Origin of the sequence: Pseudomonas citrullilanati (assembly GCF_030580855.1) — a bacterium.
In the GTDB taxonomy this organism is placed as follows: Bacteria; Pseudomonadota; Gammaproteobacteria; order Pseudomonadales; family Pseudomonadaceae; genus Aquipseudomonas; species Aquipseudomonas citrulli.
Genome location: NZ_JAUQOP010000036.1, coordinates 1 through 51550 on the forward strand (window position 1 = coordinate 1; position 51550 = coordinate 51550).

The 51550-nt window shown below is 63.2% G+C and carries 42 protein-coding genes; 29 read left to right on the forward strand and 13 right to left on the reverse strand.

What is annotated here, in order from left to right; genetic code table 11:
- Positions 1-157: 157 nt before the first annotated feature.
- From dapC to map, 3 genes are all read right to left on the reverse strand, one after another.
- Positions 158-1357, reverse strand: a complete 1200-nt coding sequence (gene dapC / locus Q6A48_RS20490; RefSeq protein ID WP_304556061.1) for a succinyldiaminopimelate transaminase — start codon at positions 1355-1357, stop codon at positions 158-160.
- Between the two features lie 128 nt (positions 1358-1485).
- The gene (locus Q6A48_RS20495; RefSeq protein WP_304556062.1) at positions 1486-4188 is read right to left on the reverse strand and encodes a [protein-PII] uridylyltransferase; all 2703 of its coding nucleotides are present in this window, start codon (positions 4186-4188) and stop codon (positions 1486-1488) included.
- A gap of 42 nt (positions 4189-4230) precedes the next feature.
- Positions 4231-5013, reverse strand: coding sequence for a type I methionyl aminopeptidase (gene map, locus Q6A48_RS20500; RefSeq protein WP_304556063.1), 783 nt, complete (start codon positions 5011-5013; stop codon positions 4231-4233).
- Between the two features lie 433 nt (positions 5014-5446).
- Between map and rpsB the strand changes: the two genes are divergently transcribed.
- The 23 genes from rpsB (at position 5447) to ispD (ending at position 31853) form a co-directional block, all read left to right on the forward strand.
- Complete coding sequence (gene rpsB / locus Q6A48_RS20505) at positions 5447-6184, forward strand: 30S ribosomal protein S2 (protein WP_042732227.1); 738 nt, start codon at positions 5447-5449, stop codon at positions 6182-6184.
- Positions 6185-6376: 192 nt separating this feature from the next.
- Positions 6377-7243, forward strand: a complete 867-nt coding sequence (tsf, locus tag Q6A48_RS20510; RefSeq protein ID WP_304556064.1) for a translation elongation factor Ts — start codon at positions 6377-6379, stop codon at positions 7241-7243.
- A 212-nt stretch (positions 7244-7455) separates the two neighbouring features.
- On the forward strand, positions 7456-8199 hold the full coding sequence (pyrH, locus tag Q6A48_RS20515) for a UMP kinase (RefSeq protein WP_003189161.1): 744 nt from the start codon (positions 7456-7458) through the stop codon (positions 8197-8199).
- On the forward strand, positions 8196-8753 hold the full coding sequence (frr, locus tag Q6A48_RS20520) for a ribosome recycling factor (protein ID WP_042732229.1): 558 nt from the start codon (positions 8196-8198) through the stop codon (positions 8751-8753). Before pyrH ends, frr begins: the two co-directional genes overlap by 4 nt.
- A 13-nt stretch (positions 8754-8766) precedes the next feature.
- Positions 8767-9522 (forward strand): polyprenyl diphosphate synthase, encoded by a 756-nt coding sequence (gene uppS / locus Q6A48_RS20525; RefSeq protein WP_304556065.1) that lies wholly within the window; start codon positions 8767-8769, stop codon positions 9520-9522.
- Positions 9522-10328, forward strand: a complete 807-nt coding sequence (locus Q6A48_RS20530) for a phosphatidate cytidylyltransferase (RefSeq protein ID WP_304556066.1) — start codon at positions 9522-9524, stop codon at positions 10326-10328. Before uppS ends, Q6A48_RS20530 begins: the two co-directional genes overlap by 1 nt.
- Entirely contained in the window at positions 10325-11515 is a 1191-nt protein-coding gene (gene ispC / locus Q6A48_RS20535) for a 1-deoxy-D-xylulose-5-phosphate reductoisomerase (protein ID WP_304556067.1), read from the forward strand. The genes Q6A48_RS20530 and ispC overlap by 4 nt, the downstream gene beginning before the upstream one ends.
- A 52-nt stretch (positions 11516-11567) precedes the next feature.
- Positions 11568-12920, forward strand: coding sequence for a sigma E protease regulator RseP (gene rseP, locus Q6A48_RS20540; protein ID WP_304556068.1), 1353 nt, complete (start codon positions 11568-11570; stop codon positions 12918-12920).
- Positions 12921-12994: 74 nt separating this feature from the next.
- Positions 12995-15370, forward strand: coding sequence for an outer membrane protein assembly factor BamA (gene bamA, locus Q6A48_RS20545; RefSeq protein WP_304556069.1), 2376 nt, complete (start codon positions 12995-12997; stop codon positions 15368-15370).
- Between the two features lie 45 nt (positions 15371-15415).
- Entirely contained in the window at positions 15416-15919 is a 504-nt protein-coding gene (locus tag Q6A48_RS20550) for an OmpH/Skp family outer membrane protein (RefSeq protein ID WP_003184901.1), read from the forward strand.
- Between the two features lie 3 nt (positions 15920-15922).
- A complete protein-coding gene (gene lpxD / locus Q6A48_RS20555; protein WP_304556070.1) occupies positions 15923-16978 on the forward strand; it encodes a UDP-3-O-(3-hydroxymyristoyl)glucosamine N-acyltransferase in 1056 nt (351 codons plus the stop codon).
- A gap of 105 nt (positions 16979-17083) precedes the next feature.
- Positions 17084-17524, forward strand: a complete 441-nt coding sequence (gene fabZ / locus Q6A48_RS20560) for a 3-hydroxyacyl-ACP dehydratase FabZ (RefSeq protein ID WP_003184897.1) — start codon at positions 17084-17086, stop codon at positions 17522-17524.
- Complete coding sequence (gene lpxA / locus Q6A48_RS20565) at positions 17521-18297, forward strand: acyl-ACP--UDP-N-acetylglucosamine O-acyltransferase (protein WP_304556071.1); 777 nt, start codon at positions 17521-17523, stop codon at positions 18295-18297. Before fabZ ends, lpxA begins: the two co-directional genes overlap by 4 nt.
- 2 nt (positions 18298-18299) lie before the next feature.
- Entirely contained in the window at positions 18300-19430 is a 1131-nt protein-coding gene (lpxB, locus tag Q6A48_RS20570) for a lipid-A-disaccharide synthase (RefSeq protein ID WP_304556072.1), read from the forward strand.
- 11 nt (positions 19431-19441) lie between these two features.
- A complete protein-coding gene (rnhB, locus tag Q6A48_RS20575) occupies positions 19442-20086 on the forward strand; it encodes a ribonuclease HII (protein WP_304556097.1) in 645 nt (214 codons plus the stop codon).
- A 236-nt stretch (positions 20087-20322) separates the two neighbouring features.
- Positions 20323-23844: a DNA polymerase III subunit alpha gene (gene dnaE, locus Q6A48_RS20580; RefSeq protein WP_304556073.1), complete on the forward strand. Its 3522-nt coding sequence runs from the start codon at positions 20323-20325 to the stop codon at positions 23842-23844.
- A gap of 149 nt (positions 23845-23993) precedes the next feature.
- Positions 23994-24941, forward strand: coding sequence for an acetyl-CoA carboxylase carboxyltransferase subunit alpha (locus Q6A48_RS20585; protein ID WP_304556074.1), 948 nt, complete (start codon positions 23994-23996; stop codon positions 24939-24941).
- Positions 24942-25076: 135 nt separating this feature from the next.
- Positions 25077-26405, forward strand: coding sequence for a tRNA lysidine(34) synthetase TilS (gene tilS, locus Q6A48_RS20590; protein ID WP_304556075.1), 1329 nt, complete (start codon positions 25077-25079; stop codon positions 26403-26405).
- Positions 26406-26679: 274 nt separating this feature from the next.
- A complete protein-coding gene (gene pyrG / locus Q6A48_RS20595) occupies positions 26680-28311 on the forward strand; it encodes a CTP synthase (protein ID WP_304556076.1) in 1632 nt (543 codons plus the stop codon).
- Between the two features lie 4 nt (positions 28312-28315).
- Positions 28316-29161 carry a 3-deoxy-8-phosphooctulonate synthase gene (gene kdsA, locus Q6A48_RS20600; protein WP_053152762.1) on the forward strand — a complete coding sequence of 282 codons (846 nt, stop codon included), beginning with the start codon at positions 28316-28318 and terminating at the stop codon, positions 29159-29161.
- A gap of 249 nt (positions 29162-29410) precedes the next feature.
- Positions 29411-30700 carry a phosphopyruvate hydratase gene (gene eno / locus Q6A48_RS20605; RefSeq protein WP_304556078.1) on the forward strand — a complete coding sequence of 430 codons (1290 nt, stop codon included), beginning with the start codon at positions 29411-29413 and terminating at the stop codon, positions 30698-30700.
- Positions 30701-30870: 170 nt separating this feature from the next.
- On the forward strand, positions 30871-31149 hold the full coding sequence (gene ftsB, locus Q6A48_RS20610; RefSeq protein WP_003184873.1) for a cell division protein FtsB: 279 nt from the start codon (positions 30871-30873) through the stop codon (positions 31147-31149).
- Positions 31146-31853 carry a 2-C-methyl-D-erythritol 4-phosphate cytidylyltransferase gene (ispD, locus tag Q6A48_RS20615; protein ID WP_304556079.1) on the forward strand — a complete coding sequence of 236 codons (708 nt, stop codon included), beginning with the start codon at positions 31146-31148 and terminating at the stop codon, positions 31851-31853. The genes ftsB and ispD overlap by 4 nt, the downstream gene beginning before the upstream one ends.
- A gap of 108 nt (positions 31854-31961) precedes the next feature.
- On the opposite strand, the gene mifR is transcribed toward ispD, so the two are convergent.
- The 3 genes from mifR to Q6A48_RS20630 all read right to left on the reverse strand — a co-directional run bounded on the left by mifR (position 31962) and on the right by Q6A48_RS20630 (position 36875).
- Positions 31962-33296, reverse strand: coding sequence for a sigma-54-dependent transcriptional regulator (gene mifR, locus Q6A48_RS20620; RefSeq protein WP_304556080.1), 1335 nt, complete (start codon positions 33294-33296; stop codon positions 31962-31964).
- A complete protein-coding gene (locus Q6A48_RS20625) occupies positions 33289-35055 on the reverse strand; it encodes a sensor histidine kinase (RefSeq protein ID WP_304556081.1) in 1767 nt (588 codons plus the stop codon). The genes mifR and Q6A48_RS20625 overlap by 8 nt, the downstream gene beginning before the upstream one ends.
- A 296-nt stretch (positions 35056-35351) precedes the next feature.
- Positions 35352-36875, reverse strand: a complete 1524-nt coding sequence (locus Q6A48_RS20630) for a fumarate hydratase (RefSeq protein WP_041020308.1) — start codon at positions 36873-36875, stop codon at positions 35352-35354.
- Between the two features lie 487 nt (positions 36876-37362).
- Here Q6A48_RS20630 and Q6A48_RS20635 point away from each other — a divergent pair, with 487 nt between their 5' ends.
- Genes Q6A48_RS20635 through Q6A48_RS20645 form a run of 3 tightly spaced genes read left to right on the forward strand, consistent with a single transcriptional unit; the run spans position 37363 to position 40175 of the window.
- Complete coding sequence (locus Q6A48_RS20635) at positions 37363-38469, forward strand: GGDEF domain-containing protein (protein WP_304556083.1); 1107 nt, start codon at positions 37363-37365, stop codon at positions 38467-38469.
- On the forward strand, positions 38462-39397 hold the full coding sequence (locus tag Q6A48_RS20640) for an iron-sulfur-binding ferredoxin reductase (RefSeq protein ID WP_304556084.1): 936 nt from the start codon (positions 38462-38464) through the stop codon (positions 39395-39397). Before Q6A48_RS20635 ends, Q6A48_RS20640 begins: the two co-directional genes overlap by 8 nt.
- 28 nt (positions 39398-39425) lie before the next feature.
- Entirely contained in the window at positions 39426-40175 is a 750-nt protein-coding gene (locus Q6A48_RS20645) for an enoyl-CoA hydratase-related protein (protein WP_304556085.1), read from the forward strand.
- Between the two features lie 206 nt (positions 40176-40381).
- Here Q6A48_RS20645 and pyk read toward each other — a convergent pair whose 3' ends face one another.
- Positions 40382-41833: a pyruvate kinase gene (gene pyk, locus Q6A48_RS20650; RefSeq protein ID WP_304556086.1), complete on the reverse strand. Its 1452-nt coding sequence runs from the start codon at positions 41831-41833 to the stop codon at positions 40382-40384.
- A 354-nt stretch (positions 41834-42187) separates the two neighbouring features.
- On the opposite strand from pyk, the gene Q6A48_RS20655 reads away from it, so the two are divergent.
- The 3 genes from Q6A48_RS20655 to Q6A48_RS20665 all read left to right on the forward strand — a co-directional run bounded on the left by Q6A48_RS20655 (position 42188) and on the right by Q6A48_RS20665 (position 43794).
- Positions 42188-42559: a tetratricopeptide repeat protein gene (locus Q6A48_RS20655; protein ID WP_304556087.1), complete on the forward strand. Its 372-nt coding sequence runs from the start codon at positions 42188-42190 to the stop codon at positions 42557-42559.
- Between the two features lie 288 nt (positions 42560-42847).
- Entirely contained in the window at positions 42848-43207 is a 360-nt protein-coding gene (locus Q6A48_RS20660; RefSeq protein WP_304556088.1) for a PilZ domain-containing protein, read from the forward strand.
- 212 nt (positions 43208-43419) lie between these two features.
- Complete coding sequence (locus Q6A48_RS20665; RefSeq protein WP_304556090.1) at positions 43420-43794, forward strand: hypothetical protein; 375 nt, start codon at positions 43420-43422, stop codon at positions 43792-43794.
- A gap of 503 nt (positions 43795-44297) precedes the next feature.
- On the opposite strand, the gene Q6A48_RS20670 is transcribed toward Q6A48_RS20665, so the two are convergent.
- From Q6A48_RS20670 to Q6A48_RS20695, 6 genes are all read right to left on the reverse strand, one after another.
- On the reverse strand, positions 44298-45629 hold the full coding sequence (locus Q6A48_RS20670; protein WP_304556091.1) for a DUF58 domain-containing protein: 1332 nt from the start codon (positions 45627-45629) through the stop codon (positions 44298-44300).
- A gap of 202 nt (positions 45630-45831) precedes the next feature.
- Positions 45832-46836 carry an AAA family ATPase gene (locus Q6A48_RS20675; RefSeq protein WP_304556092.1) on the reverse strand — a complete coding sequence of 335 codons (1005 nt, stop codon included), beginning with the start codon at positions 46834-46836 and terminating at the stop codon, positions 45832-45834.
- A complete protein-coding gene (locus Q6A48_RS20680; RefSeq protein WP_304556093.1) occupies positions 46833-47996 on the reverse strand; it encodes a DUF4350 domain-containing protein in 1164 nt (387 codons plus the stop codon). Before Q6A48_RS20680 ends, Q6A48_RS20675 begins: the two co-directional genes overlap by 4 nt.
- The gene (locus tag Q6A48_RS20685; RefSeq protein WP_304556094.1) at positions 47993-49531 is read right to left on the reverse strand and encodes a DUF4129 domain-containing protein; all 1539 of its coding nucleotides are present in this window, start codon (positions 49529-49531) and stop codon (positions 47993-47995) included. Before Q6A48_RS20685 ends, Q6A48_RS20680 begins: the two co-directional genes overlap by 4 nt.
- Positions 49518-50492 carry a stage II sporulation protein M gene (locus Q6A48_RS20690; RefSeq protein ID WP_304556095.1) on the reverse strand — a complete coding sequence of 325 codons (975 nt, stop codon included), beginning with the start codon at positions 50490-50492 and terminating at the stop codon, positions 49518-49520. The genes Q6A48_RS20685 and Q6A48_RS20690 overlap by 14 nt, the downstream gene beginning before the upstream one ends.
- Positions 50489-51214, reverse strand: a complete 726-nt coding sequence (locus Q6A48_RS20695) for an RDD family protein (RefSeq protein ID WP_304556096.1) — start codon at positions 51212-51214, stop codon at positions 50489-50491. The genes Q6A48_RS20690 and Q6A48_RS20695 overlap by 4 nt, the downstream gene beginning before the upstream one ends.
- Positions 51215-51550 lie beyond the last annotated feature (336 nt).

Genomic DNA, 51550 nt, shown 5'->3' on the forward strand with positions numbered 1-51550 from the left:
TATTCGTAGCCCGCAGGTGCATGTTCCTTCCTCGCCGACAACCGAATTCCAGCGAACATCAGTATGGAAGAGCAAGGAACGGACTACCTATATCGCAGCCCAGCGGGGATAAATCCCCTCGCCACAACAGCGATCCGCTCAAGTCCTGATGGGTTTGTTAACCCCGGCGCTGGATGAACGCCCGGATCCGCTCCGCCGCTTCCACGCATTCGGCCAGCGGTGCGACCAGGGCCATGCGTACGCGGCCGGCGCCTGGGTTGACGCCGTCCACGTCGCGGGACAGGTAGGAGCCCGGCACCACGGTCACGTGTTCCTGTTCGAACAGGTCGCGGCAGAACGCTGCGTCGTCGCCTGCCACATTCGGCCACAGGTAGAAGCTACCGTCGGGACGTTGTACGTCCAGTACGGGGCTGAGGATGTCCAGCACGGCGTCGAATTTCTCCCGGTACAGCGCGCGGTTGGCCCGTACGTGGACTTCGTCGTTCCAGGCGGCGATGCTCGCCAGTTGGGTTTGCACCGGCATCGCGCAGCCGTGGTAGGTGCGATACAGCAGGAAACCCTTGAGGATGTCCGCGTCGCCGGCGACGAAACCGGAGCGCAGGCCTGGCAGGTTGGAGCGTTTGGACAGGCTGTGGAACACCACGCAGCGCTTGAAGTCCTTGCGCCCCAGCTCGACGCAGGCGCTGAGCAGGCCCGGTGGCGGGGTCTGTTCGTCGAAGTACAGTTCGCTGTAGCACTCGTCGGCGGCGATCACGAAATCGTGTTCGTCGGCCAGGGCAATGAGTTTTTTCAGCACGTCCACCGGGATCAAGGCGCCGGTCGGGTTGCCGGGGGAGCACAGGAACAGGATCTGGCAGCGCTTCCAGACGTCCGGCGAGACGGCTTCGAAATCCGGGTTGAAGCCGTTCTCGTCCAGGCACGGCAGGTAGTGCGGCTTGGCGCCGGCCAGGAACGCGGCGCCTTCATAGATCTGGTAGAAAGGATTCGGGCTCACGACCAGCGCATCGTCACCGCGATTGACCACGGTCTGGGTGAAGGCGAACAGGGCTTCGCGGGTGCCGTTGACGGGCAGTACGTGGCGCGCCGGGTCGAGCCAGCCGTTCGGCACGCCAAAGCGTCGCTCGCACCAGCCGGTGATCGCTTCACGCAAGGCCGGGATGCCCAGCGTGGTCGGATAAACGGCCATTTGATCCAGGTTGCCGGCCAGGGCCTCGGCGACAAAGCTGGGCGAGCGGTGCTTGGGTTCGCCGATGGACAGGGCAATCGGCCGCTTGTCCGGGTTGGGCGTGACGCTGCCGAGCAGGGCGCGAAGCTTTTCGAACGGGTAGGGCTGTAACTGGTTCAGGGCGTTGTTCATCGGTGGGCCTCGTTCAATAGGGTTTGTGGGAGCGAGCTTGCTCGCGATAGCGGTGGCTCAGGCAACCTTGATATTGGATGTTGCGCCGCTATCGCGAGCAAGCTCGCTCCCACAGGGGATTCGGTGATTCAGATGCTGATGCGTGTCGGGTGAGCATCGGGTTCCTGATTGACGCTCAAGTGCCGGACCATCTCTTCCTGCAAGCGGCTGCACAGCTGCGGATCGGACAACGGCTGGTTGTTGGCGTCGGTAATGAAGAACACGTCTTCGACCCGTTCGCCGAGGGTGGCGATCTTGGCGTTCTGCAGCGACAGGTCGAACTCCAGGAAGATATGCCCGACCCGCGCCAGCAGGCCCGGGCGATCCGGAGCGCTGAGTTCCAGCACGGTAACCTGGCGCAGGGCGTCGTTGTGGATCGTCACCTGCGGGGCGAACGCGAAGTGCTTGAGCTGGCGCGGCACCCGGCGCTGGATGATGGTCGGGTAGTCCGCCGGGTTGCGCAGGGCTTCGGTCAGGCCTTCGCGGATCTGCTTGATCCGCGCCGGGTTGTCGCCGATCGAGTCGCCGTCGGTGTCGAGCACGATGTAGGTGTCGAGGGTGAACTGGCTGCTGGAGGTGATGACCCGGGCGTCATGGATGTTCAGGTTGAGCTGGTCCATCGCGGCCACGGTCACGGCGAAGAAGTCGTGCTGGTCCGGTGCATAAATGAAGATCTGCGTGCCGCCCTCGAATTCGCGCTGGGTGGTTTCCTTGATCAGCACCAGGGGCCCGCCGTCGGCCGGTTGCTGCAGGATCGCATCGCTGTGCCAGGCGACGTCGCCGGCGGTGTGGCGCAGGAAATAGTCATCGCCCAGCTGTGCCCAGAGCTGCTCGACGTCGTCCGGATCGGTACCGCCGCGCACCAGGATGTCCAGGGCCGCGCTTTGCGTGCGCCGGATCTGCTCTTCGCGATCCACCGGGTTTTCCAGGCCGCGACGCAAGGCGCGCTTGGTCTCGGTGTACAGCTGGCGCAACAGGCTGGCGCGCCAGGAGTTCCACAGGGTCGGGTTGGTGGCGTTGATGTCGGCCACGGTCAGCACGTAGAGATAATCCAGGCGGGTTTCATCGCCAACGATCTGGGCGAAGTCATGGATCACCTGCGGGTCGGACAAGTCCTTGCGCTGGGCGGTGGTCGACATCACCAGGTGGTTCTGCACCAGCCAGACGATCAACCGGCTGTCCCACACCGGCAGTTGGTGCCGCTGGCAGAAGGCCTCGGCATCCACCGCGCCAACCTCGGAGTGATCGCCCTGGCGACCCTTGCCGATATCGTGGTACAGCCCGGCCATGTAGATCAGCTCGGGCTTGGGCAGCTTGCCCATGAGCTTGCTGGCCAGCGGGAATTTCTCCGACACCTGGGTGTACTGCAGTTTGCGCAGGTGCTTGATCAGGTTCAGCGTGTGGGCATCGACCGTATAGATGTGGAACAGGTCGTGTTGCATCTGCCCGACGATGAAGCCGAATTCCGGCAGGTAGCGCCCGAGGATCCCGTAGCGGTTCATCCGCCGCAGGTTGCGGTGCACGCCGATCTTGCACTTGAACAACTCGATGAACAGGCTGGTGTTGCGGATGTCATGGCGGAAATCGTCATCGATCAGGTGCCGGTTTTCCCGCAGCAGGCGAATGGTGTCGGCGCGTACGCCCTTGATTTCCGGCTGCTGGGCCATGAGCACGAAGATTTCCAGCATGGCGAACGGCGTGCGGCGGAACACGTTGGGGTTGCGCGCCTCGATGTAGCCGTCGTGCAGTTGGAAGCGCGAGTTGATCGGCTGCGGCGGCTCGGCGTCCTCGGGGGCGAGGATCACTTCCTCGAAGTGCTGGATGATCAACTCGCTGAGCTGGGCGATGCTCATGACCACCCGGTAGTACTGCTGCATGAAGTTTTCGATGGACTGCTTGGCGTCCTGGCCTTCGAACCCCAGCAGCCCGGCGATGGAGCGCTGGTGATCGAACAGCAGGCGGTCTTCGGCACGCCCGGCGAGCATGTGCAGGGCATAGCGAACCTTCCACAGGAATTCCTGGGAGGAGGCCAGCAAGGCGTTTTCGCTTTCCACCAGGAAGCCTTCGCCGGCCAGGGCGCGCAGGTTCAGCGTGCCGTACTGGCGGCGGGCGACCCAGAGGATCGTCTGGATGTCCCGCAGTCCGCCCGGCGAGCCCTTGACGTTGGGCTCCAGGTTGTACTCAGTGTCGTTGTACTTGTGGTGGCGGGCCTTCTGCTCGGCGTGCTTGGCCAGGAAGAAATCCTTGCTCGGCCACATGTGCGCGGTGCTGGTGACATCGAGCATGCGCTGGCGCAGGCGCTCGGGGCCGGCGATGGTGCGGCTTTCCATCAGGTTGGTGATGACGGTCAGGTCGGCACGGGCCTCATCGGCGCATTCCTGCACCGAGCGCACGCTCTGGCCGACTTCCAGGCCGATGTCCCACAGCAGCGTCAGGAAGCGCTCGATGGAATCGCGGAAAACCTCATGGTCGGCACTGTCCAGCAGGATCAGCAGGTCGATGTCGGAGTAGGGGTGCAGCTCGCCGCGTCCATAGCCGCCGACGGCCACCAGGGCGATGTCGGCGTCGTCGCTCCAGCTGAACTGGTCCCAGGCCTTTTGCAGGATGTTGTCGACGAACCAGGCGCGGTCCTCGATCAGCCGGCGGATATCCCGGCCATCGCGAAAGCGCTGGTCGAGCACCTCGCGGGCCTGGCGGATCGCCTTCTTGAATGCCGAGATGGGGCTTGCCTTCAGGGCCAGTTCCGCCTGGAACTGGCCGCGGTCGAAGAGTTCGGGGTCCACCTGCGGCATTAATGGCTTTCCTTTCTATCTATAGCTATAGGCGGTTGCGGATCAGGCGGAAACGCGTGGGATGGTGTCATCGCTGCGTAGGGTGAAGATCTCGTAACCGGTCTCGGTCACCAGCAAGGTGTGCTCCCACTGGGCCGACAGCTTGCGGTCCTTGGTGATGGCGGTCCAGCCGTCTCCCAGCACCTTGGTGTCGGCACGACCCTGGTTGATCATCGGCTCGATGGTGAAGGTCATGCCCGCCTGCAGCTCCATGCCGGTGCCGGCGCGGCCGTAGTGCAGGATCTGCGGCTCTTCGTGGAACACCTTGCCGATGCCATGGCCGCAGAACTCGCGCACCACCGAGAAACCGTTCTTCTGCGCGTGCTTCTGGATCACTTCGCCGATGTCACCGAGGCGGCAGCCCGGTTTCACCAGTTCGATGGCCATGTACATGCATTCCTGGGTGACCTTGGACAGGCGCTGGGCCCACTCCGGGACGTTGCCGACATGGAACATGCGGCTGGTGTCGCCGTGATAGCCGTCCTTGATGACGGTGACGTCGATGTTCAGGGTATCGCCATCCTTCAACGGCTTTTCGTTGGGGATGCCGTGGCAGACCACGTGGTTGATCGAGGTGCAGATCGACTTCGGGAAGCCCTTGTAGTTGAGCGGCGCCGGGATGGCCTTCTGCTCGTTGACGATGAAGTCGTGGCAGATGCGGTCCAGCTTTTCGGTGGTCACGCCCGGCTTGACGTAGTCGGCGATCATTTCCAGCACGTCGGCGGCGAGTTTGCCGGCAACACGCATTTTCGCGATGTCCTCGGCAGTCTTGAGGGTAACGGTCATACAGGCTCTCTTTGCGCCCGACGGCGCTGTCCAAAACGAAATGGGCGGCGGATGATGATCAGCGCGGCCCTGAAAGAGGCGATTCTAACAGACGATCAGCGCAAAGAACGCTCCAGCCTGGAACTCTGTGGCGAGGGCGCGCGAGTGGGAGCAAAGCTTGCTCGCGATCCAGGCGACTCGATTTCTGAAGGATCGCATCGCCTTTATCGCGGGCAAGCCTTGCTCCCACAATCCCCTCGCCACAGGGTTTTCAGAATCCGTGTTCCGTTTTCGCCCTTGCTGTGGTATAAAATGCGCCGCTTTCCGGGGATGACCCCGCAAGCTTAAATCCACACACGTGTCGACACGATGACCTGGGTGCCTTTGGCTCATGCAGCCGCTGGTTGGTCATTGGGATACGTGGAGGCCAAACCCGACTTATCAAGGAACTATCATGTCCCAAGTCAACATGCGCGATATGCTGAAGGCCGGTGTGCACTTCGGCCACCAGACCCGTTACTGGAACCCGAAAATGGGCAAGTACATTTTCGGCGCGCGCAACAAGATCCACATCATCAACCTTGAAAAAACCCTGCCAATGTTCAACGAGGCACTGACCTTCGTAGAGCGCCTGGCCCAGGGCAAAAACAAGATTCTGTTCGTCGGCACCAAGCGTTCCGCTGGCAAGATCGTTGCTGAAGAAGCAGCACGTTGCGGTTCGCCGTACGTCGATCACCGCTGGTTGGGCGGCATGCTGACCAACTTCAAGACCATCCGCGCTTCCATCAAGCGTCTGCGTGATCTTGAAGTCCAGTCCGAAGACGGCACTTTCGCCAAGCTGACCAAGAAGGAAGCGCTGATGCGCTCCCGTGATCTGGAGAAGCTGGACCGCTCCCTGGGCGGTATCAAGGACATGGGCGGTCTGCCTGACGCGCTGTTCGTGATCGACGTCGACCACGAGCGCATCGCGATCACCGAAGCCAACAAGCTGGGCATCCCGGTCATCGGCGTTGTCGATACCAACAGCAGCCCGGAAGGCGTTGACTACATCATCCCAGGCAACGATGACGCCATCCGCGCCATCCAGCTGTACATGGGTTCGATGGCTGACGCTGTTATCCGTGGTCGCAACAACGTGAATGGCGGCACCGAAGTCTTCGCTGAAGAAGCTCCGGCAGCAGCCGCTGAGTAATCGACGCCCTGGCGTTGACTCAGTAAGCAAAAAGGGGGCTTGGCCCCCTTTTTGCCACCTCGAAAACCATTTGCGCCAGCGCAGCACCTGTTTGTAACTTGCCGCGGCCTATAAACAGTGGTTTTCCAGGAAGAATTGATCGCCCGTTCGATCGGGTGGAATGGTTGAAAACCTATCCAAGAGGATTTTGAAATGGCAGAGATTACTGCAGCGTTGGTCAAAGAACTGCGCGAGCGTACCGGCGAAGGCATGATGGACTGCAAGAAAGCCTTGACCAAGGCTGGCGGCGACATCGAGAAAGCCATTGATGACATGCGTGCTTCGGGCGCCATCAAGGCCGCCAAGAAAGCGGGCAACGTTGCCGCTGAAGGCGCCATCGCCATCAAGGACGACGGTAAGGCCGCCGTTCTGCTGGAAGTCAACTCCCAGACCGACTTCCTGGCCCTGCAGGATGACTTCAAGGCATTCGTCGCTGCCAGCGTCGAGAAGGCCTTCGCTGACAAACTGACCGACGTAGCTCCGCTGATCGAAGCCCAGGAACAAGCGCGCCTGGTCCTGGTTGGCAAGACCGGCGAAAACGTCAACATCCGTCGCCTGGTTCGCGTTGAAGGTGACGTGGTCGGTACTTACCTGCACGGCAACAAGATCGGCGTGGCTGTCGTCCTCAAGGGCGGCGACACCGAGCTGGCGAAAGACATCGCCATGCACGTGGCTGCGACCAACCCTGAGTTCCTGCTGCCTTCGGACGTTTCGGCCGAAGCGATCGAGCGCGAGAAAGGCGTTTTCCTGCAGTTGAACGAAGAGAAGCTCAAGGGCAAGCCTGCCGACATCGCCGAGAAGATGGTGGCCGGTCGTATCTCCAAGTTCCTGGCCGAAGCCAGCCTGGTCGAGCAAGCGTTCGTCAAGAACCCTGAAGTCAAGGTCGGCGACCTGGCCAAGAAAGCCGGTGCTGAAATCGTTTCCTTCACCTACTTCAAGGTCGGCGAAGGCATCGAGAAGCCGGTCGACAACTTCGCTGAAGAAGTTGCCGCCCAGGTAGCTGCTGCCAGCAAGCAATAAGACAGGTTTTACAACTGTCGCCCAGAAGAGGCTGCCCGCTCACGCGCGCAGCCTCTTTTTGGATGAGGATGCCGATTTTTATTGGTTTCCTGTCGGAACTGGCTTACAAAGCCGTGTTCCGATGGCGCTGTGTCAGCGTCACGCTAGAGTGAGTGCAGGCTGCAAACAGTCTGCCAGGAATTTTCGTAAATACGCCGCAGGAGAGATTCGCAATGGCTCAGCAGGGCAGTGGTTATCAGGCTCGCTATAAACGCATTCTACTCAAGCTTAGCGGCGAGGCCCTGATGGGCTCGGAAGAGTTCGGGATCGATCCGAAAGTGCTGGATCGCATGGCCCTGGAAGTTGGCCAGCTGGTTGGAATCGGTGTCCAGGTCGGCCTGGTCATCGGCGGTGGCAACCTGTTCCGTGGTGCGGCGCTGAGCGCGGCCGGCATGGATCGGGTCACGGGCGACCACATGGGCATGCTGGCCACTGTGATGAACGCCCTGGCTATGCGCGACGCCCTGGAGCGTGCCAATATCTCGGCCATCGTGATGTCGGCCATTTCCATGGTCGGCGTGACCGATCACTACGACCGCCGCAAAGCCATGCGCCACCTCAATTCCAAGGAAGTGGTGATTTTTGCCGCCGGTACCGGTAATCCGTTCTTCACCACGGATTCGGCGGCCTGCCTGCGCGCGATCGAGATCGATGCCGATGTCGTGCTCAAGGCAACCAAGGTCGATGGTGTCTACACCGCCGACCCGTTCAAGGACCCGCATGCCGAGAAGTTCGATCATCTGACCTACGATGAAGTACTGGATCGCAAGCTGGGGGTAATGGACCTGACGGCCATCTGTCTGTGCCGCGACCACAAGATGCCGCTGCGCGTCTTTAACATGAACAAGCCCGGCGCCCTGCTGAATATCGTACACGGCGGCGCGGAAGGGACTCTGATCGAGGAAGGCCAACAATGATCAACGAAATCAAGAAAGACGCCCAAGCGCGTATGCAGAAATCCCTGGAGTCTCTGAGCCACGCGTTTGGCCAGATTCGTACCGGCAAGGCGCACCCGAGCATCCTGGGCAGCGTGATGGTGCCTTACTATGGCGCCGACACCCCGATCAGCAGCGTCGCCAACATCACCGTCAAGGATTCGCGGACCCTGCAAGTCGTCGCCTTCGAGCGCAACATGCTCGCGGCGGTCGACAAGGCGATCCAGAGCGCCGGGCTGAACCTCAACCCGACCAACCTGGGCGAGTTGTTGCTGATCTCCATGCCTGCCCTGACCGAAGAAACCCGCAAGGGCTTCACCAAACAGGCGCGCAGCGCGGCCGAGGACGCCCGGGTTGCCGTGCGCAATATCCGTCGCGACGCCCTGGGCGAGCTGAAGAAGCTGGTCAAGGACAAGGAAATCAGCGAGGACGAAGAGCGTCGCGCAGCGGCCGATATCCAGAAACTGACCGACAAGGCAGAGGCTGACATCGATGCGGCCACCAAGCAAAAAGAAGCGGACCTGATGGCCGTATAAGGGTCCCGTGTTCATGGAAAAGACCAAGCAGGCCTTGCCGTTCGCAGTGCCGCGCCACGTGGCGATCATCATGGACGGCAATAACCGTTGGGCCAAGAAGCGCTTCATGCCTGGCGTCGCCGGGCATAAGGCCGGGGTCGATGCGGTTCGCGCGGTCATCGAGGTGTGTGCCGAGGCCGGGGTCGAGGTGCTGACCCTGTTCGCGTTCTCCAGCGAGAACTGGCAGCGCCCGGCCGATGAGGTCAGTGCCTTGATGGACCTGTTCCTCAAGGCCCTGCGCCGCGAGGCCAAGCGCCTCAACGAGAACAAGATCAGCTTGCGCATCATCGGCGATCGCTCGCGCTTCCATCCGGAGTTGCAGGCCGCGATGCGCGAGGCCGAGGCCGCGACGGCGGGGGCTGACCGGTTTGTCCTGCAGATCGCCGCCAACTACGGTGGCCAGTGGGACATTGCCCAGGCTGCCCAGCGGCTGGCGCGTGAAGTCCAGGCCGGGCACCTGCGCCCGGAAGACATCACCCCCGAACTGCTGCAAACCTGCCTCGCGACCGGCGAGCTGCCCTTGCCGGACCTGTGTATCCGCACCGGTGGCGAGCACCGCATCAGCAACTTCCTGCTCTGGCAGTTGGCTTATGCCGAGCTGTATTTCTCCGACCTGTTCTGGCCGGACTTCAAACACGAAGCCATGCGTACCGCACTGGCCGATTTCGCTTCCCGTCAGCGTCGCTTCGGTAAAACGAGCGAGCAGATCGAAGCTGGAGCCCGGGTTTAATGCTCAAACAACGAATCATCACAGCCCTGATCCTGTTGCCTATTGCCCTGTGCGGGTTCTTCCTGCTCGAGGGCGCGAACTTCGCCCTGTTCATCGGGCTGGTCGTGACCCTGGGGGCGTGGGAATGGGCGCGGCTGGCCGGTTTTCCTGCCCAGCCGGCACGCATTGCCTACGCCGTGGCCGTGGCCGCGATGCTGTTCATCATGTACCTGGTGCCAGGGCTCGCGCCTTGGGTGCTGGGGGCGTCGGTGTTGTGGTGGGCGACGGCGACCTTCCTGGTGCTGACCTACCCACGAACCACCCATCACTGGGCCAACACCGCGACCAAGCTGATGATCGGCCTGTTGATCCTGCTGCCGGCCTGGCAAGGCCTGATCTGGATCAAGCAGGGCGTGCTGGGCAACTGGCAGATCATGGCCGTGATGGTGCTGGTCTGGGGCGCCGACGTGGGTGCCTATTTCTCCGGCCGGGCCTTTGGCAAGCGCAAGCTCGCGCCAAAAGTCAGCCCCGGCAAGAGCTGGGAAGGGGTCTACGGCGGCCTGGCGTTGAGCCTGGTGATTACTGCCGTGGTCGGCTTCGTCCGTGACTGGACCGTGGCGCAGCTGCTGATGGGGCTGCTGGGTGCCGCGCTCATTGTCTTCGTGTCCGTGGTCGGCGACCTGACTGAAAGCATGTTCAAGCGTCAATCCGGGATCAAGGACAGCAGCAACCTGCTGCCGGGTCACGGTGGCGTACTGGATCGGATCGACAGCCTGACCGCCGCGGTCCCGATCTTCGCCGTGCTGCTGTGGATGGCCGCATCGTGAGTCGTCCCCAGCAGATCACGGTCCTGGGGGCGACCGGTTCGATCGGCCTGAGTACGCTCGATGTCATAGGTCGGCATCCGGAGCGCTACCAAGTGTTCGCCCTCAGTGGCTTCACGCGCATGAGTGAGCTGCTGGCCTTGTGCATACGCCACACGCCGCGGTTTGCCGTGGTGCCTGAAGCCGCTGTGGCCCGGGCGTTGCAGGACGATCTGCGCGCCGCTGGCTTGCAAACCCGCGTGCTGGTGGGGGAGGAGGGTCTTTGCCAAGTGGCGTCCGCCCCCGAAGTCGACGCCGTGATGGCGGCGATTGTCGGCGCCGCGGGCCTGCGCCCGACGCTGGCGGCGGTGGAAGCCGGCAAGAAGATCCTGCTGGCCAATAAGGAAGCGCTGGTGATGTCCGGTGCGTTGTTCATGCAGGCCGTGCGTAAGAGTGGTTCGGTGTTGCTGCCCATCGACAGCGAGCACAATGCGATCTTCCAGTGCATGCCGCGGGATTTTTCCCGGGGCCTGGAAACCGTGGGTGTACGGCGGATTCTTCTGACGGCTTCCGGTGGACCGTTCCGGCAGACGCCGCTGCAAGAGCTGGTGCATGTTTCACCTGAGCAGGCCTGTGCTCATCCCAACTGGTCCATGGGGCGCAAGATTTCCGTGGACTCGGCGAGCATGATGAACAAAGGGCTGGAGTTGATCGAGGCGTGCTGGCTGTTCGATGCCAGGCCAGCCCAGGTCGAGGTGGTGATTCACCCGCAAAGCGTGATTCATTCCCTGGTGGACTATGTCGACGGTTCGGTGCTGGCCCAGCTGGGCAACCCGGACATGCGCACCCCGATCGCCAATGCCCTGGCCTGGCCGGAGCGGATCGACTCCGGCGTTGCGCCGCTGGACCTGTTCGCCATCGCCCGCCTGGATTTCCAGGCGCCTGATGAACAACGCTTCCCCTGCCTGCGCCTGGCGCGGCAAGCGGCCGAGGCGGGGGGCAGTGCCCCGGCAATGCTGAACGCGGCCAATGAAGTGGCGGTCGCAGCGTTTCTCGATGGACGTGCCCGTTACCCCGAGATCGCGAGTATCATCGAGGAAGTCTTGAATCTCGAGGCAGTGGTTTCGGTCGACGACCTCGACGCGGTATTTACGGCGGATGCCAGGGCCCGTGAGTTGGCGGGGCAATGGCTGCAGCGCCACGGGCGTTGACGCTGCGATACGTTAGCCAGGGTTGCCCTGGGCAGGATTGCGGAGAAAACAGATGAGCGCGCTCTATATGATTGTCGGCACCCTGGTTGCACTGGGGGTGTTGGTCACCTTTCACGAATTCGGTCATTTCTGGGTCGCGCGTCGCTGTGGCGTCAAGGTGCTGCGTTTTTCCGTGGGCTTTGGCATGCCCTTGCTGCGCTGGCACGACAAGCAGGGCACCGAGTTCGTCGTGGCGGCCATCCCGCTGGGCGGCTACGTGAAGATGCTCGACGAGCGCGAGGGCGAGGTGCCCGCCGACCAGCTCGATCAGTCCTTCAACCGCAAGAGCGTTCGCCAGCGCATCGCCATCGTGGCGGCGGGGCCGATCGCCAACTTCCTGCTGGCCATGGTGTTTTTCTGGGCATTGGCCATGCTCGGCAGCGAACAGGTGCGTCCGGTCATCGGTGCCGTGGAAGCCGGGAGCGTGGCGGCCCGGGCCGGGCTCGGCGCCGGCCAGGAAATCGTCTCCATCGATGGCGAGCCGACGTCGGGCTGGGCGGCGGTCAACCTGCAACTGGTCCGTCGCCTGGGAGAGAGCGGTTCGTTGCAGTTGAAGGTGCGCGAGCAGGGCTCCACAGTGGATTCGCCCCGCGAACTGATCCTGGACAACTGGCTCAAGGGCGCCGACGAACCGGACCCGATCCGGTCCCTGGGTATCCGCCCATGGCGCCCGGCGTTGCCGCCGGTGCTCGCCGAACTCGATCCGAAAGGCCCGGCCCAGGCGGCCGGCCTGAAGACCGGCGACCGCTTGCTGGCCCTCGACGGCCAGTCGGTCAGCGACTGGCAGCAGGTGGTCGACTCGGTTCGTGTACGTCCTGATACCAAAATCGTGCTGCGCATCGAGCGCGACGGTGCTCCAATCGACATCCCGGTCACCCTGGGCGCTCGCGGCGAAAGCAAGGCGCCGACCGGTTACCTGGGGGCGGGCGTCAAGGCGGTCGACTGGCCGCCGGAAATGATCCGCGAGGTCAGCTTCGGTCCGGTGGCGGCCATTGCCGAGGGTGCGCGTCGTACCTGGACCATGAGTGTCCTGACCCTCGACTCACTGAAGAAAATGTTGTTCGGCGAGCTCTCGGTAAAAAACTTGAGTGGACCGATAACCATTGCTAAAGTGGCGGGCGCTTCTGCCCAGTCGGGCGTTGCTGATTTCCTGAATTTCCTTGCTTATCTGAGCATTAGCCTGGGGGTTCTGAATTTGCTGCCCATCCCGGTACTGGATGGGGGGCATCTGCTGTTTTATCTGATCGAGTGGGCGCGTGGTCGTCCCTTGTCGGATCGGGTGCAAGGTTGGGGGATACAGATCGGGATCAGCTTGGTGGTCGGGGTCATGCTGCTTGCCCTCGTCAACGATCTGGGTCGTTTGTAACGCTTCGCCGAATTGCGAATCTGCCGCATTTTGCGGCAGTTTGTTTATTGCCAGTTGGAATAAGAAAGGACTTCATGAAACGTCTGCTGCTAACTGCGGTTCTCACCGTATTGATGATCGCCGAAGTTCACGCCGAGTCCTTCACTATCTCTGATATTCGCGTCAACGGCCTCCAGCGGGTCTCCGCGGGTAGCGTCTTTGGTGCCTTGCCGTTGAACGTCGGCGAGCAGGCGGATGATCGGCGCCTGGTGGAATCCACGCGTGCGCTGTTCAAGACCGGCTTCTTTCAAGATATCCAACTGGGCCGTGACGGCAACGTCCTGGTCATCACGGTAGTCGAGCGCCCGTCGGTCGCCAGCATCGAGATCGAGGGCAACAAGGCGATCTCCACCGAAGACTTGATGAAAGGCCTCAAGCAGTCCGGCCTGGCCGAAGGCGAGATCTTCCAGCGTGCGACCCTCGAAGGCGTGCGTAACGAGCTGCAACGCCAGTACGTCGCCCAGGGCCGCTACTCGGCGACCGTCGACACCGAAGTGGTGCCGCAGCCGCGCAACCGCGTCGGCCTGAAGGTCAACATCAACGAAGGCACCGTGGCAGCCATCCAGCACATCAACGTGGTGGGCAACACGGTTTTCCCGGATCAAGACCTGATCGACCTGTTCGAACTCAAGACCACCAACTGGCTGTCGTTCTTCAAGAACGACGACAAGTACGCCCGTGAAAAACTCTCCGGTGACCTGGAGCGCCTGCGTTCCTACTACCTCGACCGTGGCTACATCAACATGGACATCGCTTCGACCCAGGTGTCCATCACCCCGGACAAGAAGCACGTCTACATCACCGTCAACGTCAACGAAGGCGAGAAATACACCGTTCGTGACGTCAAGCTCAGCGGTGACCTGAAGGTGCCGGAAGACCAGGTCAAGTCGCTGCTGCTGGTGCAGAAGGGCCAGGTGTTCTCGCGCAAGCTGATGACCACCACCTCCGAGCTGATCACCCGCCGCCTGGGTAACGAAGGCTACACCTTCGCCAACGTCAACGGCGTGCCGCAGCCGCACGATGACGACCATACCGTCGACATCACGTTCGCCGTGGACCCGGGCAAGCGCGCCTACGTCAACCGCATCAACTTCCGTGGCAACACCAAGTCCGAGGACGAAGTGCTGCGCCGTGAAATGCGCCAGATGGAAGGTGGCTGGGCCTCGACCTACCTGATCGACCAGTCCAAGACCCGCCTGGAGCGCCTGGGCTTCTTCAAGGAAGTCAACGTCGAGACGCCGGCCGTGCCGGGTGTCGATGACCAGGTCGATGTGAACTACAGCGTCGAGGAACAAGCGTCCGGCTCGATCACCGCCAGCGTCGGCTTTGCCCAGAGCGCCGGCCTGATCCTCGGTGGCTCGATCACCCAGAACAACTTCCTGGGTACCGGTAACAAGGTCAGCATCGGCCTGACCCGCAGCGAATACCAGACCCGCTACAACTTCGGCTTCGTCGACCCCTACTGGACTGCCGATGGTGTGAGCCTGGGCTACAACGCCTTCTACCGCACCACCGACTATGACGAGCTCGACTCGGACATCTCCAGCTATGCGGTGGACAGCTACGGTGTCGGCGCCAACATCGGCTACCCGATCAGCGAGACTTCGCGCCTGACCTTCGGCCTTACCGCCCAGCAGGACAAGATCAACACCGGTCGCTACACCGTCGACGAGATCTTCGACTTCGTGAAGAAGGAAGGCGACAGCTACCTGAACTTCAAGGCGTCCGCCGGCTGGTCCGAGTCGACCCTGAACAAGGGCGTGCTGGCGACCCGTGGTCATTCCCAGAGCCTGGTCCTGGAAAGCACCATTCCTGGCAGCGACCTGTCGTTCTTCAAGCTCGACTACCGTGGCCAGTTGTTCCAGCCGCTGACCGACACCTACACCATGCGCCTGCACACCGAGCTGGGTTATGGCGATGGCTATGGTTCGACCGACGGCCTGCCGTTCTACGAGAACTACTACGCCGGTGGTTTCAACTCGGTGCGTGGCTTCAAGGACAGCACCCTGGGCCCGCGCAGTACGCCGAGCAAGGGTACCAACCCGGGCACCATCGCGGACCCGGACCAGGATCCGCTGCCATTCGGTGGCAATGTATTGATTCAGGGCGGCGTCGAGGTCCTGTTCCCGATGCCATTCGTGAAAGATCAGCGCTCCCTGCGTACCTCGGTATTCTGGGACGTGGGTAACGTATTCGACTCCAAGTGCGAAGACACCACCAATGCCAACGGCACCAAGTCCAATACCCAGTGCAACGACATCAGCCTGAGCAACATGGCCAGTTCCGTCGGCCTGGGCGTGACCTGGGTGACCGCGCTGGGTCCTTTGAGCTTCGCGTTGGCCATGCCGATCAAGAAACCGGATGACGCTGAAACCCAAGTGTTCCAATTCTCCCTCGGCCAGACGTTCTAAGCGTCTGTCCCATGACAACGACAATGGATTTTGTAGGAGTGCATCGTGCGTAAGTTGACTCAATTGGTTCTCCTGGCGACCGTGCTGGTCGCAGGCCCGGCATTCGCCGACATGAAGATTGCCGTGCTGAACTATCAGATGGCGCTGCTGGAATCCGACGCGGCCAAGAAATACGCCGTGGATGCCGAGAAGAAATTCGGCCCGCAACTGACCAAGCTCAAGGGCCTGGAAAGCAGCGCCAAGGGTATCCAGGACCGTTTGGTGGCCGGTGGCGACAAGATGGCCCAGGGCGAGCGTGAACGCCTGGAGCTGGAATTCAAGCAGAAGGCCCGCGACTTCCAGTTCCAGTCCAAGGAACTGAACGAAGCGAAAGCCGTTGCCGACCGTGAAATGCTCAAGCAGCTCAAGCCGAAGCTCGACAGCGCCGTGGAAGAAGTCATCAAGAAAGGTGGTTTTGACCTGGTGTTCGAGCGTGGCGCAGTGATCGATGTCAAGCCTCAGTACGACATCACGCGCCAGGTGATCGAGCGCATGAATCAGCTGAAGTAATCCATGACCGCGACTATCAAGCTCGGCCAGTTGGCCGAGTTCCTCGGCGCCACCCTGCGTGGCGACCCGGAGAAGGCAATCACTGGGCTAGCCACTTTGCAAGAGGCTGGCCCAGCTCAGTTGAGCTTCCTGGCAAATCCCCAGTACCGCAAGTACCTGGCTGACAGCCGGGCCGCCGCGTTGTTGCTCAAGGCTGCCGATGCCGAGGGCTTTGCCGGCGATGCCCTGGTGGTGCCCGATCCGTACCTGGCGTATGCGCGCATTTCCCACCTGTTCGATCCCAAGCCCAAGGCGGCCGCGGGTATTCATCCCAGCGCGGTGATCGCGGCGGATGCGGTGGTCGATCCCACGGCCAGCATCGGTCCTTTCGTGGTGATCGAGAGTGGCGCCCGCATCGGTGCCGGTGTCACCCTGGGCGCCCATTGCGTCATTGGTGCGCGCAGCGAGGTCGGTGAAGGTGGCTGGCTGGCTCCGCGCGTCACCCTGTACCACGACGTGCGCATCGGCAAGCGGGTGGTGATCCAGTCCGGTGCCGTGCTGGGCGGGGAAGGGTTCGGCTTCGCCAACGAGAAGGGCGTCTGGCAGAAGATTGCCCAGATCGGTGGCGTCACCATTGGCGATGATGTCGAGATCGGCGTCAACACCGCGATCGACCGGGGTGCCCTGGCCGACACGGTCATCGGCAATGGCGTCAAGCTCGACAACCAGATCCAGATCGCCCACAACGTCCAGGTCGGTGACCACACCGCCATGGCGGCTTGCGTGGGCATCTCCGGCAGTACACGGATCGGCAAGCACTGCATGCTCGCCGGCGGTGTAGGGCTGGTGGGCCATATCGATATCTGTGACAACGTATTCCTGACCGGGATGACCATGGTGACCCACTCGATTACCGAGCCGGGCGCCTATTCTTCCGGTACGGCGATGCAACCGGCGGCCGAATGGCGCAAGAGCGCGGCCCGTATCCGTCAGCTCGACGACATCGCGCGGCGCCTGAAGCAGGTGGAAAAGCGTGTAGGGGACGTGACCCCTGACGGTAATGCTTCATCAGATGGCTGATACCATTTCCATATCAAGTGTGCACAGCCGTTAGGGCTCCTTGATTTGCTAGCGGAGTGCGCGTTGTCCGTGCGCTCCCAATCTTTACATAGGCTTCCTCCCGAAATGATGGACATCAACGAGATTCGCGAATACCTGCCTCACCGTTACCCGTTCCTGCTGGTGGACCGGGTGGTGGACCTGGATGTTGAAGGCAAGCGCATTCGCGCCTACAAGAATGTCAGCATCAACGAGCCGTTCTTCAATGGTCACTTCCCCGCGCATCCCATCATGCCGGGCGTGTTGATCATCGAGGCGATGGCTCAGGCTGCCGGGATCCTTGGTTTCAAAATGCTCGACGTAAAGCCTGCCGACGGCACGCTCTATTACTTCGTGGGCTCCGACAAGCTGCGTTTCCGCCAGCCGGTCACTCCGGGTGATCAGTTGATCCTCGAAGCCAAGTTCATCAGTTGCAAGCGCCAGATCTGGAAGTTCGAATGCCAGGCTTCGGTCGACGGCAAGCCAGTCTGCTCCGCTGAAATCATCTGTGCGGAACGCAAGCTATGAGTTTGATTGACCCTCGCGCAATCATCGATCCGACGGCCGTCCTGGCCGCCGATGTCGAGGTCGGCCCGTGGTCGATCATCGGCGCAGGTGTGGAAATCGGCGAGGGTACGGTGATCGGCCCCCACGTAATTCTCAAGGGACCGACCCGGATCGGCCGTCACAATCGCATCTACCAGTTTTCTTCGGTAGGCGAGGACACGCCCGATCTCAAGTACAAGGGTGAAGAAACCCGCCTGGTGATCGGCGATCACAACGTGATCCGCGAAGGCGTGACCATTCACCGTGGCACCGTCCAGGATCGCTCCGAAACGACCCTGGGCGACCACAACCTGATCATGGCATACGCTCACATCGGCCATGACAGCGTGATCGGCAACCACTGCATCCTGGTCAACAACACCGCGTTGGCCGGCCATGTGCACGTCGATGACTGGGCGATCCTGTCCGGTTTCACCCTGGTTCACCAGTACTGCCACATCGGCGCCCACAGCTTCTCGGGCATGGGCACGGCGATCGGCAAGGACGTTCCCGCCTACGTCACGGTGTTCGGCAACCCGGCCGAAGCCCGCAGCATGAACTTCGAGGGCATGCGCCGTCGCGGCTTCAGCGAAGAGGCGATCACCGCGTTGCGGCGTGCCTACAAGGTCGTCTATCGCCAGGGCCTGACCGTCGAGCAGGCGCTCGCCGAATTGGCCGAGGCCTCGACACAGCACCCGGAAGTCGCGATATTCCGCGATTCCATCCAGTCTTCGACCCGCGGCATCACCCGCTGACCATGGCTAATCTGCGTATTGCGCTGGTGGCCGGAGAGGCTTCCGGCGACATCCTGGGCGCCGGTCTGATGCGTGCGCTCAAGGCGCGGCATCCGGCGGTCGAATTCATCGGTGTCGGTGGCCCGTTGATGCAAGCCGAGGGGCTGACCTCCTATTTCCCGATGGAACGCCTGTCGGTGATGGGGCTGGTGGAAGTGCTCGGGCGCCTGCGGGAGTTGCTGGCCCGGCGCAAGCAACTGATCGAGACCTTGATCGACGAGAAGCCGGATGTGTTCATCGGCATCGATGCCCCGGATTTCACCCTCAATATCGAACTCAAGCTGCGCCAGGCCGGGATCAAGACCGTGCATTACGTCAGCCCGTCGGTCTGGGCCTGGCGGCAGAAACGGGTGCTGAAGATTCGCGAAGGCTGCGACCTGATGCTGACGCTGCTGCCATTCGAAGCCCGCTTCTACGAAGAGAAGGGCGTGCCGGTGCGCTTTGTCGGGCATACCCTGGCCGACACCATTCCCCTGCAGGCCGATCGCGCGGCCGCTCGCCAGGCGTTGGGCCTGGCTGACGGCCCGCTGGTGGCGTTGATGCCCGGCAGCCGCGGCGGTGAAGTGAGTCGCCTGGGGGGCTTGTTTTTCGACGCCGCCGAACGTCTCCGGGCGATGCGCCCGGACGTGCGTTTCGTCCTGCCGTGCGCCAGCCAGCAGCGCCGCGAGCAGCTCGAAGCGCTGCTGGCGGGGCGAAACCTGCCCGTCACACTGCTCGACGGTCGCTCCCATGATGCGCTGGCCGCCTGCGATGCCGTGTTGATTGCCTCCGGTACTGCTACCCTTGAGGCGTTGCTGTACAAACGCCCGATGGTGGTCGCCTATCGCCTGGCGCCGCTGACGTTCTGGATCCTCAAGCGCATGGTCAAGAGCCCCTACGTGTCACTGCCGAATCTGCTGGCCCAGCGCCTGTTGGTGCCGGAATTGCTGCAGGACGCGGCCACTGCCGACGCCTTGGCCAGCACGCTGGCGCCGTTGATCGACGGCGGCGAGGAACAGACCCGGGGCTTTGACGAAATCCACCGGACCTTGCGCCGCGACGCCTCCAACCAGGCGGCCGACGCGGTGCTGACCCTGATCGGCGCGCAGTCATGAGCCAATCGAAACTGCAGATGGGCCTGGACTTCAACCTGGTCGCCGAAGTGGAAGAACTGGTCGCCGGCGTCGACGAAGTGGGCCGTGGCCCCTTGTGCGGCGCCGTGGTAACGGCGGCGGTGATCCTCGACCCGAACCGGCCGATCCTGGGTCTCAACGATTCCAAGAAACTCACCGAGGCCCGTCGCGAAAAGCTCTACGACGAGATTTGCGAGAAAGCCCTGAGTTGGTGCATTGCCCGGGCCGAGGTCGAAGAGATCGACGAACTGAATATTCTCCACGCCACCATGCTCGCCATGCAGCGCGCGGTGCAGGGCCTGCACATCACGCCGAAACTGGCGATGATCGATGGCAATCGCTGCCCGACACTGTCGATGCGCGCCGAAGCGGTGATCCAGGGCGACGCGAAAGTGCCAGCCATCGCGGCGGCCTCGATCCTGGCCAAGGTCAGTCGCGACCGGGAAATGAGCGCCTTCGAGCTGATCTATCCGGGCTACGGCATCGGCGGCCACAAGGGCTACCCGACGCCCGTGCATCTCGAAGCCCTGGCGCGCCTCGGGCCAACGCCGATCCACCGGCGCTCGTTCGCCCCGGTGCGGTTGGCTTATGAAGCGCGTGATGGCTTGATCGTGGGTCATCAGGCTACGGTCTCTTGATGCAGGGGCTTTTGTGGCGAGGGGATTTATCCCCGCTGGGCTGCGAAGCGGCCCCAAAAGCCCATCAAGTACCGGATTGTCAGCTAAAGGACCGCTTCGCGCTCCAGCGGGGATAAATCCCCTCGCCACAAAGTAGTGCGCACATTTTGCCGGGCGCAATACGCATGGCTGATGTTTTACCCAAGGCCCGGTACAATCCGGGCCTTGTTGTTTTCATGACTTAACGCAGGATCACTATGCCGGCTTCATTCGTTCATCTACGCCTGCACACTGAATATTCCCTGGTCGACGGCCTGGTGCGGATCAAGCCACTGGTCAAGACCCTGGTGGGTATGAACATGCCTGCCGTGGCGGTCACCGACCAGAACAACATGTGCTCGTTGGTCAAGTTCTATAAGACCGCCATGGGCGCCGGGATCAAGCCGATCTGCGGTGCCGACCTGTGGTTGTCGAGCAAGGACCCGGATGCGCCGCTGAGCCGTATCAGCCTGCTGGTCATGAACGCGACGGGCTATCGCAACCTCACCGAGCTGATTTCCCGGGGGTTTATCGACGGCCAGCGCAACGGCTCGATCATCATCGAGCGCGAGTGGGTGGCCGAGGCCAGCGAAGGCCTGATCATGCTGTCGGCGGCCAAGGAGGGTGAAATCGGCCTGGCCCTGCTCAGCGGCAACCTCGAGGAAGCCGAGGCCCTGGCCCGCGACTGGATGGCGGTGTTCCCGGATCGCTTCTACATCGAGGTGCAGCGCACCAACCGTCCCAACGACGAAGAACACCTGCACGCCGCCGTGGCCCTGGCCGACAAGCTCGGTGCGCCGCTGGTGGCCACCAACGACGTGCGCTTCATCAAGCAGGAAGATTTCGAGGCCCACGAAACCCGCGTCTGCATCGGCGAAGGCCGTGCCCTCGACGACCCGCGTCGCTCGAAGAACTACAGCGACCAGCAATACCTCAAGAGCGCCGAGGAAATGGCCGAGTTGTTCAGCGACCTGCCCGAGGCGCTGGAAAACACCGTCGAGATCGCCAAGCGCTGCAACATCGAAGTCAAGCTGGGCAAGCACTTCCTGCCCAACTTCCCGATCCCCGATGGCATGACCATCGACGAATATTTCCGCAAGGTGTCCTTCGATGGCCTGGAGGAGCGCCTCAGCGTCCTGTTGCCCAAGGACACCACCGAGGATTACGAAGCCAAGCGCCAGGTCTATGTCGATCGGTTGAATTTCGAGCTGGATATCATCATCCAGATGGGGTTCCCCGGGTATTTCCTGATCGTGATGGACTTCATCCAGTGGGCCAAGAACAACGGCGTGCCTGTGGGGCCGGGCCGGGGCTCGGGTGCCGGGTCGCTGGTGGCCTACGTGCAGAAGATCACCGACCTCGACCCGTTGGAATATGACCTGCTCTTCGAACGTTTCCTCAACCCGGAACGGGTTTCCATGCCCGACTTCGACGTCGACTTCTGCATGGACGGTCGCGACCGGGTGATCGACTACGTGGCCGAGAAGTACGGTCGCAACGCGGTGAGCCAGATCATCACCTTCGGTTCCATGGCCGCCAAGGCGGTGGTGCGGGACGTGGCGCGGGTGCAGGGCAAGTCCTACGGCCTGGCGGATCGCCTGTCGAAGATGATCCCGTTCGAAGTCGGCATGACCCTGGAGAAAGCCTACGAGCAGGAAGAAATCCTGCGGGATTTCATCAAGGTCGACGAAGAAGCCGCGGAAATCTGGGAGATGGCCCGCAAGCTCGAAGGCGTGGTGCGCAACGTCGGCAAGCACGCCGGTGGCGTGGTGATCGCGCCGACCAAGCTGACCGACTTCTCGCCGATCTATTGCGATGAAGAGGGCGACGGCCTGGTCACCCAGTTCGACAAGGATGACGTCGAGGCGGCGGGCCTGGTGAAGTTCGACTTCCTCGGCCTGCGGACCCTGACGATCATCGATTGGGCACTGAAGACCATCAACCGCGATCGGGCCAAGCTCGGCGAAGCGCCGTTGGACATCGCGTTCATCCCGCTGGACGACAAGCCGACCTACAGCCTGTTGCAGAAGGCCGAGACCACGGCGGTGTTCCAGCTTGAATCGCGCGGCATGAAGGAGCTGATCAAGAAGCTCAAGCCCGACTGCCTGGAAGACCTGATCGCACTGGTGGCCCTGTTCCGGCCGGGGCCGCTGCAATCGGGCATGGTGGACGACTTCATCAACCGCAAGCACGGGCGCGCCGAACTGGCGTACCCGCACCCGGACTACCAGTACGACGGCCTCAAGCCGGTGCTGGCACCGACCTACGGCATCATCCTGTACCAGGAACAGGTGATGCAGATCGCCCAGGTGATGGCCGGCTACACCCTCGGCGGTGCGGACATGCTGCGTCGGGCGATGGGTAAGAAGAAGCCCGAGGAGATGGCCAAGCAGCGCGGTGGCTTCATCGAAGGCTGTGCGAACAACGGTATCGATGCCGACCTGGCCGGTAACATCTTCGACCTGGTGGAGAAATTCGCCGGCTACGGCTTCAACAAATCCCACTCCGCCGCCTATGGCCTGGTGTCGTACCAGACCGCCTGGCTGAAGGCGCATTACCCGGCGCCGTTCATGGCCGCGGTGCTTTCGGCGGATATGCACAACACCGACAAGGTCGTGACCTTGATCGAGGAAGTGCGGACCATGAAGCTGCGCCTCGACGCGCCGGACGTGAACGCCTCGGAGTTCAAGTTCACGGTGAACGACGAGGGCCGCATCATCTATGGCCTCGGCGCGATCAAGGGCGTGGGCGAGGGGCCGGTGGAAGCGATCACCGAGGCGCGCGAGGACGGGCCGTTCAAGGACCTGTTCGATTTCTGCGCCCGGGTCGACCTCAAGCGCATCAACAAGCGCACCCTCGATGGCCTGATCCGCAGCGGCGCACTGGACCGCCTCGGTCCCTATTTCCATGATGAGCCCAAGGCCTACCAGGCCAACATCGACCGCAATCGCGCGGTGTTGCTGGCCGCCATGGAAGAGGCGATCAAGGCGGCCGAGCAAACCGCCCGCACCCACGACAGCGGCCACGCCGACCTGTTCGGCGGGCTGTTCGTCGAGGAGGACGCCGACGTCTACGGCAACCATCGCAAGGCCAAGGAGCTGACCCTCAAGGAGCGTCTCAAGGGTGAGAAAGACACCTTGGGCCTGTACCTCACCGGTCACCCGATCGACGAATACGAAGGCGAGATTCGCCGTTTCGCCCGCCAGCGCATCATCGACCTGAAGCCGGCCAGGGACACCCAGACAGTGGCCGGCATGATCATTGCCCTGCGGGTGATGAAGAACAAGAAGGGCGACAAGATGGGCTTCATCACCCTCGACGACCGTTCCGGACGCATCGAGGCTTCCCTGTTCGCCGATGCGTTCCATTCGGCGCAATCGCTGTTGCAGACCGACGCGATGGTGGTGGTGGAAGGCGAGGTCAGCAACGATGACTTCTCCGGCGGCCTGCGGCTGCGGGTCAAGCGGGTGATGAGCATGGAAGACGCCCGCACCAACCTGGCCGAGAGCCTGCGCCTGAAGTTGCAGACCCAGGACCTCAAGGGCGATCAGCTACGCTGGCTGGGCGAATTGTTCAAGCGTCATCGCGGCGCCTGTCCGATCACCATGGAGTACGTGCGCCCCGACGCCAAGGCGGTGTTGCAGTTCGGCGAAGGCTGGCGGATCGATCCGGCGGATGCGTTGATTCAAGCCTTGCGTGACCAGTTCGGCAAAGACAACGTCTTCCTCCAATACCGTTGACGGCCAGGGGCCACTTCGCAAACCCGGATACCCCTGATCTCGACCCGAATTTTTAATCTCGACCTGAACGCGCCTCTCCCTTAAGGTAGGCGCGAATAGACAACCGGCCGGCCCAAGCTCTCTTGGACGTCGACCCAAGACGGACGCCTATGAACCCGAATTTTCTAGATTTCGAACAGCCGATCGCCGACCTGCAAGCCAAGATCGAAGAGTTGCGCTTGGTCGGTAATGACAATTCGCTGAATATCGGCGATGAGATCTCTCGTCTGCAGGACAAGAGCCGCACGCTGACCGAGGACATCTTCGGCAAGCTGACCAGCTGGCAGATCGCCCGCCTGGCGCGCCATCCGCGTCGTCCCTATACCCTGGACTACATCGAGCACATCTTCACCGAGTTCGACGAACTGCACGGCGACCGTCATTTCTCCGACGACGCCGCGATCGTCGGTGGCGTGGCTCGCCTGGAAGACCAGCCGGTGATGGTCATCGGCCATCAGAAAGGCCGCGAAGTGCGCGAGAAGGTCCGTCGCAACTTCGGCATGCCGCGTCCTGAAGGCTACCGCAAGGCGTGCCGCCTGATGGAAATGGCCGAGCGCTTCAAGATGCCGATCCTGACCTTCATCGACACCCCTGGCGCCTACCCGGGCATCGACGCCGAAGAGCGCAACCAGAGCGAAGCGATTGCCTGGAACCTGCGCGTCATGGCCCGCCTGAAGACCCCGATCATCGCCACCGTGATTGGCGAAGGTGGTTCCGGCGGTGCGTTGGCCATTGGTGTCTGCGACCAGCTGAACATGCTGCAATATTCCACCTACGCGGTGATCTCGCCGGAAGGCTGCGCCTCGATCCTGTGGAAAACCGCCGAGAAGGCCCCGGACGCCGCTGAAGCCATGGGCATCACTGCCGAGCGCCTCAAGGGTCTGGGCATCGTCGACAAGGTGATCAACGAGCCAGTGGGCGGCGCCCACCGCGACCCGGCGGCGGCCGCAGCGCTGATTCGTGCCGAGCTGAGTTCGCAATTGTCGATGCTGAAGAAGCTCGATCACGATGCATTGCTGGCCCGTCGCTATGAGCGGTTGATGAGCTACGGTCTCTGATTCAAGCGCTGTAGCCCTGTGTGGGAGCGAGCTTGCTCGCGATGGCGGAGTATCAGTCAACTTATCTGTTGAATGCTAACCCGCTATCGCGAGCAAGCTCGCTCCCACATTTGATTTGTGTGAAGGCCCGTTTCTATGAGTCAGCCCAGGATCGAGCTGCCCACCCAGCTCCTCACACAGCTATCCCCCTGGCGCAACGCCGCCACTTGGCACGTCGCCTTCTCCGGTGGCCTCGATTCCACCGTCCTGCTGCATCTGCTCGCATCTCTCTCCAAAACCCAACCCTTGCCTGCGCTAAGTGCAATCCACGTCCACCATGGTCTTCAGTCGGTGGCGGATACTTGGCCGGATCATTGTCGTTCGGTTTGCGAGGCCCTTGGGGTGCCACTGCAAGTGGTCAATGTGCAAGTCCGTCCGGGTGCCAGTGTCGAGCGCGCCGCTCGGGAAGCGCGTTATGGCGCTTTCCTGGCAGCGATCCACAGCAATGAAGTGCTGCTTACGGCCCAGCACCGCGACGACCAGGCCGAGACCCTGCTGTTTCGACTGCTGCGCGGGGCGGGGGTGAGGGGCTTGGCCGCGATGCCCCGGCAGCGTCCATTGGGCCAGGGGCATCTGCTGCGGCCATTGCTCGATGTGTCCCGCGCGGAGCTGGAGGCCTATGCGAGGCAACAAGGCCTGAGCTGGATCGACGATCCGTCCAACGACGATCACCGCTACGCACGCAACTTTCTGCGCCAGCGGATTTTTCCAGCGCTGGCCGAGCATTGGCCACGAGCCTCGGCAACCCTGGCTCGTAGCGCGGGGCACATGGACGAAGCCCAAGGTTTGCTGGAGGATCTGGCGCAAATCGACCTGGCCCAGGCCTTGATCCCTGGCGCATTCGACTGGCTCGGGCTGCCATCCCTGGCGCTGGCACCTTTGCAAGCGTTGTCGCCGGCCCGCCAGCGCAACGCGCTGAGCCACTGGCTGGCGCCGCTGACCTTGCTGCCCGACAGCGATCACTGGTCGGGCTGGGACTCTTTACGTGATGCGGCAGACGACGCCCGGCCGATCTGGCGCCTGGCCGGCGGCGAACTGCACCGGGCTGGCGGGCGAGTCTGGTGGTTATCCGACCACTGGCTCTGTGCTACGCCAGGCGCCGTCGAATGGGCGGCCCCTGCGCTGCCGCTGCGCTTGCCGGGCAACGGTCGGCTGGTGCTCAACGGCAAGCCGCCTGCGGGGCCGCTCAGCGTGCGCTATCGTCAAGGCGGCGAGGTGATGGCGCTAGTGGATCGTGGTCACCGGGATCTCAAGCGTTTGCTCAATGAACGCGGCGTGCCGGCCTTCGTTCGCGGCCGATTGCCGCTGCTGTATGAGGGCGAGCGATTGCTGGCGGTGGCCAACCTGGGCGGGCTCGACGGTGCGGCCGATGGCAGCTGGCAATTGGCCTGGCAGCCAGGAGGCCAAGATCGGGGTTTGAGCTGAAAGGGGCTTTCCGGTAGACTACGCTCCCTTCTTGATACAACTTCTGTGGATTCGCCTGAATTGCAGGAGTTGCCGATTACCAAGCAGTCTTTGCTGGGCGATTCCAAAAAATGTGTAGCGAGCAACGTACCGGTGATTCCACTTCCGGTCTGTCCCAACGCGGCGGTTTTTTTGAAAGGTGCACTGTGATTAATGCAGGTGATCGGGGGCTTCGGCCTTCCTTCGCTTTCCCCGGCGGCTCGGACCGCTTTAACGCAGACTTCTAGGGTTTTTCATGACGCGCTACATATTCGTCACGGGCGGTGTTGTTTCTTCATTGGGGAAAGGCATTGCCTCGGCTTCATTGGCGGCCATCCTGGAGGCGCGGGGGCTTAAGGTCACCATGCTCAAGCTGGACCCGTACATCAACGTCGACCCGGGCACCATGAGCCCGTTCCAGCACGGCGAAGTGTTCGTCACCCACGACGGCGCCGAGACCGACCTGGACCTGGGCCACTACGAGCGGTTCATCCGCACGACCATGACCCAGAACAACAACTTCACCACCGGCCGCGTCTACGAGCACGTGCTGCGCAAGGAGCGTCGTGGTGACTACCTGGGCGCGACCATCCAGGTCATCCCGCACATCACCGACGAAATCAAGCGCCGCATCATCAAGGGTGCCGGCGACGCCGACGTGGCGATGGTCGAGATCGGCGGCACCGTGGGCGACATCGAGTCCCAGCCGTTCCTCGAGGCCATCCGCCAGCTGCGTTTCGAAATCGGCGCCAAGCGCGCGATGCTGATGCACCTGACGCTGGTCCCGTACATCGCCACCGCTGGCGAAACCAAGACCAAGCCGACCCAGCACTCAGTCAAGGAACTGCGTTCCATCGGCCTGCAGCCGGATGTACTGGTCTGCCGCTCCGATCACCCGATCGACCTGTCGTCGCGTCGCAAGATCGCCCAGTTCACCAACGTTGAAGAGCGTGCGGTGATCGGCCTGGAAGACGCCGACACCATCTACAAGATCCCGGGCATCCTGCACTCCCAGGGCCTGGACGATTTCGTCGTCGAGCGTTTCGGCCTGCAGTGCGCCGGTGCCGACCTGTCCGAATGGGACGCCGTGGTCGATGCCAAGCTCAACCCGGAGCACGAAGTCACCATCGCCATGGTCGGCAAGTACATGGAACTGCTGGACGCCTACAAGTCGCTGATCGAGGCGATGAGCCACGCCGGCATCAGCAACCGTACCAAGGTCAACCTGCGCTACATCGATTCCGAAGACATCGAGAACCAGGGCACCGGTTTGCTCGAAGGCGCCGACGCGATCCTCGTGCCAGGCGGCTTCGGCCTGCGGGGCGTGGAAGGCAAGATCACCGCGGTGCAGTACGCTCGCGAAAACAAGGTGCCGTACCTGGGGATCTGCCTGGGCATGCAAGTGGCGGTCATCGAGTTCGCCCGTAACGTGCTGGGCTGGAAAGACGCCAACTCCACCGAGTTCGACCGCGCCAGCGGCCATCCGGTCGTGGGCCTGATCACCGAGTGGGAAGACGCCACCGGTGCCGTGGAAGTGCGCACCGAATCCTCCGACCTCGGCGGCACCATGCGCCTCGGCGCCCAGGAATGCCTGCTCGAAGCCGGCTCCAAAGTGCACGAGTGCTATGCCAAGGATGTCATCGTCGAGCGTCACCGCCATCGCTACGAAGTGAACAACAACCTGCTGCCGCAACTGATCGAGGCCGGCCTGAAGATCTCCGGTCGCTCCGGTGACGGCGCGCTGGTGGAAGTGGTCGAGTCGCCGGATCACCCATGGTTCGTCGCTTGCCAGTTCCACCCCGAGTTCACCTCGACGCCACGGGACGGTCATCCGCTGTTCAGCGGCTTCGTGAAGGCCGCTTTGGCCCAACACCAGAAAAAGGCATAAGACGATGGCCCAGAAGATCATCCGCGTCGGTGACATCGAGATTGCCAACGACAAGCCCATGGTGCTGTTCGGCGGCATGAACGTGCTGGAAAGCCGCGACATGGCCATGCAGGTCTGCGAAGAGTACGTGAAGGTCACCCAGAAGCTGGGCATCCCCTACGTGTTCAAGGCCAGCTTCGACAAGGCCAACCGTTCGTCGGTGACCTCCTACCGTGGCCCGGGCCTGGAAGAGGGCATGCGGATCTTCCAGGACATCAAGCAGGCCTTTGGCGTGCCGATCATCACCGACGTCCACGAGCCTGCCCAGGCCGCGGTCGTCGCCGAGGTCTGCGACATCATCCAGTTGCCGGCCTTCCTGTCGCGCCAGACTGACCTGGTGGTCGCGATGGCCAAGACCGGCGCGGTGATCAACATCAAGAAAGCCCAGTTCCTCGCGCCCCAGGAAATGAAACACATCCTGAGCAAATGCGAAGAAGCCGGGAATGACCAGTTGATCCTCTGCGAGCGCGGTTCGAGCTTCGGCTACAACAACCTGGTGGTGGACATGCTCGGCTTCGGCATCATGAAGCAGTTCGAATACCCGGTGTTCTTCGACGTGACCCACGCGCTGCAGATGCCGGGCGGCCGTTCCGACTCCGCCGGCGGCCGTCGCGCCCAGGTCACCGACCTGGCCAAGGCCGGCATGAGCCAGTCCTTGGCCGGCCTGTTCCTCGAGGCCCACCCGGACCCGGATAACGCCAAGTGCGACGGCCCTTGCGCCTTGCGCCTGAACAAGCTGGAACCTTTCCTGTCTCAGCTCAAGGCGTTGGACGAGCTGGTCAAGGGTTTTCCGACGATAGAAACCGCGTAACGCGGTTTTCTCCGGTAAAGTACCGCTCGATTATCGCTCTGGCCCGCTGGCCGCACTGCTCTTGTGGGAGCATGGCTTGCCAGCGATGGCGTCCTTGAGGGCCCGTCGCCGGCAAGCCGTGCTCCTGTGGCGAGGGAGCTTGCTCCCGCTGGAGTGCGAAGCGCTCCCATTCGGTCTCTTGACTGAATCGCAACCGAGGCTGAGCAAGTTTTCTGCAACGTTCTAGTCAACTTTGGAGTGTTTACAACAATGGCAAAAATCGTCGACATCAAAGGTCGTGAAGTTCTCGACTCCCGCGGCAACCCCACTGTTGAAGCGGACGTGCTTCTCGACAACGGCATCATCGGCAGCGCCTGCGCGCCGTCCGGTGCTTCCACCGGCTCGCGCGAAGCGCTGGAGCTGCGTGATGGCGACAAGGGCCGTTACCTGGGCAAGGGCGTGCTGAAGGCCGTCGCCAACATCAACGGTCCGATCCGCGACCTGTTGCTGGGCAAGGACCCTGCCGACCAGAAGGCCCTCGATCAGGCGATGATCAAGCTCGACGGCACCGAGAACAAAGCCACCCTGGGCGCCAACGCGATCCTCGCCGTGTCCCTGGCTGCCGCCAAGGCCGCCGCCCAGGACCAGGACCTGCCGCTGTACGCCCACATCGCCAACCTCAATGGCACCCCGGGCGTCTATTCGATGCCGGTGCCGATGATGAACATCATCAACGGCGGCGAGCATGCCGACAACAACGTCGACATCCAGGAATTCATGGTCCAGCCGGTAGGCGCCAAGACCTTCTCCGAAGGCCTGCGCATGGGCACCGAGATTTTCCATCACCTCAAGGCCGTGCTGAAGGCCCGTGGCCTGAGCACCGCAGTGGGCGACGAAGGTGGCTTCGCGCCGAACCTGGCGTCCAACGAAGACGCACTGAAAGTGATCTCCGAAGCCGTGGCCAACGCCGGCTACAAGCTGGGCACCGACGTGACGCTGGCCCTGGACTGCGCCGCCAGCGAGTTCTTCGAAGACGGCAAGTACAACCTGTCCGGCGAAGGCCAGGTGTTCACCGCCGAAGGTTTCGCCGACTACCTCAAGGGCCTGACCGAGCGCTACCCGATCATCTCCATCGAAGACGGCCTGGACGAGTCCGATTGGGCGGGCTGGAAAATCCTCACCGACAAGATCGGCGAGAAGACCCAACTGGTGGGCGACGACCTGTTCGTCACCAACACCAAGATCCTGAAGGAAGGCATCGACAAGAAGATCGCCAACTCGATCCTGATCAAGTTCAACCAGATCGGCACCCTGACCGAAACCCTGGAAGCCATCCAGATGGCCAAGGCCGCCGGCTACACCGCCGTGATCTCCCACCGTTCCGGGGAAACCGAGGATTCGACCATTGCCGACCTGGCCGTGGGCACCGCGGCGGGCCAGATCAAGACCGGTTCGCTGTGCCGTTCCGACCGCGTTTCCAAGTACAACCAACTGCTGCGTATCGAAGAGCAGTTGAACGGCAAGGCCAAGTACAACGGTCGCGCCGAGTTTCGCGGTTAAGCGGTAGATGGTAAAAAGACAGCGGATCAGGTCGGAAAAGTCGCCCAGGTGGTGTTTTTCCCTCTAATCTGATGCCTTATCAAGCACAAGCCTGGGTTTTCCAGGCTTCGTGCTATCAGACGCTGCAAAGTTTGGCATGGCGGTCTTTTTTCACTGGATACTGATATTCGATGCGCAGTCCCAATTGGTTGTTTCTTGTCTTGCTCCTGTTGCTGGCCGGCCTGCAGTACCGCCTGTGGGTGGGTAATGGCAGCCTGGCGCAAGTGGCCGACCTGACTCAGCAGATTGCCGACCAGCATGCCGAAAACGAGGCGTTGCTGGAGCGTAATCGGGTGATGGACGCCGAGGTCACGGAGTTGAAAAAAGGCATGGAAACCGTCGAAGAGCGGGCTCGCCATGAACTGGGCATGGTCAAGGAGGGCGAGACCCTCTACCAGTTGGCCCAATGAGTATTCGTTTGCCGGCCTTCTGGGCCGTGATTCCTGCCGCGGGCATCGGTGCCCGGATGGCTGCGGACCGACCCAAGCAGTACCTGCAACTGGGCGGACGCACGATTCTCGAACACAGCCTCGGCTGTTTCCTCGATCACCCCACCCTCAAGGGCGTGGTGGTGAGCGTTGCCCATGACGACCCCTACTGGCCAAGCCTGGCCTGCGCCAGCGATCCGCGCGTCCAGCGGGTGGACGGCGGCGAGCAGCGTGCCGATTCCGTGCTCAATGCCTTGCTGCATCTGCACGGGCAGGGCGCCGATGATCACGACTGGGTGCTGGTGCACGATGCAGCCCGGCCCAACTTGTCCCGGGACGACCTGGACACCTTGCTCGGCGAGTTGGTGAACGATCCGGTCGGCGGCCTGCTGGCCGTCCCGGCCCGGGACACCCTCAAGCGTGTCGACAAACAGGGCCGGGTGCAGGAAACCATCGATCGCAGCGTGATCTGGCAAGCCTACACCCCTCAGATGTTTCGCCTCGGCGCCCTGCACCGGGCCCTGGCCGACAGCCTGGTGGCGGATGCGCTCATCACCGATGAGGCATCGGCCATGGAATGGGCAGGGCAGGCCCCCCGCTTGATCGAGGGACGTTCCGACAACATCAAGGTCACCCGCCCCGAAGACCTGGAGTGGCTGCGCCAGCGCTGGACCCATCGCCGCTAGGGCTCACCCCGCCTTCGCCAGCAGGCTCGCCCCCACAGGGGGTTGTGCGCACCTGCCCCTGTGGGAGCGAGCCTGCTCGCGAAGTCCTGCGCCCCAACCGCTGCGAAATCAGTTGTCCTGCAAGAACATTTCCCGGCTCAACCCGTGCCGCTGCAATTTTTCATTGAAGGTGCGGCGAGGCAGTTGCAGTTCTTCGAGCACCGCTTTCACATCGCCCTTGTGCCGCATCAGGGCAGCGCGCAGGCATTGGGCTTCGAAGGCTTCCTGCTGGGCAGCGAGGGATTGCCCGGGCTCGGTGTCCAGGGTGTGCGGCTGGTCCAGCCCCAGGACCTGGCGTTCGGCGACGTTGGCCAGTTCGCGCACGTTGCCCGGCCAGGCGTGGCTGAGCAGGTAGTTCAACTGCGGGCCGCTCAGGGGCGTGGCGGGACGGCCCAGGCGTTCGGCGGCGCTGTGGGTGAAGTGCTCGAACAGCAGGGGGATGTCCTCGCGCCGTTCCCGCAGCGGCGGCAGGCGCAGTTCGGCGATGTTCAGGCGGTAGGCAAGGTCTTCGCGGAAACGCCCGGCCCGGGCTTCGTCCAGCAGGTCGGGCTTGGTCGCGGCGATGATCCGCAGGTCCACGTGGATGCTCTGGTTCGAGCCCAGCCGTTCGAGTTTCTGTTCCTGTAGCACTCGTAGCAACTTGACCTGCTGGGCCAGGGGCATGCTTTCGATTTCATCGAGGAACAACGTGCCGCCGTGGGCGTATTCCAGCTTGCCGATGCGCTTGCCCTGGGCGCCGGTGAACGCGCCGCTTTCATGGCCGAACAGTTCCGCTTCGAACAACGGTTCGGGAATGGCCGCGCAGTTCAGCGCGACGAACGGCTTGCTCGCCCTCGGGCCGAAGTCGTGCAGGCACCGGGCGACCAGTTCCTTGCCGCTGCCGGTTTCGCCGCGGATCAATACGTTGACCGGCAGCGTCGCCAGGTCCAGCACCTGGCGGCGCAGGGTCTGCAGTGCCCGCGACACGCCCAGCAGTGTGCCGTCGAGCCGGGCCCGGGCGTCGGCCTGTTCGTGCAGGCGGCGGTTCTCCAGGACCAGGCTGCGCTTGTCCAGGGCCCGCCGCAGGCTGCCGAGCAGGGCTTCGGGGCTGAAGGGCTTTTCGAGGAAGTCATAGGCGCCGTCGCGCATGGCTTCCACGGCCATCGGCACGTCCCCGTGGCCGGTCAAAAGGATCACCGGCAGGTCGGGGTCGCGGCGACGCACTTCGGCCAGCAGTTCCAGGCCGCTGAGACCGGGCATGCGCACATCGCTGAGGATCACCCCGGGGTAGTGCTCCGGCAATTGCGCCAGGCAGGCATCGGCGCGGTTGAACAACTGCACCTGGAAGCCCGACAGGCTCAACCATTGCTCGACGGCACTGCGGATGCTGCTTTCGTCATCCACGACCATGACTGAATCAAGCATGCGACTGCGCCTCCTGGTCGATGGGCAAGGTCACGCAGAATACCGCGCCGTGCTCATGATTGTCCGCTGTCAGTCGCCCGCCCGATTCATGAATGATCGCAAACGACACCGCCAACCCCAGGCCCAGGCCGTCGCCCACCGCCTTGGTGGTGAAGAAGGGGTCGAATACCTGGGCCAGGTGCTCCTCGGCAATCCCGCAACCGCTGTCGCTGACGCACAGGCGCCACAACTGTTCATCGGCCTCCAGGCGCACTTCCAGGCGCTTGAGGGGTTGCCCGGCCATGGCGTCGAGGGCGTTGCGCAACAGGTTGATCAACACCTGTTCGAGGCGGATCGCGTCGCCACGCACCCACGCCGGGCGCGTCAGGTGCAGCACGGTGCTGACCTGTTCGTCCCGCAGCCGGGTGTCCAGCAGTTGCAGCGCCTGGTCCACCACCGCCGCCAGGTCCAGCCGTTCGCGCAGGCCGCTGGGGCTCTTGCGGGCGAAGGTCTTCAGGTGGCCGGTGAGGGCGGCCATGCGGGTCAGCATGTCGTCCACCGGCTTGAGGGCCTTGTAGGCTTCGTCAACCCGGCCGTGGTCCAGCAGCAGGCGCAACGTGGCCAATTGCATGCGCTGGGCGGTCAGCGGCTGGTTGATTTCGTGGGCCAGGGCCGCGGACATCTGACCCAGGGCCGCCAGCTTGGCCGATTGCACCAGGCCGTCCTGGGCCGTGCGCAGGTCCCGGGTGCGGACTTCCACCAACCGTTCCAGCTCTTCACGGCTGCGCTGGCGAAGCTTGGCCAGGCGCCAGCGCTGGTTGAGAAACAGCAGCAGGAACACCAGCGCCAGCCAGGACCCAGCGGCAGCCAGCCCGGCGTTGCGCAGGTCCTCGAAGGCGATCTGCGGATGACGCAGCAGGTGCAGCGTCCAGCCCTCGGCGGCCAGGGGCAGGGACTCCCAGAGGTAATCGGCGCTGCCTCCCGGGGCCGCGACACGGGCCAGGTGGCTGTTGTCGTCGAAGCGGCGCAGCGATTCGATGGCCAGCGGTTGCAGCGGTTGCTTGTCGTACTGGCGGGTGGTCTTGAGTTCGGCGCGGTCGCTGTCGGTCAACGGCTGCAAGTGGCGATATCGCCAGCCCGGGCGATTGGCGATGAACACGATGCCCCGGGCATCGCTCACCAGTAAGGTATCGCTGCCCTGGCGCCATTCGCGCTCAAGCTCCGGAAACTCCAGCTTTACCACCATGGCGCCGAGGAACTCGCCGTTGTCGCCGGTCACTGCGCTGGAGAGGAAGTAGCCGGGAATGCCGCTGGTGACGCCTACCGCATAGAAGCGCCCGGTGCCTTGGGTGCGGGTCTGGATGAAATAGGGGCGGAACCCGTAGTTGTGGCCGACATAGCTGCTGGGCAGTTGCCAGTTACTGGCCGCAACGGCCAGGCCGTTGTGGTCGAGCAGTTCCAGGGTGGACGATTGGGCGGCGCCGTTGATTCGCTCCAGCTTGCGATTCAACGCGTCCTGTTGCGCACCTTCGACCGGCCCCTTGAGGGCCGAGCGCAACTCCGGGTCCAGCGCCAGCACGGCGGGCAGGGCGCGGTAGCGTTCGATCAGGGTGTGCAGGGAATTGGCGTACAGCGCCAATTGCTGGCTCGCACGGTGGGCGTCCTCTTCCAGGGCCGCGCGCTCGGCGTGGCGCACGGCGAGGGTGGCGGCGAGCGCCGCGCCGGCAAGGATCAACAGGGTGTACAGCGACAGGCGCAAGGTGCGGGTGGTTGGCAACATGCTGGCGTGGACAGGTTGAAAGTCGGGCGGGCACGATAGCATGGCGATGGCCTGGAGCGATCAGGGACTTGGAACCTGCACCTGATCCTGTGGGAGCGGGCTTGCCCGCGAAGACGCCGGCACATCCAACAGGGATGCATGTTGACCCAGCGCTTTCGCGGGCAAGCCCGCTCCCACAGTAGAACTCGGGCAGCCGTCGAACTTCTGCATCCCTGACTTTTTCGGGAAAGGGCGGACATAAAAAAAGGCCGGTGGGCATGCACCCACCGGCCTTCTTCATGGCATCGAAGGGCGTGTTACTGCACTTCTACCGCCAGGCTGTCGCTGATCTTCTTCTGCCAGATGGCCGGGCCGGTGATGTGCACCGACTCGCCCTGGCTGTCCACGGCGACCGTTACCGGCATGTCCTTGACCTCGAACTCGTAGATCGCTTCCATGCCCAGCTCGGCGAACGCCAGGACCTTGGATTTGCGGATCGCCTGGGCCACCAGGTAGGCGGCGCCGCCCACGGCCATGAGGTACACCGCCTTGTTGTCCTTGATCGCTTCGATGGCGGTCGGGCCGCGCTCGGATTTGCCGATCATGCCCAACAGGCCGGTCTGCTCGAGGATCTGGCGGGTGAACTTGTCCATTCGCGTGGCCGTGGTCGGGCCGGCCGGACCGACGACTTCGTCACCCACCGGGTCGACCGGGCCGACGTAGTAGATGAAGCGACCTTTCAAGTCCACCGGCAGGGTTTCACCCTTGTTCAGCATCTCGACCATGCGCTTGTGCGCCGCGTCGCGACCGGTGAGCATCTTGCCGTTGAGCAGCACGGTTTCGCCCGGTTTCCAGCTCTGCACTTCTTCCGGGGTCAGGGTGTCGAGGTTCACGCGGCGAGCCGAGGGGCCGGCTTCCCAGACGATTTCCGGGTAGGCGTCCAGCGGTGGCGCTTCCAGCTCCGCCGGGCCCGTGCCGTCGAGCACGAAGTGGGCGTGACGGGTGGCGGCGCAGTTGGGGATCATGCACACCGGCAGGGACGCGGCGTGGGTCGGGTAGTCCATGATCTTCACGTCGAGCACGGTGGTCAGGCCGCCCAGGCCCTGGGCGCCGATGCCCAGTTGGTTGACCTTCTCGAACAGCTCCAGGCGCATTTCCTCGATGCGGTTCTGCGGGCCGCGTGCCTTCAGCTCGTGGATGTCGATGGATTCCATCAACACTTCCTTGGCCATGACCGCGGCTTTCTCGGCGGTGCCGCCGATGCCGATGCCCAGCATGCCAGGCGGGCACCAGCCGGCGCCCATGGTCGGAACGGTCTTGAGGACCCAGTCGACGATGGAGTCGGACGGGTTGAGCATGGCCATCTTCGACTTGTTCTCGGAACCGCCGCCCTTGGCCGCCACGTCCACTTCCACGGTGTTGCCCGGGACGATGGAGTAATGGATGACCGCCGGGGTGTTGTCCTTGGTGTTCTTGCGCGCGCCCGCCGGGTCGGCGAGGATCGATGCGCGCAGGACGTTTTCCGGCAGGTTGTAGGCGCGACGCACGCCCTCGTTGATCATGTCGTCCAGGCTCATGGTCGCGCCATCCCAGCGCACGTCCATGCCCACGCGCACGAACACGGTCACGATGCCGGTGTCCTGGCAGATCGGCCGGTGGCCGGTGGCGCACATGCGCGAGTTGATCAGGATCTGCGCCATGGAGTCACGGGCCGCCGGCGATTCTTCGCGCAGGTAGGCCTCGTGCATCGCCTGGATGAAGTCCACGGGGTGGTAGTAGGAAATGAACTGCAAGGCGTCGGCAACGCTCTGTATCAGGTCATCTTGCTTGATCACGGTCATGAGTCGCGCTCCTCTAGAAGACGGGAACATTCAATAAGGTGCCGGCCGCTTGGGTGCATCGGTCGACGGGCGGCACCTCTTACAAGGCACGCCGGGCATGCTGGCGCGACGCTAAAAAGGCGCGGCAGTATAGCGCAGGCCGGCACCCTGTGGGAGCGAGCTGCCCTTGTGGCGAGGGGATTTATCTGTGGCGAGGGGATTTATCCCCGCTGGGCTGCGCAGCAGCCCCGAAGCGACTGAAGTCCAAACCCTGACGCACCGAGGCGCCTGGCTTTCAGGGCTGCTACACAGCCCAGCGGGGATAAATCCCCTCGCTACATGGGCGCGAGCCCACATCAAACAACTGCGTCAACCAGGCCATTGCTTTGACGCCATTTTTCTGCTCCAGAATTGAATGGTCATTTGGCCTGCACGCCACTAAAGTGGCGTCTGGCCTGTAGCGTAGGACGCCTCCTGTCAGTTTCCCTTTCCCATGGTGAGTCAACGATTGACCCATAACGCCATTCAACGTCTTTTGCTGAAACGCTTCGCTTTGGCGGCCGCGACTTACGCGCTGGCACTGGTGTTGTTGTGGCTGGCATTTTTCAGTGGTCATTACCTCGACTCGTTGCGCGGTGTCATCATCGGCAGCGTGCTCGTGGCGGTGTGCCAGGCGGGGCTGTTCACGCTGTTCATCACCGGTCGCAACCTGCGCTTCGCCGACCCCAGCCTCACCGAAATACAAGTGCTGGTCGGCCTAGGCTGGCAGACCTGGATGATGGCCCACCTGGACCAGGCCCGGGGCGTGTTTCTGGTGTTCTACGTGCTGATCCTGTTGTTCGGGCTGTTCCACCTGACGCGCCGGGTCTTCGTGCGCTGTGCGACGCTGGTGTTCATCAGCTTTACCGGCATCACCCTCTGGGATGGCTATTTCTTCCGGCTGCCCGACCCCACGCTGGCCGGGTTGCAGGTGTGCGTGCTGTTCATGGTGCTGGTGTGGCTGGTGTTCTATGCCCGCTACGTCCAGACCTCGCGCCAGCGCATGCGCCAGCGTCGATTTGCCCTGCAGGCGCACCAGGACACGTTGCGCGGCATGATGCGCCAGCTCGAAGACCTGGTGGCCACCGATGAACTGACCGGGCTATTCAACCGCCGGCATTTCCTGCGCCTGGCTTCCCGCGAACTCAATACCCTCAGGCCCGGCGTTGCCCATGGCCTGGCGCTGATCGACCTCGATCATTTCAAGCGCATCAACGACCTGCACGGTCACGCTGCCGGGGACCAGGTGCTCCAGGCATTCGCCAGCGTCGCCACGGCGTGCCTGCGCGAAGGCGATGTGCTGGCCCGTTATGGCGGCGAAGAGTTCGTCATGCTCCTGCCCGCCTGCGACCCATCGCGCCTCACGGCTTGTTGCGAGCGATTGCGGCTGGCGTTCACCGAAGTCGAGCTGGTCGGCCTGCAGGTCGGTGCGCTGAGCTTGTCGGCGGGCATGACCCTGCTGGAGGTGGGCGACGACCTGGACAACGCGTTGCAACGCGCCGACCAGGCGCTGTACCGTGCCAAGCGAGACGGCCGCAATCGTTGCGCCGCCGCCTGGGAGAGTGTCGATGCCTGAACTGACAGTCGCTGGCCGGCAATGGACGGTGGCGGCGGGCAGTAACCTGCTGGACGCGTTGAATGCCTCCGGTGTCGCGGTGCCCTACAGTTGCCGAGCCGGCAGTTGCCATGCGTGCCTGGTGCGATGCGTGGGCGGCGATGTGCGTGACAGCCGGCCCGATGCCTTGAGCCCGCCCCAGCGCGATCAAGGCTGGCGGCTGGCCTGCCAATGCCAGGTGATCGAGGATGTACAGGTCCACACCTTCGACCCGCAGCGCGACGGTCGCGCGGCCCAGGTGGCGGCGGTGGATTGGCTGGGCGCCGACGTGTTGCGCTTGCGAATCACCCCTGAGCGGCCCCTGCGTTATCGCGCCGGCCAGCACCTGGTGCTGTGGGCCGGCGAGGTGGCGCGGCCATACTCCCTGGCAAGCCTGCCGGAGGAAGACCGATTCCTGGAGTTTCACCTCGATTGCCGCGAACCCGGCCAATTCGTCGACGCGGCTCGGCAGCTGAAGGTTGGCGACCCGATCCGCCTCGGTGAATTGCGCGGCGGTGCCCTGCACTACGACCCCGACTGGACCGACAAGCCGCTCTGGCTGCTGGCGGCCGGCACCGGCCTGGCGCCGCTGTTCGGCCTGCTGCGCGAAGCCCTGCGCCAGCATCACCAAGGTGGCGTGCGCCTTATTCACGTGGCCCATGACCAAGCCGGTCACTATTTGGCCAAACCCCTGGCGGCACTGGCGTCCAAGCACCCGAACCTGGCCGTGGAGCTGTTGACCGCGGCCGAGGCGCCGTCCGCGTTGGCGCAACTGCGGCTTGTTTCGCGGCAAACCCAAGCCTTACTCTGCGGCCATCCCGACCGGGTCGAGGCCTTTGCCAAGCGCCTTTACCTGGCTGGCCTGCCGCGCAATCAACTGCTGGCCGACGTGTTCCTGCCCCGTGGTTGAGCGCTGATTTCCAGACGCGAGACCGACCATGAGCGAAACCCTGTTACTTGACCGTGAGCGCGGTGTGTTGACGCTCCGGCTGAACCGTCCGGACAAGAAAAACGCCCTGACCCGGGCCATGTACAGTCAATTGGCCCAGGCCCTGGCGAAGGCGGATGCCGACCCGCAGGTTCGTGCGGTCCTGCTGACCGGTTCCAGTGACTGCTTCACTGCCGGCAATGACATCATCGACTTCCTCGAACAGCCACCGGCGGACCTCGACAACCCGGTGTTCCAGTTCATGCTCGCCCTGCTGGACTGCCACAAGCCGGTGGTCGCCGCCGTGGCCGGGCCGGCGGTGGGCATCGGCACGACGATGCTGCTGCACTGCGACCTGGTCTACGTCAGCCGAGATGCGCGGTTGCGCATGCCGTTCGTCAACCTGGGGCTGTGTCCGGAGTTTGGGTCCAGCCTGATCCTGCCGCAATTGCTCGGCCAGGCCAGGGCGGCGCAGTTATTGCTGCTGGGCGAGGGCTTCAGTGGTGAACAGGCGGTCGCCTGGGGGCTGGCCACCGAGGCGCTGGCCAGTGGCGAGGCGGCCTTGGCCAAGGCTCGGGAAGTGGCGTTGCGGTTCGAATCGCTACCGCCTGACGCGGTGCGCATCAGCAAGCAACTGATGAAAACACCGGACCGGGAACTGTTGCGCAAGGTGATTGAAGAAGAGGGCAGGCTGTTCACCCAACGCCTGCGCTCGCCCGAGGCGGTGGCGGCGTTGTCGGGTTTTATCAACAGGCATTGAGTTTTTCAGCGCCTGGGCTGGCGCTATCGCGAGCAAGCTTTGCTCCCACGGTCAGGGCGTTCGCATGGGGGATGCCCCACCACCCATTCCTGTGGGAGCAAAGCTTGCTCGCGATGGGACCAGCCCAGGCACCCTGTTTATCAGAAGGCAAACACCAAAAAGCCCCGCCATTCACATGGCAGGGCTTTGGTCTTTCAGCCGGTCACTCAGACCATCGGGTCGCCAACATGGAGGATCTTCATCCCGTTGGTGCCGCCGATGGTGTGATAGCTGTCGCCTTTGGTCAGGATCACCCAATCGCCGGTCTGCACCACGCCACGCTTGACCAGTTCGTCCACGGCCGCCTGGCTGACTTCGCCCGGTTGCAGGGCGGCCGGGTCGAACGGCACGGTGTAGACGCCACGGAACATGGCGGCACGGGCCTGGGTTTCGCGGTGCGGGGAGAATGCATAGATCGGCACCGAGGAGCGGATACGCGACATGATCAGCGGGGTGTAGCCACTTTCGGTCAAGGCGATGATCGCCTTCACGCCCGGGAAGTGGTTGGCGGTGTACATCGTCGCCAGGGCGATGCTCTCGTCACAGCGCTCGAAGGTCTTGCCGATGCGGTGGCTGGAAGTCTTGCTGGTCGGGTGCTTTTCGGCGCCCAGGCAGATCCGGGCCATGGCCTGCACCGCTTCGAGCGGATAGAGGCCGGCGGCGCTTTCGGCCGAGAGCATCACGGCGTCCGTGTAGTCGAGCACGGCGTTGGCTACGTCGGAGACTTCGGCGCGGGTCGGCATCGGGTTCTGGATCATCGACTCCATCATCTGGGTCGCCACGATCACCGCTTTGTTGTGGCGGCGTGCGTGCAGGATGATCTTCTTCTGGATGCCCACCAGCTCGGCGTCACCGATTTCCACACCGAGGTCGCCACGGGCGACCATCACGGCGTCGGAGGCCTTGATCAGGCCATCGAGGGTTTCGTCATCGGCCACGGCTTCGGCGCGTTCGATCTTGGCCACCAGCCAGGCGGTGCCGCCGGCTTCGTCGCGCAGTTGACGGGCGTATTCCATGTCGGCGGCGTCACGGGGGAAAGACACCGCGAGGTAGTCGACTTCCATTTCCGCGGCCAGCTTGATGTCGGCCTTGTCTTTTTCGGTCAGGGCCGGTGCCGTCAGGCCACCGCCGCGACGGTTGATGCCCTTGTGATCCGACAGCGGGCCGCCGATGGTCACGGTGCAGACCAGTTCGGTGGCGGTGGCGGTATCGACGCGCATCACCACGCGGCCGTCGTCGAGCAGCAGCTCGTCGCCCACGCCGCAGTCCTTGACCAGGTCCGGGTAGTCGATACCCACCACCTGTTGGTTGCCTTCGGTCAGCGGATGGCTGGTGGAGAAGGTGAAGGTGTCACCGATCTTCAGCTCGATGCGCTTGTTGGCGAATTTGGCGATACGGATCTTGGGGCCTTGCAGGTCACCCAGCAGGGCAACGAAGCGGCCGTGCTTGGCGGCTAGGTCGCGCACCAGCTTGGCACGAGCCTTGTGCTCGTCGGGGGTGCCGTGGGAAAAGTTCAGGCGGGCGACGTCCAGGCCAGCCAGAATCAGCTGTTCGAGAACTTCCGGCGAGTTACTGGCCGGGCCAAGGGTAGCGACGATTTTGGTGCGACGGACGGACATGCAAGACTCCTCAAGTTCAAGCGCCAGCGAAGGCTACTATGCTCTTTGGGTGTAGTCATTGTTCATATGCACTACTTATTCGTTTCTTTTTCGAAATGAACATTCCCGAAGATTTTCACGCCTTTCTGATCTTTACACTTCTTGTGGCGAGGGGATTTATCCCCGTTGGCGCGCGAAGCGGCCCTGAAGCCAGGCGATTCGGGGTATCAGGTTGATCGAGGTGATTGTCTCGGGGCCGCTTCGCAGTCCAACGGGGATAAATCCCCTCGCCACGAAAGCGGGGCAGGCCAGTGCTTTCAGGCTGAAGAATTTCCCATCCAGGTCGATACAGAGCTCAAGACAGGAGAACCTCCCATGCGATTCGTGCTTTTTATTGCCCTGGCCCTGAGTATCACGGGCTGCACCCGGTGGTCCATGAACCATCACATGAACCTGGCCTACAAGGCCTATGACCGCGGCAATTGCGAGCAGGTCATGCTCGAGTTATCCCAGGTCGATCGCGCCAGCCGGGCCCGCCGCTATATGCAGCCGGAGGTCTCGATGCTGCGTGGCCAGTGCCTGGAGCGGCAGAAGCTGTTTATCGACGCGGCGCAAACCTACCAGTTCATCATCATGCAATTCCCCAACAGTGAATACGCATTCCGCGCCCGCGCCCGCCTTGAAACCTTGCAGAGCCTGGGGCATTACCCGACGCGCAGTGCCGCGGCGAGCCGTCCCGCGTCCTGATCCCCTTGCTTGCGTCCGGCCGGGAAAATTCCCCGGCCACTTGCGCGCTGTCGTGTTGTCCTACATTAAACATGGCGTGTGCACTGGCCGCGCCGAAACCTTCGGCTATAGTTGTACAAGTCTTATTAGAGCTAACCCTCTAGAACAAGAAGCACCTGTGACCGGCAGCAGTCGGCCTGGGCGTTGGAAAGCGCCTGGCACCGGGATCGGGGAGAGCGGGCAGGGTATTCGCTCGTTCCGAAGTATCGGTAGCCCCTGCGCGGGGGCGTTCAAAAAGCGATACAAAACATGTACAGAAAGAGGCACATCGTACGGCAGCAGCTGCCGTATTTCCTGAAAGTGTTCAACGGTGTCAACGACAAGCCCCTCGGCTTCCTGGGCAACGTCTCCCAAGATGGCCTGATGCTGATCAGCCATTTGCCGTTGATGGTGGGCGGCGATTTCGACTTGCTACTCAAGCTGCCGGCCGATGAGGGACCGTCGCTGAACATCAGGTTGAAAGCCACCTGCCTGTGGTGCCGCGAAGACGTGACGCCGCAACATTTCGACGCCGGTTTCAGCCTGCACTGGGCACCGCCGGAGTACGGCCAACTGGTCAACGCGTTGCGCCAGTATTTCAGTTTCCATACGTTGCCAGCGTCGGCCTGATCCTTACCTGAGCCAACGATGGAATGGTCATGGGTTTGTCGGTCACAGGTTCGTCATCGCTTCCTGAGTAATACCTACCTCTGGATTCGCCGCCACCGGTTGTCGGTACTGTCAGGTCTTACAGGTTTGAGTCGAGAGTCTGTCGCTTACTGTATTCATGACACTATCGAGGGCGTGCCAACCGGAGCGCCTGTCAGAATGAAGGTGTGGCCATGAACACGGAAAAGAGCGGGAAGCTGATCACGATAAGGGCTGCTATAGGCACCGATTACGCAGACCTCGAAGTGGAATGTGGGTGGACTTCGGGTGGCAATGTATTTTATGTGAATACCAAACGTTATCGGGCCAGGAACAACGGCAGGTCGAGAGGCAACATCAAAATAGGGCTTGTTTCAAAAGGCAATACTGGTTGGATAGAACTAAATAACGATGACGGGGTGCAAGATGGCCAGTGGCATGATCTTGCCAGGCAGCTTACGGTGGAAGGAGACGCCAGGTCCGCGGTCATCCATTTCAATTGGGTATACGATGTCCAGGGCTACACCGACCCTAATATGACGGGGCAAGCGACTGTGCCTTTTCCCTAGCCCCTTGAAATGATTATTACAGACGAACCCTTGTGGGAGCGGGCTTGCTCGCGAAGGCGGTGGGGCAACTGCACATGTATTGCCTGGCACGCCGCCTTCGCGTTCAAGCCCGCTCCCACAGGTTCGTCATCGTTCTCCAGTTCTGTAAGTCAGCGCTGGACCTTGGTTTCGTTATCCATTGATTGGTCTGCCACCGTCTCGCGACTAAACGAGGGGGTGGCGGCTGAACGCAGGTTAGTCGACCGGAAGGATAACGAAAGAACCGGCGCGCCCGAGGGCGCCCTGCGCACAGCCACCATTAAGTTCAGGGATAGGGAACCCGACAGGATGATGCTTGTGCACTTCGTTATACCTCCCGGGCGACTAAACCCGATCGCTGGAAATCAGCGACGCGAATCAAGTTACGGGCCAAGGCCAAGGCGCACAAGTCGGCGGATTCTGGCGGAACTGTAGTCCGTTGCGCAAGGCGCAGTAGTCGCCCGGACCTTTCTTACAGATCCGGTCTAAACGGTGCCGCCCTTCTTCCAGGCCAGGTACTGGGTCACCAGTTGCGCGCCCAGCTCACTGGGGCGGGCGTCCAGCGTGGGAATGGCGTGGGCGCTCAACTGCTGGTGCAATTGGGCCCGCGCATTCAAATAATCCACCGTCCCGCAATAGGCCAGGGCTTCAGGCAGGGTTTGCACCGGCGCCTGGCGCAAACGGTCGAGGGCCTCTTCGCGCAGGCTCGCCACCAGTACCCGGTGTCGTTGGCCCAGCCGTTTCACGGCGGCCAACAGTTCTTCGTCGTCCTCGTCCCGCAGGTTGGTCACCAGCACCACCAGCGCGCGGCGTTTCTGCCGGGCCAGCAACTGGGTGACGGCTGCCTGGTAGTCGGCGGGACGCTGGCTGCTGTCCAGGTCGTACACGGCGTTGAGCAGGACGTTGAGCTGGTCGCTGCCCTTGACCGGCGCGAGGTAGCGGGCCTGGTCGCTGGCGAACGTGCTCAGGCCCACGGCGTCACCCTGGCGCAGGGCGGTGTAGCTGAGCAGCAGGCAGGCGTTGAGGGCGTGGTCGAAATGCGACAGCTCGCCGTCCTGGCTGCGCATGCGGCGGCCACAGTCGAGCAGGAAGATGATCTGCTGGTCGCGTTCGTCTTCGTATTCCCGGGCAATCGGTGTGCGATGGCGGGCGGTGGCTTTCCAGTCGATCTGGCGCAGGCTGTCGCCCTCGCGAAATTCGCGCAGTTGATGGAATTCCTGGCCCTGGCCACGGCGTTGACGCTGGCGGATGCCGAGCTGGCTGAGCCAGTTGTCCACCGCCAGCAACTGACCGTCGTAGAGGCGGGCGAAATCGGGGTAGACGCGGGTGGCGTCGGGCGCGGCCAGCAGGCGTCGGTCGGACCACAACCCCAGCGGGCTCGGCAGGTTGATTTCGCAGTGTCCGAGGCTGAAGTGGCCACGCTTGAGCGGACGCAGGCGATAGCCGACCTGGCTGCGTTGGCCGGGGTGAAGCTCGACCGTCAGCGGCAGGTTTTCGAAATCCAGGCCGTCCGGCACGTGATCGAAGACCTGGACGTGCAGTGGTCGGGCAAAATCATGCGCGATCTCCAACCGCACTTCGCCCCAACGCCCGAGCGCCAGGCTGCCCGGCATTTGCCGCTGCACCCGCGGCGACGGCAAGCGCTTGAGGCGCACGGCGTCGAGCAGCGCCAGGGCCGATAGAGCCAGCAGCAAGCCCCAGTTGATCGACAGCAGCGTCGATGGCACCGCAATGCCCAAGGCTCGCAACGTGCCCAGCACAATGCCGACGGCCAGCAGCACCGCGAGCCAGATCAAGAGCAGGCGCGAGGGTTTCATGGGTGCATCCCCAGAGCGCGGACGTCGACCTTGGCGAAGAAGTTTGCTGCCGTGAGGTTTTCTGTGGCGAGGCCGCTGGCTGCCGCTGGACGCGCAGCGTCCCCTGGCGGTGCGCCAGCCAGCAGCGGCGGGCTGTTTCGCAGTCCGGCGGGGGGAGCAAGCGCCCCCGCCATGCTCAGTGTCGCCATCCGCACGTGCGTCCTCACAATCGCGGCGCCGGCACTTGGTCCAGCAGTTGCCCGAGCACCTGGTCCACCGAGAGCCCTTCGATGTCCAGTTCCGGCGCCAGTCGCACCCGATGGCGCAACACGGCCAGGGCGCAGCCCTTGATGTCGTCCGGCACTACGAACTCGCCGCCGCGCAGCAACGCTCGCGCCCGGGCACACCGCACCAGCGCGATCGAGGCCCGTGGCCCGGCGCCAAGGGTCAAGCCCGGCCAGCTGCGGGTGGTGCGGGCCAGGCGCACGGCGTAGTTGAGCACCTGGTCGTCCATCGGCAGGTCGCTGGCAATGCGTTGCAGCGCCTGCACATCCTTGGCCTGCAACACCGTGCGCAGCGGCTGCACGTCGAGCATGTCGGCGCGGGTCGAGCGGCTGACCTGGCGCACCATGTCCAATTCCCGCTCCGCGTCGGGATAGTCCATGCGCACCTTGAGCATGAAGCGGTCGAGCTCGGCTTCCGGCAGCGGGTAGGTGCCTTCCTGTTCGATGGGGTTCTGGGTGGCGAGCACCATGAACGGCTGGGCGATGGGCAGGGCGCGGCCTTCGAGGGTGACCTGGCGCTCCTGCATGGCTTCGAGCAGCGCGGCCTGGGTCTTGGCCGGGGCGCGGTTGATCTCGTCGGCCAGCAGCAGGTGGGTGAACACCGGCCCCTTGCGCAGCTTGAATTGCTCGGTCTGCAGGTCGTACACCGCGTGCCCGGTGACGTCGCTGGGCATCAGGTCGGGGGTGAACTGGATGCGCGCGAACTCACCGCCGAAACAGCGCGCCAATGCACGCACCAGCAAGGTCTTGCCCAGCCCGGGAACGCCTTCGAGCAGGACATGGCCGCCGGCGATCAAGGCCGTGAGCACATCGTCGATCACCGCAGCCTGGCCGACCACGGCCTTGTGCAGCTCGGTACGAATGGCCTGGGCCAACTGACTGGCGCGCTGGCGCTGTTGGACGGCGTGGGCCTGGCCGTCGACAGGTTCGTTCTGTTCAGTCATAGGGCATTCCTGAGGGTTTGCAAATGGGCGACCTGGCGGCAGAACTCCGCGTTGGACAAGCGCTGTTTCGGTCGCGGGCTCAAGGCTTGGCTAATGGCCCGCGTGGGTTGGCGGGTCAGGCGGGCGAGGACCTGCCATTGATCGGCGACGGCCAGTTGTTCGAAGCCGGGGTGCAGGTGGCGGGCGCGGCGCACGATGTCTTGCTGCAAGGCGTGCAGCAGGTATTGCCGGCCATTGTGGCGCAAGTGGAAACCGGCGCTGGCCTGCAAGTGTTCCTGCAACTGGCGGCGGGCCTTGGACGCCGGTGGCTGGATCGGGCCAAGGCGCACGGCCGAGCGCCAGAACCACAGGACAACCAGGGCCAGCAGCGCCACCAGCGCCTGGGGGAAATAGCGCAGCAGCAAGGTCAGCAGGCTGTCGTGGTCGGTGTTGAACAGCAGCGTGACGTCGGTGTCGGCCGTCAAGTACCAGAGCAGCCAGGCGTTGTCGTATTGGTCGATTCGATCGTTCTTCCACACCTCGGCGTCGGTGAGCACCGTGATCGAGCCCAGGCCATAGGTCAATTGCATCAGGTGGGTGGACTGCGCGCTGTTCGCCCAGGACTGGGCCAGGTTGTGCGGGTCTTCGAGGTGGAAGTCGGTGTCGAAGTCGACATACGCCGGGGCTTCTTCGTCTTCCAGGTACAACTTGGTCAACTCGGGGTAGCGGTCCTTGACCAGCTCGGGCGGCGTTTCCTTGAGGTCCTTGCTCAAGGACTGGCGCAAGCGCACGCGGTCCAGCAGCAGGTCGCCGCTGCTGCCGGTGCTGTCATCCCACAGGGCCTCGGCGACGAACAACAGGCGACCTCCGGCCCGGGTCCAGTTCAGCAATTGCTCGACCTGCCGGGGCGTCATGTTGCTTCGTTCGCCCAGCAACAGCAGGCTGTTCCGGCGCGGTTCGAGGGACGGCAGGATGTCCAGGTCGTTGGCGTGGGCAACCTGGATGCCTTGCTGGCGCAAGAACCGTTCGGCGGCCAGGTAAGGGTTGGCCTGGGCCTCGGGGGACGGACCGTGATCGACGGTTTCCTGGTACGGCACGGCCTTGGCGCTGAGGTAAATGACCAGCGCACCGAGCAGCGCCGCCACCAGGGCCACGACCAGCCATGCTGCGCGCCGGCTCATGGGGTGGCTCCCGGGCCGAACAGCTCGCGCCAGTCGTCGCACAGTTGCCGTTGCAGGTCGAGCGGCGGTGCCCGGTGCCCGTAGGCGAGGTTCTGCCAATGCAGGGTCAGGCTTTTGCTGAACCCCAGCAGGCGTTCATGCTCGAGCTGTTCGACCCGTTGCAGCACCTGGCCTTCGGTGTCGGCCGCTTTCAAGGGGATCTTGAAGTCATGGTGCAGGCGGCTGAGCAGCGCCCGGTACAACAAGCCCAGCGCTTCCCGGGGATTGGTCGCCCACAGTTGCTCGACACTGGCCGCGACATCGACGGGCAGGCTTTGCTCGCGGATATCCAGGCCGAACATCTGCGCCGGCGCCGGCCTGTCCACTTTGAAACGTTTGGCGGGGCGGCGCGGGACCAGTGCCTTGAGGCGTTCCCGATAGCGCCAGGCCAGCCAGGCGATCGCGGCGGCCAGGCCGGCCCAGAGCAGGATCTGCAGCAGCGCGGCGGCGAGGTCGAAGCGTTGGCCGGCCATCCATTTGAACAAGCCCTTGAGCCAGTTCGGCTTCGCCTCGGCCTCGGGCGCTTCGCTGGCCTCTTCGCCAAAGCGATAGCGGGTGACCGTCTCCGGGTTCTTGAACGGCGGTGCTGCGAGGATCGCCTCGATGCTGTCCCTGGAAGCGTCGCTGGTGAGGGGCTGGTTGAGCAGGCGCGGGTGTTCGGGGCCGTTGCTGTCTTCGTCGGCCCACGCTGGAGGGGCCAGGGGCACGAGCACCAGGGCCAGCCACATCAACAGTGGCGCGACGCCGCTGAGGCGCTGGCGCAGGCGCCGGAACACCAGTTCGATGTCCCAGGCCTCGAGGATCGTGCGGCGGTTGAGGTAGAGGCTGAAGCCGCAGGCGACATAGATCGGTTCCCAGATCACCAGCAGGAGGGGGTAGAGCACGTTGACCAGGTGTTCGAACCACAGCCAGTCGTGTTCGGTGGTCGCCACCAGTTTCTGCCAGTCCCATTCCAGCTCGACCTGTTGCGGCACGAACAGGTAGAACAAGATCATCAGGCCTATCCACAGGGCGGTTTCCAGGTGCGCGCCGATGAGGGTCAACCCTTGCGCGGCGCCGCCGTTGCGTTGCAGCAGCACCCGCACGCGCTGCTCCCGCGCCTCGCCGGCCAGGCCTTCGAGTTGCACCACCGGCATCAGGAAACTGCGGCTCAGGCTGAGCCGGCGCCAGGTCAGGCTCGCCAATAGCTGCGGCTTGAGCAGCGCCGGCCACTGGCGCAAGGCTTGCCTCAGCGTCGGGGTTTCGCCAAACAGCGCCTTGGACAGGATGTACAGGGGCAATCGGTCAAAGGCGGGCTTCAGCCACCAGAACAGCATCACCACCAAAGACGGTGATTCCCATAGCAACAGCGTCAGCAGCGCATACACCGGCAGCGTGATGATGGCCCAGCTGGTCATCAACAGGCGGCGATGCTGCTGGCTCATCAGCACGCCCAGGTCCATGGCTTCCCAGGTGGTGCGCGGGCGGATGACGACGGTGGCGTCACTCAGGCGCATGGCGGGCTCGTCCGGCTAGCGACAGGTAGCTGATCACCAGCAGCCACAGCAAAGCGCCGACCGTGTACTTGGTGGCGGGCGTCACGGCGCTGGAGGACCAATAGGCCTCGATGAACGCGGCGATGAGCAGGAACAGGATGACCCCGGCGATGATCTGCACGCTCTTGCCGGCGGCGAGCCGCAGGGCTTCACCGCGGGTGAGGCGTCCCGGCGCGATCAACGCCCAGCCCAATTGCAGGCCGGCGGCGCCGGCCAGGGCGATGGCCGTCAACTCGAACGCGCCGTGGCCGATCACGAAGGGCCAGAACGTCCCCCCGGAACCGATCTGGGTCAGGTGGCCGGCAATTGCACCGATGGTCAGGCCGTTGAAAAACAGGAAGAACGCGCTGCCCAGGCCAAACATCAAGCCGCTGGCGAAAGTCTGAAAGGCGATGCCGATGTTATGCATGATGTAGTAGCCGAACATGACCCAGTCTTCGCTGGAGGCCCGCTCGACCGAACGCCCCAGGTGGCCGGCGGCCGGGTCGTACATGCCGCGCACCTGGCTGACTTCCTCGGCACCGAGGACGCTGTAGACCAGGTCGGGGAACAGGTACACCAGCAGTCCGATGCCGATCAGGCTGCCGAGGAACATCACGCTCGCCGCCAGCACGAAGCGCCATTGCTCGCGGACCAGCCGGGGGAAACCCGCCAGGATGAAGTCCGAAAGGCTCGCCGACGGTCGGCTGCGGTCGCGGTAGAGCTGCTGGTGGCCGCGCAGCGCCAATTGTTGCAGGGTGTCCACCAGCAGGCTGCTGTAGCCCCGGGCCTGGGCCAGTGCCAGGTGATGGCACAGCCGTCGATAGGCGGACGGGAAGTCGCTGTCCTGAGGTACGTTGCGATTGCGTTCCAGTTGGTCGAGCTGGCGGGACAGGTGGTCCCATTCCCCTTGGTGACGGCTTTCGAAAAGGCTTTGCTTCATGTGGGCCCCAGCAGGCCACGGGCAATGCCGTTGAGCTCGGCCACAGCCCGCGGGGGCTGGACGTTCAAGGGCGTGGCCAGGATGGCGGCCAGTTCGCTGACCCGCGCCTGGGACAATTCGGCCTGGCGCTCGGCGAAACCGAGCACGGTGCGTTGCTCATCGACGCTCAGGGCGAACGGCGGGCGGATCGGCTGCGCCATGGGCAGCGCGGGGCGCTTGATCGGCTGCTCGCGATACACCACCAGCGTGCCGGCCGCCAGATCGCCCAGGCGCTTGAAGGCCGGATGTTGCAGGCAACTGATCGCGCCGAAGGTATAGCCGAAGGGCAACATGTCGACGAAGCGCAGCAGGTTGCGGATCAGCGACGCCGACCAGCCGATAGGGCGGCCATCGTCCTGCACCACCCGCAGCCCCATGATCTGCTTGCCGGGCGAGCGTCCCTGGTGGAGCACTTCGAACAGCACCATGTACCACCAACTGATGACGAACAGCAGGATGGAACCCAGGCCAATCCCCAGTTCACCGAAAAACGCCAGGATGACGAACACCAGCCCCAGCACCAGGCCGCGTATCGCAAGGTCGATGGCAAACGCCAGTGAGCGGGGCATCAACCCCGCCGGGCGCAGGGGCAGGTCGATGCCTTCGGGCGTCTCGACCTGATACCGCGTATCCAGAGGCGGTGGCAGCGTCGCGGTCCTTTGCAGTGCTGGTGTCTCGAGCATGGGCAACCTGAATGATGGGCCGGGTCGAACGATTGATGTCTGGGCGATGCTAGCAGAAAACAGTGGGCACGAGCCTGCTCGCGAAAGCGGTGGGCCAGTGACAGTGATGTTGGCTGCACTGCCGCCATCGCGAGCAGGCTCGCTCCCACAGGGTGGGTACACGCAGGACCCTTGTGGGAGCGAGCCCGCTCGCGAAAGCGGTGGTTCAATGGTGGTGATGTTGGCTGCACTGCCGCCATCGCGAGCAGGCTCGCTCCCACAGGGTGGGTACACGCAGGACCCTTGTGGGTCCGACCACGCTCCCCAATGCCCGTGGGGCTTGTCCGTGATTTCGGG

Excerpts from the sequence above, each read along its gene's own strand:
- rpsB (WP_042732227.1), top strand. The coding sequence starts at position 5,447 with ATGTCCCAAGTCAACATGCGCGATATGCTGAAGGCCGGTGTGCACTTC.
- map (WP_304556063.1), bottom strand. The coding sequence starts at position 5,013 with ATGACCGTTACCCTCAAGACTGCCGAGGACATCGCGAAAATGCGTGTT.
- Q6A48_RS20640 (WP_304556084.1), top strand. The coding sequence starts at position 38,462 with ATGCCTGAACTGACAGTCGCTGGCCGGCAATGGACGGTGGCGGCGGGC.
- Q6A48_RS20655 (WP_304556087.1), top strand. The coding sequence starts at position 42,188 with ATGCGATTCGTGCTTTTTATTGCCCTGGCCCTGAGTATCACGGGCTGC.
- dnaE (WP_304556073.1), top strand. The coding sequence starts at position 20,323 with ATGCCGGCTTCATTCGTTCATCTACGCCTGCACACTGAATATTCCCTG.
- kdsA (WP_053152762.1), top strand. The coding sequence starts at position 28,316 with ATGGCCCAGAAGATCATCCGCGTCGGTGACATCGAGATTGCCAACGAC.
- Q6A48_RS20680 (WP_304556093.1), bottom strand. The coding sequence starts at position 47,996 with ATGAGCCGGCGCGCAGCATGGCTGGTCGTGGCCCTGGTGGCGGCGCTG.
- tilS (WP_304556075.1), top strand. The coding sequence starts at position 25,077 with ATGAGTCAGCCCAGGATCGAGCTGCCCACCCAGCTCCTCACACAGCTA.
- eno (WP_304556078.1), top strand. The coding sequence starts at position 29,411 with ATGGCAAAAATCGTCGACATCAAAGGTCGTGAAGTTCTCGACTCCCGC.
- tsf (WP_304556064.1), top strand. The coding sequence starts at position 6,377 with ATGGCAGAGATTACTGCAGCGTTGGTCAAAGAACTGCGCGAGCGTACC.
- Q6A48_RS20665 (WP_304556090.1), top strand. The coding sequence starts at position 43,420 with ATGAACACGGAAAAGAGCGGGAAGCTGATCACGATAAGGGCTGCTATA.
- rseP (WP_304556068.1), top strand. The coding sequence starts at position 11,568 with ATGAGCGCGCTCTATATGATTGTCGGCACCCTGGTTGCACTGGGGGTG.
- bamA (WP_304556069.1), top strand. The coding sequence starts at position 12,995 with ATGAAACGTCTGCTGCTAACTGCGGTTCTCACCGTATTGATGATCGCC.
- lpxB (WP_304556072.1), top strand. The coding sequence starts at position 18,300 with ATGGCTAATCTGCGTATTGCGCTGGTGGCCGGAGAGGCTTCCGGCGAC.
- mifR (WP_304556080.1), bottom strand. The coding sequence starts at position 33,296 with ATGCTTGATTCAGTCATGGTCGTGGATGACGAAAGCAGCATCCGCAGT.
- Q6A48_RS20495 (WP_304556062.1), bottom strand. The coding sequence starts at position 4,188 with ATGCCGCAGGTGGACCCCGAACTCTTCGACCGCGGCCAGTTCCAGGCG.
- Q6A48_RS20675 (WP_304556092.1), bottom strand. The coding sequence starts at position 46,836 with ATGACTGAACAGAACGAACCTGTCGACGGCCAGGCCCACGCCGTCCAA.
- Q6A48_RS20685 (WP_304556094.1), bottom strand. The coding sequence starts at position 49,531 with ATGCGCCTGAGTGACGCCACCGTCGTCATCCGCCCGCGCACCACCTGG.
- dapC (WP_304556061.1), bottom strand. The coding sequence starts at position 1,357 with ATGAACAACGCCCTGAACCAGTTACAGCCCTACCCGTTCGAAAAGCTT.
- Q6A48_RS20530 (WP_304556066.1), top strand. The coding sequence starts at position 9,522 with ATGCTCAAACAACGAATCATCACAGCCCTGATCCTGTTGCCTATTGCC.
- Q6A48_RS20630 (WP_041020308.1), bottom strand. The coding sequence starts at position 36,875 with ATGACCGTGATCAAGCAAGATGACCTGATACAGAGCGTTGCCGACGCC.
- Q6A48_RS20660 (WP_304556088.1), top strand. The coding sequence starts at position 42,848 with ATGTACAGAAAGAGGCACATCGTACGGCAGCAGCTGCCGTATTTCCTG.
- Q6A48_RS20645 (WP_304556085.1), top strand. The coding sequence starts at position 39,426 with ATGAGCGAAACCCTGTTACTTGACCGTGAGCGCGGTGTGTTGACGCTC.
- lpxA (WP_304556071.1), top strand. The coding sequence starts at position 17,521 with ATGAGTTTGATTGACCCTCGCGCAATCATCGATCCGACGGCCGTCCTG.
- pyrH (WP_003189161.1), top strand. The coding sequence starts at position 7,456 with ATGGCTCAGCAGGGCAGTGGTTATCAGGCTCGCTATAAACGCATTCTA.
- Q6A48_RS20695 (WP_304556096.1), bottom strand. The coding sequence starts at position 51,214 with ATGCTCGAGACACCAGCACTGCAAAGGACCGCGACGCTGCCACCGCCT.
- pyrG (WP_304556076.1), top strand. The coding sequence starts at position 26,680 with ATGACGCGCTACATATTCGTCACGGGCGGTGTTGTTTCTTCATTGGGG.
- fabZ (WP_003184897.1), top strand. The coding sequence starts at position 17,084 with ATGATGGACATCAACGAGATTCGCGAATACCTGCCTCACCGTTACCCG.
- Q6A48_RS20690 (WP_304556095.1), bottom strand. The coding sequence starts at position 50,492 with ATGAAGCAAAGCCTTTTCGAAAGCCGTCACCAAGGGGAATGGGACCAC.
- ftsB (WP_003184873.1), top strand. The coding sequence starts at position 30,871 with ATGCGCAGTCCCAATTGGTTGTTTCTTGTCTTGCTCCTGTTGCTGGCC.
- Q6A48_RS20670 (WP_304556091.1), bottom strand. The coding sequence starts at position 45,629 with ATGAAACCCTCGCGCCTGCTCTTGATCTGGCTCGCGGTGCTGCTGGCC.
- pyk (WP_304556086.1), bottom strand. The coding sequence starts at position 41,833 with ATGTCCGTCCGTCGCACCAAAATCGTCGCTACCCTTGGCCCGGCCAGT.
- Q6A48_RS20585 (WP_304556074.1), top strand. The coding sequence starts at position 23,994 with ATGAACCCGAATTTTCTAGATTTCGAACAGCCGATCGCCGACCTGCAA.
- lpxD (WP_304556070.1), top strand. The coding sequence starts at position 15,923 with ATGACCGCGACTATCAAGCTCGGCCAGTTGGCCGAGTTCCTCGGCGCC.
- uppS (WP_304556065.1), top strand. The coding sequence starts at position 8,767 with ATGGAAAAGACCAAGCAGGCCTTGCCGTTCGCAGTGCCGCGCCACGTG.
- frr (WP_042732229.1), top strand. The coding sequence starts at position 8,196 with ATGATCAACGAAATCAAGAAAGACGCCCAAGCGCGTATGCAGAAATCC.
- ispD (WP_304556079.1), top strand. The coding sequence starts at position 31,146 with ATGAGTATTCGTTTGCCGGCCTTCTGGGCCGTGATTCCTGCCGCGGGC.
- Q6A48_RS20625 (WP_304556081.1), bottom strand. The coding sequence starts at position 35,055 with ATGTTGCCAACCACCCGCACCTTGCGCCTGTCGCTGTACACCCTGTTG.